Annotated in this window: 58 protein-coding genes and 1 riboswitch (1 of these 59 running past the window's edge); of the genes, 23 read left to right on the top strand and 35 right to left on the bottom strand. The window is 48.7% G+C overall.

Going from position 1 to position 57,671, the window contains the following annotated elements; all coding sequences use genetic code 11:
• Positions 1 to 323 precede the first annotated feature (323 nt).
• Complete coding sequence (locus D1831_RS05825) at positions 324 to 839, top strand: VanZ family protein (protein ID WP_125071990.1); 516 nt, start codon at positions 324 to 326, stop codon at positions 837 to 839.
• A 162-nt stretch (positions 840 to 1,001) separates the two neighbouring features.
• On the opposite strand, the gene D1831_RS05830 is transcribed toward D1831_RS05825, so the two are convergent.
• Positions 1,002 to 1,985, bottom strand: coding sequence for a serine hydrolase domain-containing protein (locus D1831_RS05830; RefSeq protein WP_125071991.1), 984 nt, complete (start codon positions 1,983 to 1,985; stop codon positions 1,002 to 1,004).
• A 403-nt stretch (positions 1,986 to 2,388) separates the two neighbouring features.
• Here D1831_RS05830 and pflB point away from each other — a divergent pair, with 403 nt between their 5' ends.
• Both pflB and pflA read left to right on the top strand, forming a co-directional pair.
• Positions 2,389 to 4,647 (top strand): formate C-acetyltransferase, encoded by a 2,259-nt coding sequence (gene pflB, locus D1831_RS05835; protein WP_125071992.1) that lies wholly within the window; start codon positions 2,389 to 2,391, stop codon positions 4,645 to 4,647.
• Between the two features lie 28 nt (positions 4,648 to 4,675).
• On the top strand, positions 4,676 to 5,497 hold the full coding sequence (gene pflA / locus D1831_RS05840; RefSeq protein WP_125071993.1) for a pyruvate formate-lyase-activating protein: 822 nt from the start codon (positions 4,676 to 4,678) through the stop codon (positions 5,495 to 5,497).
• Positions 5,498 to 5,703: 206 nt separating this feature from the next.
• On the opposite strand, the gene D1831_RS05845 is transcribed toward pflA, so the two are convergent.
• Positions 5,704 to 6,015, bottom strand: a complete 312-nt coding sequence (locus tag D1831_RS05845; RefSeq protein WP_125071994.1) for a metal-sulfur cluster assembly factor — start codon at positions 6,013 to 6,015, stop codon at positions 5,704 to 5,706.
• An 853-nt stretch (positions 6,016 to 6,868) separates the two neighbouring features.
• Between D1831_RS05845 and D1831_RS05850 the strand changes: the two genes are divergently transcribed.
• Positions 6,869 to 7,789 (top strand): aldo/keto reductase, encoded by a 921-nt coding sequence (locus D1831_RS05850; RefSeq protein WP_125071995.1) that lies wholly within the window; start codon positions 6,869 to 6,871, stop codon positions 7,787 to 7,789.
• Between the two features lie 211 nt (positions 7,790 to 8,000).
• Here D1831_RS05850 and D1831_RS05855 read toward each other — a convergent pair whose 3' ends face one another.
• Positions 8,001 to 8,297 (bottom strand): hypothetical protein, encoded by a 297-nt coding sequence (locus D1831_RS05855; protein WP_125071996.1) that lies wholly within the window; start codon positions 8,295 to 8,297, stop codon positions 8,001 to 8,003.
• Positions 8,298 to 8,309: 12 nt separating this feature from the next.
• Positions 8,310 to 8,552: a YdeI/OmpD-associated family protein gene (locus D1831_RS05860; RefSeq protein ID WP_125071997.1), complete on the bottom strand. Its 243-nt coding sequence runs from the start codon at positions 8,550 to 8,552 to the stop codon at positions 8,310 to 8,312.
• Positions 8,553 to 8,741: 189 nt separating this feature from the next.
• Between D1831_RS05860 and D1831_RS05865 the strand changes: the two genes are divergently transcribed.
• Positions 8,742 to 9,197, top strand: a complete 456-nt coding sequence (locus D1831_RS05865) for a hypothetical protein (protein ID WP_125071998.1) — start codon at positions 8,742 to 8,744, stop codon at positions 9,195 to 9,197.
• A gap of 637 nt (positions 9,198 to 9,834) precedes the next feature.
• Here D1831_RS05865 and D1831_RS05870 read toward each other — a convergent pair.
• Both D1831_RS05870 and D1831_RS05875 read right to left on the bottom strand, forming a co-directional pair.
• On the bottom strand, positions 9,835 to 10,734 hold the full coding sequence (locus tag D1831_RS05870) for an LPXTG cell wall anchor domain-containing protein (protein ID WP_158610639.1): 900 nt from the start codon (positions 10,732 to 10,734) through the stop codon (positions 9,835 to 9,837).
• A 463-nt stretch (positions 10,735 to 11,197) separates the two neighbouring features.
• Positions 11,198 to 12,865 carry a BCCT family transporter gene (locus D1831_RS05875; RefSeq protein WP_125072050.1) on the bottom strand — a complete coding sequence of 556 codons (1,668 nt, stop codon included), beginning with the start codon at positions 12,863 to 12,865 and terminating at the stop codon, positions 11,198 to 11,200.
• An 815-nt stretch (positions 12,866 to 13,680) separates the two neighbouring features.
• Here D1831_RS05875 and D1831_RS05880 point away from each other — a divergent pair.
• Entirely contained in the window at positions 13,681 to 15,519 is a 1,839-nt protein-coding gene (locus tag D1831_RS05880; RefSeq protein WP_125072000.1) for a heavy metal translocating P-type ATPase, read from the top strand.
• 20 nt (positions 15,520 to 15,539) lie between these two features.
• A complete protein-coding gene (locus D1831_RS05885; protein ID WP_125072001.1) occupies positions 15,540 to 15,728 on the top strand; it encodes a hypothetical protein in 189 nt (62 codons plus the stop codon).
• Positions 15,729 to 15,774: 46 nt separating this feature from the next.
• On the opposite strand, the gene ade is transcribed toward D1831_RS05885, so the two are convergent.
• Positions 15,775 to 17,451 carry an adenine deaminase gene (gene ade, locus D1831_RS05890; RefSeq protein WP_125072002.1) on the bottom strand — a complete coding sequence of 559 codons (1,677 nt, stop codon included), beginning with the start codon at positions 17,449 to 17,451 and terminating at the stop codon, positions 15,775 to 15,777.
• 66 nt (positions 17,452 to 17,517) lie between these two features.
• A riboswitch (purine riboswitch) is annotated at positions 17,518 to 17,616 on the bottom strand.
• 153 nt (positions 17,617 to 17,769) lie between these two features.
• Between ade and D1831_RS05895 the strand changes: the two genes are divergently transcribed.
• Positions 17,770 to 18,864, top strand: coding sequence for an SIS domain-containing protein (locus D1831_RS05895; protein WP_225422797.1), 1,095 nt, complete (start codon positions 17,770 to 17,772; stop codon positions 18,862 to 18,864).
• Positions 18,865 to 19,017: 153 nt separating this feature from the next.
• On the opposite strand, the gene D1831_RS05900 is transcribed toward D1831_RS05895, so the two are convergent.
• Positions 19,018 to 19,443 (bottom strand): MarR family winged helix-turn-helix transcriptional regulator, encoded by a 426-nt coding sequence (locus D1831_RS05900; RefSeq protein ID WP_125072003.1) that lies wholly within the window; start codon positions 19,441 to 19,443, stop codon positions 19,018 to 19,020.
• Between the two features lie 226 nt (positions 19,444 to 19,669).
• On the opposite strand from D1831_RS05900, the gene D1831_RS05905 reads away from it, so the two are divergent.
• Entirely contained in the window at positions 19,670 to 21,121 is a 1,452-nt protein-coding gene (locus D1831_RS05905) for a DHA2 family efflux MFS transporter permease subunit (protein ID WP_125072004.1), read from the top strand.
• Positions 21,122 to 21,383: 262 nt separating this feature from the next.
• The gene (locus D1831_RS05910) at positions 21,384 to 21,956 is read left to right on the top strand and encodes an NADPH-dependent FMN reductase (RefSeq protein ID WP_125072005.1); all 573 of its coding nucleotides are present in this window, start codon (positions 21,384 to 21,386) and stop codon (positions 21,954 to 21,956) included.
• A gap of 127 nt (positions 21,957 to 22,083) precedes the next feature.
• Here D1831_RS05910 and nhaC read toward each other — a convergent pair whose 3' ends face one another.
• Both nhaC and D1831_RS05920 read right to left on the bottom strand, forming a co-directional pair.
• Positions 22,084 to 23,508, bottom strand: coding sequence for a Na+/H+ antiporter NhaC (nhaC, locus tag D1831_RS05915; protein WP_125072006.1), 1,425 nt, complete (start codon positions 23,506 to 23,508; stop codon positions 22,084 to 22,086).
• Between the two features lie 496 nt (positions 23,509 to 24,004).
• Positions 24,005 to 24,901, bottom strand: coding sequence for an alpha/beta hydrolase (locus D1831_RS05920; RefSeq protein ID WP_125072007.1), 897 nt, complete (start codon positions 24,899 to 24,901; stop codon positions 24,005 to 24,007).
• A 211-nt stretch (positions 24,902 to 25,112) separates the two neighbouring features.
• Between D1831_RS05920 and D1831_RS05925 the strand changes: the two genes are divergently transcribed.
• Entirely contained in the window at positions 25,113 to 25,613 is a 501-nt protein-coding gene (locus tag D1831_RS05925) for a phosphatidylglycerophosphatase A family protein (protein ID WP_125072008.1), read from the top strand.
• A gap of 124 nt (positions 25,614 to 25,737) precedes the next feature.
• Here the strand turns inward: D1831_RS05925 and D1831_RS05930 are convergent, their stop codons facing one another.
• The gene (locus D1831_RS05930) at positions 25,738 to 26,142 is read right to left on the bottom strand and encodes a Spx/MgsR family RNA polymerase-binding regulatory protein (protein WP_125072009.1); all 405 of its coding nucleotides are present in this window, start codon (positions 26,140 to 26,142) and stop codon (positions 25,738 to 25,740) included.
• Between the two features lie 210 nt (positions 26,143 to 26,352).
• Positions 26,353 to 26,727, bottom strand: a complete 375-nt coding sequence (locus tag D1831_RS05935) for a DUF488 domain-containing protein (RefSeq protein WP_125072010.1) — start codon at positions 26,725 to 26,727, stop codon at positions 26,353 to 26,355.
• A 39-nt stretch (positions 26,728 to 26,766) separates the two neighbouring features.
• Here D1831_RS05935 and D1831_RS05940 point away from each other — a divergent pair, with 39 nt between their 5' ends.
• A complete protein-coding gene (locus D1831_RS05940) occupies positions 26,767 to 27,405 on the top strand; it encodes a DNA-3-methyladenine glycosylase (RefSeq protein ID WP_125072011.1) in 639 nt (212 codons plus the stop codon).
• A gap of 71 nt (positions 27,406 to 27,476) precedes the next feature.
• On the opposite strand, the gene D1831_RS05945 is transcribed toward D1831_RS05940, so the two are convergent.
• The 7 genes from D1831_RS05945 to D1831_RS14535 form a co-directional block, all read right to left on the bottom strand.
• The gene (locus D1831_RS05945; RefSeq protein ID WP_125072012.1) at positions 27,477 to 27,800 is read right to left on the bottom strand and encodes a hypothetical protein; all 324 of its coding nucleotides are present in this window, start codon (positions 27,798 to 27,800) and stop codon (positions 27,477 to 27,479) included.
• A 66-nt stretch (positions 27,801 to 27,866) separates the two neighbouring features.
• A complete protein-coding gene (gene mutY, locus D1831_RS05950; RefSeq protein WP_125072013.1) occupies positions 27,867 to 28,976 on the bottom strand; it encodes an A/G-specific adenine glycosylase in 1,110 nt (369 codons plus the stop codon).
• A gap of 65 nt (positions 28,977 to 29,041) precedes the next feature.
• A complete protein-coding gene (locus D1831_RS05955) occupies positions 29,042 to 29,410 on the bottom strand; it encodes a hypothetical protein (RefSeq protein ID WP_125072014.1) in 369 nt (122 codons plus the stop codon).
• Between the two features lie 33 nt (positions 29,411 to 29,443).
• Positions 29,444 to 29,950, bottom strand: a complete 507-nt coding sequence (locus tag D1831_RS05960; protein WP_125072015.1) for a putative immunity protein — start codon at positions 29,948 to 29,950, stop codon at positions 29,444 to 29,446.
• Positions 29,951 to 30,186: 236 nt separating this feature from the next.
• Positions 30,187 to 30,630, bottom strand: a complete 444-nt coding sequence (locus D1831_RS05965) for an Hsp20/alpha crystallin family protein (protein WP_125072016.1) — start codon at positions 30,628 to 30,630, stop codon at positions 30,187 to 30,189.
• A 97-nt stretch (positions 30,631 to 30,727) separates the two neighbouring features.
• Positions 30,728 to 31,066, bottom strand: a complete 339-nt coding sequence (locus D1831_RS05970; RefSeq protein WP_125072017.1) for a hypothetical protein — start codon at positions 31,064 to 31,066, stop codon at positions 30,728 to 30,730.
• A 212-nt stretch (positions 31,067 to 31,278) separates the two neighbouring features.
• Positions 31,279 to 31,422: a hypothetical protein gene (locus tag D1831_RS14535; RefSeq protein ID WP_003642964.1), complete on the bottom strand. Its 144-nt coding sequence runs from the start codon at positions 31,420 to 31,422 to the stop codon at positions 31,279 to 31,281.
• Between the two features lie 165 nt (positions 31,423 to 31,587).
• Between D1831_RS14535 and D1831_RS05975 the strand changes: the two genes are divergently transcribed.
• Positions 31,588 to 32,226, top strand: a complete 639-nt coding sequence (locus tag D1831_RS05975; RefSeq protein ID WP_125072018.1) for an SDR family oxidoreductase — start codon at positions 31,588 to 31,590, stop codon at positions 32,224 to 32,226.
• Between the two features lie 208 nt (positions 32,227 to 32,434).
• Complete coding sequence (locus D1831_RS05980; protein ID WP_125072019.1) at positions 32,435 to 32,893, top strand: GNAT family N-acetyltransferase; 459 nt, start codon at positions 32,435 to 32,437, stop codon at positions 32,891 to 32,893.
• Positions 32,894 to 32,974: 81 nt separating this feature from the next.
• Here D1831_RS05980 and D1831_RS05985 read toward each other — a convergent pair whose 3' ends face one another.
• The 8 genes from D1831_RS05985 to D1831_RS06020 all read right to left on the bottom strand — a co-directional run bounded on the left by D1831_RS05985 (position 32,975) and on the right by D1831_RS06020 (position 40,837).
• Entirely contained in the window at positions 32,975 to 33,607 is a 633-nt protein-coding gene (locus D1831_RS05985; RefSeq protein WP_225422799.1) for a uracil-DNA glycosylase, read from the bottom strand.
• Positions 33,608 to 33,689: 82 nt separating this feature from the next.
• Positions 33,690 to 34,598 carry a DMT family transporter gene (locus tag D1831_RS05990; RefSeq protein ID WP_125072052.1) on the bottom strand — a complete coding sequence of 303 codons (909 nt, stop codon included), beginning with the start codon at positions 34,596 to 34,598 and terminating at the stop codon, positions 33,690 to 33,692.
• Positions 34,599 to 34,755: 157 nt separating this feature from the next.
• Positions 34,756 to 35,454, bottom strand: coding sequence for a VIT1/CCC1 transporter family protein (locus D1831_RS05995; protein WP_125072021.1), 699 nt, complete (start codon positions 35,452 to 35,454; stop codon positions 34,756 to 34,758).
• Positions 35,455 to 35,480: 26 nt separating this feature from the next.
• Positions 35,481 to 36,158: a VIT1/CCC1 transporter family protein gene (locus D1831_RS06000; RefSeq protein WP_125072022.1), complete on the bottom strand. Its 678-nt coding sequence runs from the start codon at positions 36,156 to 36,158 to the stop codon at positions 35,481 to 35,483.
• A gap of 309 nt (positions 36,159 to 36,467) precedes the next feature.
• Positions 36,468 to 37,454 carry a choloylglycine hydrolase family protein gene (locus tag D1831_RS06005; protein WP_125072023.1) on the bottom strand — a complete coding sequence of 329 codons (987 nt, stop codon included), beginning with the start codon at positions 37,452 to 37,454 and terminating at the stop codon, positions 36,468 to 36,470.
• 185 nt (positions 37,455 to 37,639) lie between these two features.
• A complete protein-coding gene (locus D1831_RS06010; RefSeq protein WP_179950296.1) occupies positions 37,640 to 39,694 on the bottom strand; it encodes a heavy metal translocating P-type ATPase in 2,055 nt (684 codons plus the stop codon).
• 234 nt (positions 39,695 to 39,928) lie between these two features.
• Positions 39,929 to 40,357, bottom strand: coding sequence for a CopY/TcrY family copper transport repressor (locus tag D1831_RS06015; protein WP_125072024.1), 429 nt, complete (start codon positions 40,355 to 40,357; stop codon positions 39,929 to 39,931).
• 204 nt (positions 40,358 to 40,561) lie between these two features.
• Positions 40,562 to 40,837, bottom strand: a complete 276-nt coding sequence (locus tag D1831_RS06020; protein ID WP_125072025.1) for a hypothetical protein — start codon at positions 40,835 to 40,837, stop codon at positions 40,562 to 40,564.
• Between the two features lie 142 nt (positions 40,838 to 40,979).
• Here D1831_RS06020 and D1831_RS06025 point away from each other — a divergent pair, with 142 nt between their 5' ends.
• From D1831_RS06025 to D1831_RS06040, 4 genes are all read left to right on the top strand, one after another.
• The gene (locus D1831_RS06025; protein WP_125072026.1) at positions 40,980 to 41,396 is read left to right on the top strand and encodes a zinc ribbon domain-containing protein; all 417 of its coding nucleotides are present in this window, start codon (positions 40,980 to 40,982) and stop codon (positions 41,394 to 41,396) included.
• 115 nt (positions 41,397 to 41,511) lie between these two features.
• Positions 41,512 to 42,954, top strand: a complete 1,443-nt coding sequence (locus D1831_RS06030) for a DHA2 family efflux MFS transporter permease subunit (RefSeq protein ID WP_125072027.1) — start codon at positions 41,512 to 41,514, stop codon at positions 42,952 to 42,954.
• 189 nt (positions 42,955 to 43,143) lie between these two features.
• Positions 43,144 to 43,335, top strand: a complete 192-nt coding sequence (locus tag D1831_RS06035) for a hypothetical protein (RefSeq protein WP_125072028.1) — start codon at positions 43,144 to 43,146, stop codon at positions 43,333 to 43,335.
• 11 nt (positions 43,336 to 43,346) lie between these two features.
• Complete coding sequence (locus D1831_RS06040; RefSeq protein WP_125072029.1) at positions 43,347 to 43,640, top strand: hypothetical protein; 294 nt, start codon at positions 43,347 to 43,349, stop codon at positions 43,638 to 43,640.
• Positions 43,641 to 43,757: 117 nt separating this feature from the next.
• Here the strand turns inward: D1831_RS06040 and D1831_RS06045 are convergent, their stop codons facing one another.
• Both D1831_RS06045 and D1831_RS06050 read right to left on the bottom strand, forming a co-directional pair.
• The gene (locus D1831_RS06045; protein ID WP_125072030.1) at positions 43,758 to 44,141 is read right to left on the bottom strand and encodes a DUF1398 family protein; all 384 of its coding nucleotides are present in this window, start codon (positions 44,139 to 44,141) and stop codon (positions 43,758 to 43,760) included.
• Positions 44,142 to 44,193: 52 nt separating this feature from the next.
• Positions 44,194 to 45,561, bottom strand: a complete 1,368-nt coding sequence (locus tag D1831_RS06050) for a cytosine permease (protein ID WP_125072031.1) — start codon at positions 45,559 to 45,561, stop codon at positions 44,194 to 44,196.
• 147 nt (positions 45,562 to 45,708) lie between these two features.
• Between D1831_RS06050 and D1831_RS06055 the strand changes: the two genes are divergently transcribed.
• Positions 45,709 to 46,926: an MFS transporter gene (locus D1831_RS06055; protein ID WP_125072032.1), complete on the top strand. Its 1,218-nt coding sequence runs from the start codon at positions 45,709 to 45,711 to the stop codon at positions 46,924 to 46,926.
• Positions 46,927 to 47,222: 296 nt separating this feature from the next.
• On the opposite strand, the gene D1831_RS06060 is transcribed toward D1831_RS06055, so the two are convergent.
• Positions 47,223 to 48,161 (bottom strand): alpha/beta hydrolase, encoded by a 939-nt coding sequence (locus D1831_RS06060; RefSeq protein WP_125072033.1) that lies wholly within the window; start codon positions 48,159 to 48,161, stop codon positions 47,223 to 47,225.
• Between the two features lie 26 nt (positions 48,162 to 48,187).
• Positions 48,188 to 48,640 carry a DUF1836 domain-containing protein gene (locus tag D1831_RS06065; RefSeq protein ID WP_125072034.1) on the bottom strand — a complete coding sequence of 151 codons (453 nt, stop codon included), beginning with the start codon at positions 48,638 to 48,640 and terminating at the stop codon, positions 48,188 to 48,190.
• Between the two features lie 201 nt (positions 48,641 to 48,841).
• Between D1831_RS06065 and D1831_RS06070 the strand changes: the two genes are divergently transcribed.
• A complete protein-coding gene (locus D1831_RS06070; RefSeq protein WP_125072035.1) occupies positions 48,842 to 49,315 on the top strand; it encodes a nucleoside 2-deoxyribosyltransferase in 474 nt (157 codons plus the stop codon).
• A 127-nt stretch (positions 49,316 to 49,442) separates the two neighbouring features.
• Here the strand turns inward: D1831_RS06070 and D1831_RS06075 are convergent, their stop codons facing one another.
• Entirely contained in the window at positions 49,443 to 52,049 is a 2,607-nt protein-coding gene (locus D1831_RS06075; RefSeq protein WP_125072036.1) for a cation-translocating P-type ATPase, read from the bottom strand.
• Positions 52,050 to 52,292: 243 nt separating this feature from the next.
• On the opposite strand from D1831_RS06075, the gene D1831_RS06080 reads away from it, so the two are divergent.
• A complete protein-coding gene (locus D1831_RS06080; protein ID WP_125072037.1) occupies positions 52,293 to 53,843 on the top strand; it encodes a bifunctional metallophosphatase/5'-nucleotidase in 1,551 nt (516 codons plus the stop codon).
• Between the two features lie 105 nt (positions 53,844 to 53,948).
• On the opposite strand, the gene D1831_RS06085 is transcribed toward D1831_RS06080, so the two are convergent.
• On the bottom strand, positions 53,949 to 54,809 hold the full coding sequence (locus D1831_RS06085; RefSeq protein WP_125072038.1) for an aldo/keto reductase: 861 nt from the start codon (positions 54,807 to 54,809) through the stop codon (positions 53,949 to 53,951).
• A gap of 169 nt (positions 54,810 to 54,978) precedes the next feature.
• Here D1831_RS06085 and D1831_RS06090 point away from each other — a divergent pair, with 169 nt between their 5' ends.
• Both D1831_RS06090 and D1831_RS06095 read left to right on the top strand, forming a co-directional pair.
• Positions 54,979 to 55,731: a threonine/serine exporter family protein gene (locus D1831_RS06090; RefSeq protein WP_125072039.1), complete on the top strand. Its 753-nt coding sequence runs from the start codon at positions 54,979 to 54,981 to the stop codon at positions 55,729 to 55,731.
• Between the two features lie 14 nt (positions 55,732 to 55,745).
• Positions 55,746 to 56,210, top strand: a complete 465-nt coding sequence (locus tag D1831_RS06095) for a threonine/serine exporter family protein (protein ID WP_125072040.1) — start codon at positions 55,746 to 55,748, stop codon at positions 56,208 to 56,210.
• Positions 56,211 to 56,364: 154 nt separating this feature from the next.
• Here D1831_RS06095 and D1831_RS06100 read toward each other — a convergent pair whose 3' ends face one another.
• Complete coding sequence (locus tag D1831_RS06100) at positions 56,365 to 57,192, bottom strand: undecaprenyl-diphosphate phosphatase (protein WP_125072041.1); 828 nt, start codon at positions 57,190 to 57,192, stop codon at positions 56,365 to 56,367.
• Positions 57,193 to 57,342: 150 nt separating this feature from the next.
• On the bottom strand, positions 57,343 to 57,671 hold the 3' portion of the coding sequence (locus tag D1831_RS06105) for an O-acetyl-ADP-ribose deacetylase (RefSeq protein WP_125072042.1). It continues 190 nt past the right edge of the window; 329 of the gene's 519 nt are visible here — the last part of the coding sequence; the start codon falls outside the window, past its right edge; it ends in the stop codon at positions 57,343 to 57,345.

Genomic DNA, 57,671 nt, shown 5'->3' on the forward strand with positions numbered 1-57,671 from the left:
CGTTAATTCGTTACGTTAATTCCTTAACGCAACTTAATTATCATAACAGTTTTAATCATTTGTGTCAACTTCTTTTTTAAAGAAGTAACTAATTAAGCTGATGATTGTTGCCGTTGCGGCAACAAAAACTATCATATCAATTTCTAAGGCTATTTGCAACAGCTTTTTGAAATTAATTAATTGAGTTTCCGTACCGCCGTAGCAGCAACGTTTACTAATATACCAATTCAAAATGAAAGTGTCAACGACTTTTTCATTCTTTTTTCAAAAGTAGCACGTTACCCCCCCTTTTATCTATAATATAGTCGAAAGGAGGGTCCCCAATGCTTGCTTGGGTACCATTTATGTTAAGCACCCTACTCTGCAGTTACTTTGGTTTTCAACAGTGGCGGCAACCAACCAATATCTGGCGACGTCTTAAACGATCCGGATTGCTGCTCTTCATTTGGATACTAACGGCATTTTGTTATACTCCCACCGCCTATAACTTTAGCGGTGATTTAATTTTGCACTACGTACAGTGGGGGCCAGTCAAATTAAACCTAGTTCCGTTTCAACAACTGGACATCGAGTTTTGGCTCAACGTTTTGCTTACGATGCCACTCGGGGCACTGCTTGGGTGGAACTTTCCCCACTGGTCCTGGCGTCAGATTATTTTAGCCGGCCTAGTCACGGGACTTTGTTTAGAAAGTGGTCAATTCATTCTCGACTGGTTAGTTCACATCAGTCGCTGGGTCGAAACAGACGACGTCATCACCAACTGGGCGGGGGTCATCCTCGGATACACTTGTTTCCGAATTTTTCGGCAAGTCCCCGGCTTTAAATGGCTCCGAAATTAGTTGTGCTTCTTATATAGTAAACAACAACTTGTTAGTTTACGAAAAACCAAAGCAAACCGTTAATCGGCGCTAAGACAGCCACTATCACTAAAAAAGCAAGCCATGATTCCAAAACTCGGATAACGGCTTGCTTTTTCGTTAATTTCTACTAAATTAAAGGCACTATTTTTCAAAGAACAGGTCTAAGACGTGACTACGGTCCTGGTTCCAGATCTGGTTATCGCTGGTCGGGTATACCCGGTTGGTTAAAACGACCATCCCAATCTGGCGATCCAGATCAAAGGCAATCGCCGGTCCGGTGTAACCCGTATGAAAATACTGGTGCTGGCCATTACGCCGTTCCCAGCCTAACGTCCGACCGTGCTCATCAAACTGGCCTAACCAGTCAAAGACGTTTTCATCCAAGACCCGCTTTCCCTGGTACTCGCCAAAGTTGAGCATCATTTCAATAAAGACGGATAAATCGGTCAAAGTTGAGAACAGCCCCGCATGCCCACTTTCACCGTTGAGTAAAAACGCCTTATAGTCGTGGACCTGGCCTTGAATCTGGCCCCGACGCGGGTCAAATTCCGTTGGTACAAACCGTACTTTAGGCCGATTCAAGTTGTAACCCGTATTGGTCATCGCCAACGGGTAGCAAACGTGGTCCTGAATGCTCCGTGCCAGTGAGCCGTCGACCGTCCGAATGATCCACCCTAATAACATGTAGCCTAGATCAGAGTATAGGTACCGCTCGCCAGGTTTGCTGAGCAGTTTGCTCTCATACACTGCCCGAATCAAATCTTCGCGGTTCATCTCAGACAAATGGTCAATATCTGCCGGCAAACCACTATTGTGTAACAACAAATTTTGGATGGTGATTTCAGGGTGTGCAAAGCCTGGTAAAAACCTTGCAACCGAATCCTCTAAACGAACCGTGTGATCTGAAAGCATTTGAAAAATCCGGGTCGTCGTTGCAACCACCTTTGTCACCGAGGCTAAGTCGTAAATCATCGACGCATCCAGCCCGACTGCAAACTGGTCGTGTCCCTGGTGACCGTGATAGTACTGATCAATACCGCGTGGCGTGATCAAACTAAACGACGCACCGTAGACGTCTCCCGCTTCAATACAACTATCAATATACTGTTCAATCTTTTCGAGCATATCAGTGCCCCTACCTTTCGTCACTGAACATCCCCACCGGGACGCTTACAGACTTTAATACCCCTTAATAATAACGGACTTCCGTGTAAAATCAATGACAAACCATTAAAGAATTCGTGTTTCAATAATTGTCATTGTCAAATTAAATAGTGCACAATAAATTCAATATACGATTGGAATATGCCAATTATTTTGGACACCATTTTTATTTAAGATACTTTACGTTCATAATTTCCCATTGCTGTAAGGTTACAAATGCCGGAGTTCCGGTATTTTCAAATTACTACGCGTTTGTTAATCAAAAACTTATAATTAATTCTCGTGAAAACGTTTACATATTCCGCGAATATTGTTATTATTTTAGACATACAAGGAATGTATATAAATTATGGAGGCGACTCAAATGATTACAGTTGATAAAACCGAAACTCCTAAAGCTTGGAAAGGTTTTAAGGGTGGCCATTGGCAAGAAGAAATTAATATCCGTGATTTTATTCAGAACAACTTCACACAGTACAACGGGGACGAAAGTTTCTTAGTTGGACCGACCGCAGCAACCAAGACTTTAAACGATAAAGTTTTAGCCTTGAAGAAAGCCGAACGTGAAGCTGGCGGTGTCCTTGACGCCGACACGAGTGTTGTTTCAACGATCACTTCTCACGCTCCTGGTTACATTGATAAAGACTTAGAAAAGATTGTTGGTTTACAAACCGACAAACCATTAAAACGTGCATTCATGCCATTTGGTGGTATCCGGATGGCCGACGATGCTTTGAAATCATACGGTTACGAATTAGATCCTGAACAAGACAAGATCTTTACTGAATACCGTAAGACCCACAACCAAGGGGTCTTCGATGTTTACACTCCTGACATGCGTAAAGCTCGTCACGAAAAGATCATTACCGGTCTTCCCGATGCATACGCACGTGGCCGGATCATTCCTGACTTACCACGGGTTGCCGTTTACGGGATTGACCGCTTGATGGAAGACAAAGCCAACGACTTTGCTCACATTGGCGATGGTGAATTAACTGATGACGTTATTCGTCTCCGTGAAGAAGTTCAAGACCAATACAAGGCCTTGAAGGACATGAAAGAAATGGCCGCAACTTACGGCTACGACATCAGCCGTCCTGCTGAAACTGCTCAGGAAGCCGTACAATGGATGTACTTCGGCTACTTAGCAGCTATCAAGACTCAAAACGGTGCCGCAATGTCCGTTGGCCGGATCGATACGACGATGGATATTTACATCCAACGTGACTTGGACGCTGGTATCATTACCGAAGACCAAGCCCAAGAAATCATTGACCAATTCGTTATGAAGTTACGGATGGTTCGCTTCATCCGGACTGAAGAATATAACTCCCTCTTCTCTGGTGACCCAATCTGGGCAACCTTATCAATGTGTGGTTTAGGCGTTGATGGTCAACACCACGTTACTAAGACCGCTTTCCGGATCTTAAAGACCTTGGACAACATGGGAGCCGCTCCAGAACCAAACATCACCATTCTTTGGTCAGACCGCTTGCCAGAAGACTTCAAACGTTACGCAACTGAAGTTTCAATCGATAGTTCAACGATCCAATACGAAAACGACGATTTAATGCGGGTACAATGGGGTACCGACTACTACGGCATTGCTTGCTGTGTTTCCGCACAACCAGTTGCCGACGGGATCCAATACTTCGGTGCCCGGGCTAACTTAGCAAAGGCTATCCTTTACGCTATCAACGGTGGCCGTGATGAAATCACCGGCGACCAAGTTGGCCCAGCCTACGAACCAATTACTTCAGAATACATCGATTACGACGAATTCATGGAGAAATTCAGCAAACAAATGGACTGGTTAGCTGACACTTACGTTAACTCACTGAACGCTATCCACTACATGCACGACAAGTACTACTACGAAGCAGCTGAAATGGCATTGAAGGATACTAACCTTGACCGGACCTTCGCCACTGGGATCTCCGGCTTATCACACGCTGCCGACTCAGTTTCAGCTATCAAGTACGGTCACGTTAAGATCATCCGTGACGAACGTGGCATTGCCGTTAACTTTGAAGTGGACAACGACTTCCCACGCTACGGGAACAACGATGACCGCGTAGATAACATTGCTAAGGGCTTAGTCAAGGAACTCTACAGTAAGATGAACACGCATCACCTATACCGTGGGGCTAAACTTTCAACCTCTGTTTTGACCATTACTTCAAACGTTGTTTATGGTAAGAACACTGGGACTACCCCTAACGGCCGTCAAAAAGGTGAACCATTCTCACCAGGTGCTAACCCAGCATACGGCGCTGAAAAGAGCGGCGCGTTAGCTTCACTCCTTTCAACTGCTAAGCTGCCATACCGTTACGCAACTGATGGGATCTCCAATACCTTTGGTGTCACACCAAACACGTTGGGTCACGACATGGAATCACGTAAGAATACTTTGGTTAACATGTTAGATGGTTACTTCGAAAATGACGGGATGCACTTGAACATCAACGTATTCAACAAGGATACTTTGATTGATGCCCAAAAGCACCCAGAAGAATATCCTACTTTAACGGTTCGGGTTTCTGGCTACTGTGTCTACTTCGCAGACTTAACCAAGGAACAACAAGACGACGTTATTTCACGTACATTCTTCGATAAGATGTAACTAATAATAAGTTAAGAGGCGAAGGCTCATGGTAAGTAGCAAAACCGCAACAACTGAACAACCGAAAAAGGAGCCTTTGATTGGCTACGTCCATTCCATTGAAACGTTCGGGTCGGTCGATGGTCCCGGCATCCGCTACGTGGCATTTTTGCAAGGCTGCCACATGCGCTGTCAGTACTGCCACAACCCCGACACTTGGAAACTCAACGTCGGTGATCAAATGACGACCGATGAAATTTTGGAAGACGCACAAAAGTACCGGGCGTTCTGGGGTAAAACTGGTGGTATTACCGTTAGTGGTGGTGAATCACTGGTCCAGATCGACTTCATCCTTGAACTGTTTGAAAAGGCCAAGGCTTTAGATATCAGTACTTGCTTGGATACCTCGGGACAACCGTTCACGCGGGAACAACCGTTTTTCGACAAGTTTGAACGTTTAATGGCCGTTACCGATATCTCACTCGTAGATATCAAACACATCAACTCCGCAGAACACAAGAAGTTGACCCAGTACGGCAACGAAAACATTTTGGATATGATCCAGTACATGGCGGCACACCACGACGATATGTGGATTCGCCACGTGCTCGTACCCGAACGGACCGATGACGACAAATATTTAGCAGAACTTGGCGACTACATCGCTAAGATTCCGAACGATGTTGTTCAAAAGGTCGAAGTATTGCCGTACCACACTTTGGGCGTCAAGAAGTACCACGAAATGAAGATCAAGTACCGTCTGGAGGGAATCGAATCCCCGACTCCCGACCGGGTTGCTAACGCTGAAAAGCTGTTACGGACCGCCGACTATACTGGCTACAAGAAGTGGATGCCACTCCCAAAGCTTTAACTCAAGTCCTTTCATGATTAAGAAGTCGCTGATGCTGGTCAGCGACTTCTTTTTAATTTTTGATTGTGCCAAAAGTCGGTTAGCTGGTGATCGGAGCCCGCCGACTTTTGGCGCACGTTTCGACAATAATTGTGCGGAAATATAAAAGCCGTCGTCGACTAACTCCTCAAAGTTGGTCAACGGCGACTTTTCCTGCCATTATCGTTTTAGTGAATCCCTAGTTGCAGCTTAGCTTCCCGGCTCATCATGGTCTCGTTCCAAGCCGGATCAAACGTAATTTCAATTTCAATCGACTTAACGCCGGGAAGGCTGATCAACGCGTCGTGAATTGAATCCGCCAACCAGTCGGTCAACGGACACCCTACGATCGTGAGGGTCATCGTCACGTTTGCCACTCCCGTGGGACTCAACGTGGCATCGTAGATCAATCCTAAACTCACTAGATCAATCCCTAATTCTGGATCAATCACCGAACTCAGTGCGTGGTACGCTTGCTCTTTAAACGTGTCGTTACTCATCCTTACCGCCCCTTTTAAAAACGCTTTCATTAATTACTTCAATTATACTGGTTACCCGGTTAAATTCAATCCGTTTCCGGTAAAATCCCACTCCCTCCGCGCGCTAAAATAAATTATAAAAAAGCAGTCTTTTAGGTTGCAAGCGTTTACAAAAGCTGGTAGTATACTAAGTGAGGAAAGGAAGTAATCCTCATTAGCAAAGCTTCTCAATGAGATTGGGTTGCCGTTGTAATGTTAGGCAACTAGTTCCACCGTTCGGGTCGTTATCGAAACCGTTTTGAGCGTTGAAGAACGTTATCGGTCCAATGAATGTCGCGAGACAGCGCACTGGATGACTGAACGTTAACCCTTGAATAAACGATGACCGCAACAGAATTAATTGGCATTAGCACGACGATCAGGTTTTAACTTTTTAGTTGGAAACAGGTGTCACCAATGACCAGTTGAAAGTTCCACTAGTACCAGTTCCATTGTAGACTCAGGTTTTAAAAGTTTAAACGGAGGTGCGTGTCTGTTACGAAGACATTACCAAGTTTTAACCGCGAGCTCGACTTTCGTTAAAACCCGTCTAACGAGTCGCAATCAAGTATAGACTACTTTTGATCGACTAAAGCAGATAGATACAACAAATACGGGTTAGTCCGCTAGAAGTTGGACACGCGTAAAATTGAATAGCATGAAGGTGTAACGTATTAAGAACACTGAACATTTATTTCTTGCTAATCAGGATTATTCCTCATAAGTAGGACTCGAGTTGAGAAGCCTTGGGTCCTATTTTTTTGCGCTCATGATGCAATCGTTTACACTGACGCTTTGAAACCGTATACTTAAGTCACTACGAGGGGGTTATAAATTGAAAACCATTAATTTAGGAGACAGTGGGTTACGGGCTTCCGCCGTTGCCCTAGGTATCATGCGCATGGACGCCCTAAACGTCGCGCAAGCAAGTAAAGTTATTGAAACCGCCGTTGACTTGGGCATTAACTACGTTGATTCCGCCGATATTTACGGTGCTGGTAAATCGTCAGAAATTTTCGGTGCGGCACTCAAACAATCTTCAGTACGTCGGGATCAACTCTACATCCAGTCTAAGGGGGGCATCGTCCCCGGTAAGCGGTACGACTTTTCCAAGCAGCACATCCTTGACGCCGTTAACGGCGAATTACAACGGTTAGGCGTGGATTACCTGGATAGCTTCCTACTTCACCGCCCCGACGCTTTAATGGAGCCAGAGGAGGTTGCAGCGGCCTTTGACGAGCTCCAAGCCAGCGGTAAGGTACGCCACTTTGGCGTTTCCAACTTTAATCCCGGTCAAGTTGACCTGTTACAAGCCGCCCTTAACCAGCGACTAATGATCAACCAACTTCAATTTGGTATTATGCACACCAACGCCATTGATTTCGGTCTGCACACTAACATGCAGGATGAACGTAGTATCGACCACGACGGCGGCATTATCGAATACGCCCGCCTCCACCACATGACTATTCAAGCCTGGTCGCCTTACCAGTACGGAAACTTCGCCGGCATCTTCTTGGATAACCCGAAGTTTCCAAAACTAAACGCGGCCATGCAAACCTTAGCGGATGAAAAGCACACCAGTAAGAGCGCTATCGCTACCGCCTGGATTCTTCGACACCCCGCTAAGTTCCAGGTTATCCTGGGTACGATGAATCCTACCCATTTAGCCGAAAACGCGGCCGGAGCGGCGATCGATCTAACCCGCCAGGAGTGGTATGACATTTATTTTGCCGCCGGTAACGATTTACCGTGACCAATAATTTAATGACATCGTAAAAAAAGAGTGGACCAAAAGTCGCTTAGTTTGTGAGCATTAACGTGAAACCGGTGATTATTCCTAGGTTTGGAATGGTCACCGGTTTTGGGTTAAGCGGAACAAACTGACTTTTAGTGCACGTTTCGACACCATTGTCACGGAAACGTCAGTCGCGTAAAGTTTGGTTCCAATCTCTTTAATGCTGTTTTTAACTCAAGTTCCACGCGAAAGTCGTCATGATCAAGCTGCCTACTAGCCCCAGTAGGTAAAAGGCCAACAGCCCCCACTGGTAACCAGCAAGGTGGTGCGGCGTGGGTTGAAAATACAACCAGCCGTAAAAAATAGTGCATCCTAAACTAATTGGGATCATAAAAGCCGTGCCGAGCACCATTTCAATCCAGCCCCCGGTCCCCAATAAGCCTAAGCCAATTAGGATTACGGGACCAATTACCAGTAGTAAATTAATGAGCCATTCAAATAGGTGGTACCGTTTTGAGAAACGCATCCCGTTCATCCCCTACTTAGCGCGACTATCGTATGCACGTTTAGACTTATAGCCGGCTTTAAACACGGTCTTCATGACCGTTACGTGCCGTTGTTGCGTCGCTTCGGCCTTCGCGCCAAAAATGAAGCGGGCCCATTCCCGTTGATAACCGGGGGTCAACTGTGCAAAAAAATCTGCTAATTGGGGCTCTGCCGCCAATAATTCACCGACCCGGGGAATGTCTTTTTCGTAAAAGCTCAGTGGTTGTGTTGCCATTGTTACGCCTCCCATTCGTTTGTTTAATTTTACCGTAAGAAAGCAAAAATCCCCACCAATTTAAGTTTTTATATTTCGAATTTTAGTAAAACTGCGCTATCATTAATGATGTGAGCGTTTAATAAACGTTCAACATCATTAATAACTAAAAACCAATTCCACACTGCTATCATCAAGGGGAGCCCTGCTATGTCAAAATTCGATATTTCCCTCATCACTGCCGACCGTGCTAAAGGTATGTTGACTGAGTACAAAGAACAACGTAAAAATTCCATCCCGCGGTTGGCACACCCCGGACGCTACATTTTACCGGACTATAAATTAACCCGGCGACGGGCCGCGTTTAAAATTGTTAAGCATACTTTTTTAACGCCCCACTATAAATCCTACGTTGCGATGGACTCCGATAACGGCCACACATTGTGGTTCCACAACTTTGGGTCGTTGACCGAAGCGTTGTTTTGGTTAGAAACCGGCTTAAAAATTAGTGATACCGATTCCCATTCTAACTATAAGGAATGGGTGGCTAAACACACGGCCGAAATTGACGCGTTCAAGGACCTCCTACGCGAACGGAAAAAAGCGCAACCTAAAAAGGCGCGCCCTAGCAAAAAAGCTTCCGCAACTAAAAAGAAAATTAAATAATGACCAAGCAAAAGGATCGACCAATTTGGTCGATCCTTTTTAAGACTAAGCCGTCCCTTAATCAGAGTGTGCCAAAAGTCGGTTAGCCTTTAAGCGGAGCCCGCTGACTTTTGAAACCCGTTTCGACAATAATTATTCGGAGATGAAAAAGAGGCTGTGACTTTTGTCATAGCCTCATCCCCCATAGTTCGTAACTCATTTGACCTTCTAGCTAATCAAAACGGAACAACCTAACGAGGGGCGACCGCGTGCCACTTAACTAACGTTCCCCACCGGTTAATAATCAAGCCTAGGCCTAATAGCGTGACTCCCGTACCCATCATTTTTAGCATGTTCACCCGTCCTGACTGCGCTAAATTTTTATTACAAATTCCAGTGTAAAATCTGAATGTAAAGGAAGACCCCCTCTTACTGTAAATTTTTGCCTTTAATTTAGTAAAGCGTGGCCTCACCATCGCTTAGTTCGTGAGCAGTACCGTGAGCCAGCCAACTTCTGGCCCACGTTGCCGCACCATTACCATTAAAGACCAAGCCCCTAAACTACTCGGTTGATTTTGAGTAATTTGGGGGCTTTAAAGTCTTGTTTCACTTTCGTTATTATTTAGGGGAGCGGCATTCAATGAAGCTAAGCAATCAGTTATCGTGATTTACGTTTAAGGCCAACGAGCTGTGAGGCGGCGGCTAGGACCAATAACACCAGCCCCAGGGCACCAAGCTTCGCCGGGTTCGTTTCGTCGGTTTGTGGCAGCGCCTTGGCTTGAACTGACGTACGGGGTGCCGGCGCTGTGGGCGTTGACGTCGCAGTCGGCGTTTCAACGGGAACGACGGTCGCCACGTCGGGATCCCCCGCTACAGCGTATTCCGGCATTGCGGGCCGAACGTAATCACTAAAGTTATCTTGGGTTGGGTGCGTTACGGTTGACGTTGTCCCGGTAGTTGGCAGTTTGGATTGCGCTTTTGCTAAGTCGTTCTCCCGGGCACTAATCCGCTGGTTAGCTAGCGCGGTGGCGGATACGGTTGAACTTGGAGCAGATGCACTCGGCGCCGGGGCCGTACTGGTTGTTTTGGATTGAGCATTATTCTGGGAATTCTCTTGGACACTACCATGCTGGTTAGCCAACACCGACTTAGCTGTGGTGGCGGTGGTTAACTGTTGATTATTACCAGCTTTAGTAGCGGTTGGCGCTACACCCGACTGACTCGCTGTGGTCGGAGCCGGTTTGACTGCGGGGTGGCTTGCACCCGGATTAATTGATGGACTAGGACTAGCCGGCGCTACGCGGGGCGCTGGTTGAGTCGGCGCAGACGCGGTCGGAGCCGCCGCATGTTGAACAGTCGTTGGTTTAGTAGCAGTCACATTCTGGTGGTCAGTGGTAGTGCCTGATTGCCCCGTGCTGGTCGTAGTAACACTGGTAACCTGAGCAGCGGTAGTTTTAGGGGTGTTCACCCCCCCATCCGCGTTCGCAATGGTACCTGAAAATGAAATAAGTCCCGCTGCCGCCACGACGCCGGTAGCAATTTTGGTCAATTTTTGCATAATGTCCATGCTCCTTTATCAATTCGATTTGGACTAACAATTTCAGCTAAGTCGGCGTAATCGGCACTACGGCCTAGCTGATTAGTGCCCCATTTAAACAAACTCTCAACCACGTTCCTGTTTTTTCTCAGACCACCTGCCTAGCCATCAAAATACACCCTTAGTATATGGTTAGCTTGTAAAGGTAATGTGTTTTAACGTAAATTATCGTTAACGATTATGTAAAATAAACGGTTAAGCTGAATAAGCCGTAAATAACCGCAAAAAAGAAGCTGTGACAAAAGTCACAGCTTCTTTTTTATCTCCGAACAATCATTGTCGAAACGTGCGTCAAAAGTCAGCTAGCTCCGCTTAACCACGTATGTCAAACAATCCAATCCCAGGATTATTCGCCATACGCCGTTAATGCTCACCCGCTAACCGGCTTTTGGCACACTCTGTCATTTTTAAAAATTTTAATTGCTTAATCCGTTTCCTGTGCCGATTTACGGGCCGCACGCCGTTCACGTGCGTAATCGGTATGGGTCGTGATCTCCACGTCCCGTGCCAACCGTTTCCGACGAGCCAATTCAGCAGCCTTGGCATTCGCCTTAGCAGCTTCCTTGACCGGATCAGTCGTTAAGTCGTGGTGAATTGAATACAGCAAGACTAACGCAACGATCGTCAACGGAAAACCAGACATCGCACAAATGGACTGAATTGACTCAAAACCACCGACCGTTACTAACCCCAGTGAAAAGACGAGGAAAATAACGACCCAGCTCATCCGGTTAAAACGACTTGGCTGTTGACCAGGTGCTAATTGCTTACTCGTAAACGATGACGTGATGAAGGCGAACGACGAAACCGTCGTAGCCAAGAACACGAAACACGATAAGCAGTACAGGGCTAGCATGATCATCTTCAACGGCAACGTTGATAAGACCGCCGCAATTACGGCCGCTTGTCCCTGCGTATTTAAGATGTGAACTAAGTTAACAACTCCCGTCCGTTGTAAGTAAAGGGCGTAACCACCCAGAACGGCGTAGAAGCTGACACAACCTAATGAACCCCATAACAACATGCCGCCTAGGACCTGCCGAATCGTCCGGCCCCGTGAAATGCGGGCAATGAATAATCCCATGACGGGCATGAATGATAACCACCAGCCCCAGTAAAAGATCGTTTGCCGTTGCATGGCCGTTGCATGACCGTTGGGCGCAGTGTTCGTACTTAAACTAACGAACTTGTTAATGAACAATCCAATACTGTTCGTTTCGGAGTTTAAAATGTACAGGGTCGGACCGACAACCAAGACTAATACTAAGAAACCAATGGCAAGCCAAATATGCGCGGAGCTCAGCCGACCGATTCCCTTTTTTAGTCCGTTGAAAACGGCCACGGCAAAAATCACGAATAGTAACGCAAATAAGGCCAACTTAAGTCCCATGCTATCCGCAATCCCGGTAGCAGCACTTAACACTTTAGAAATAACCGGAATTTCCATACCGACGGAAGTCCCGACGCCCCCCATGATCCCAATGATCACGAGGAGGTCGATGGTGTTACGGGCAACCCGCTTAGCGGTACCCGGTCCCTGTAAAACGGTGATAGCGGCACTTAACCGCTGAACTTTGACGTGCTTAACGTACATGGCGTAAGCGATGGCAATCGTCGCCGGCGCAAACATCATCCACGCCATCGGGCCCCAATTGAACTGACCGAGCATGTGCGCGTAATTGTAGGCCGACGTTGAAAACGGCTTAACGCCGAATGAGGGGCTTTGCAGGTAACGTAACGGGTCAACGATACTTAGCATTAAGATACTGGCATCGATCCCCGTGGCGTAGACCATGCTGCCCCAGTGAAACGTTGAAAATTCGGGTTTGTCCTTAGGATCACCCAACTTGGTCTTACCAAGTTTGCTAAATCCTAAGTAAATGAAGAAAACAAAAGTAATCACGTATACTGACATGTACAACCAACTCATGTTGTTCGTTAACCAGTTTAAAATGCCACTTAAACTAGTTTCCAACGAATGACCACCCCTTAATAAAATAATGGATGCCACCGCAAAGAGCCCAATCGTTGGTAAGTAAACCCACCAATCAATATTCTTACTTTTTAAAATAATAAACCTGCTACTGAGTATATACTCTCTATATATCAATAAAATTCGTGGTTCTCCCTACCAAACTCGTTGGTAGTCCCCACGCGTAAATTTCCGACTAGCAATCGGTACATTCCCCCGGGTCGCTCCCGGAGCACTCAGTACCCTGACTAAATCAGGTTTAATCGGCTTTGTTGTCCGAACTCTGTTTGTGCTAACTCAAAATCAGTAGCAGAATTTCCTTCTTTCCGTTGGTTGAGTTCCGACAACGCCATACTGAAAATTGTATGATTAATTGCATAATCGCGTTGGTGTTGATCTTTATTTTAGCGCTGATTAGTGTTTCAAATTGTGCTCGTCCCCATACTGAGTCGATCACGCCTACACACCACGTAACGATTAATGGTTACATTATCTTGCTAATGGATAACCCCCTTGATGCATCAGATAAGTAAGTCCAGTTTTGCCGGCACGCCCAGCAAGTTTAAAATGGCGTTCCGTGGTACAAAAAAACACGCGACAAGGGTAACGGGTTACCACCTGTACAGCGCGTCTGGTCTTATACAAATGCTGATTTCAGTATTTTTCTGATATCTGATGTTCATGTATAAGTATACTAGTATTAGATTAGAAGTAAAATGACCGGTTTAACGGGGGCTTAGCCTTAACATGATAGGGCTGAGCCCCCTTTTTTATGGCTCAAATCAGTCAATTTTTCAGAAAATAGTCAAAGTTTTTCGAAACTATTAGATTTTTATTTAGAATCATTCTTATCTGTTTAATTTAATTGAACTTCATGTTATGATTATAACAATCATAACGGAATCGGTTTCAATAAACAAGGGGAGGGGTTTTCGATGCGCCATTACTATAAACTAACGTTAACGGTCAGTGTCGGAATCATCGCGTTAATTTTACAATTTGGGTTTCACCAGCAGCTGGCCGCCCAACTGATCATCACTCTGTGGGGGTCGCTCATGGCACTATCCATGCTGGTTGAAATGATCAAGACGTTACGTTCGGGGAAATACGGCGTCGATTTATTAGCCATTACCGCCATCGTGGCCACCCTGGCCGTGAGTGAATACTGGGCTGGCTTAGTCGTGCTGATCATGCTGACCGGGGGCGATTCCTTGGAAGACTACGCGGCTAAGCGGGCCAACACGGAATTAAAGGCTTTGCTCGATAATTCACCACGTAACGCCCACCGGCTCGTTGGTGAAAAGCTCACCGACATTGCCGTGGAAGACGCCAGCGTCGGTGACCAATTAGTCGTTAAGCCGGGGGAACTAGTTCCAGTTGACGGCCACCTAATCCAGGGAACCGCCCTCTTTGACGAATCTTCCCTCACCGGTGAATCCAAACCAGTCGAAAAAAATGTGGGCGACGACGTCATGTCCGGGGCTGTCAATGGTGACAGTGCCGTCACAATGGTCGTAGATAAGTTGGCCGCCGACAGTCAGTATCAACAACTCGTTAAGTTAGTAAAGGAATCCGAGTCCCGGCCCGCTAAGTTTGTTCGCTTGGCTGACCGCTACGCCGTTCCCTTTACCTTAGTCGCGTACGTTATTGCTGGGATTGCTTGGGCCGTTAGCGGCGACCCGCACCGTTTTGCCGAAGTACTCGTCGTGGCTTCTCCCTGCCCACTGATCCTAGCCGCCCCAGTCGCCCTCGTTTCTGGTATGAGTCGGACGAGTCGTAACGGGATCGTGGTAAAAACCGGGGACATGCTTGAAAAAATGTCGACGGCTAAGTCGGCTGCGTTTGATAAGACCGGGACGATTACTAGCGGTCAGTTGACCGTTAACCAGATCGTTCCCCAAGCCGCTTTTACCGCGGAACAAATTATTCACTTAGCCGCCAGTGCCGAGCAAAACTCCAGTCATATTTTGGCCCGGTCACTCGTTAAATACGCAAGCGACACGGCGCTGAGTCCGGCCACTGACCTCGAAGAAGTTACTGGTAACGGGGTAACCGCGACGATTGACGATGACGTGGTCAAGGTTGGGAAGTTGAAGTTCGTGGCCCCCGATACGACCCATCAGCCACTGGCCCAAACCGCCATTTACGTCGCCATCAACGACCAGTACGCCGGTTACGTTACCTTTATCGATAACGTGCGTCCCGAAGCCGCGGACACCTTAAAAGCGTTACACGCGGAGGGCGTTAAAAACGTCATGATGCTGACGGGGGATCAAAAAGCAATCGCCGATAGCATCGCCGATAAAGTGGGAATCGATACGGTCGCCGCCGACCTCTTACCCGCCGACAAAATCAAGCACCTCAAGTCCGTTCCTAAGGACGAACGACCGGTGATCATGGTCGGTGACGGGGTCAACGACGCACCGTCCCTGGCCGTTGCCGACGTGGGCATCGCCATGGGGGCCCACGGATCAACGGCGGCCAGCGAATCCGCCGACGTTGTCATTTTAAAAGACGACCTCAGCCGGGTCGTGACCGCCATTCAAATCGCTAAGGATACCATGCAGGTCGCTAAACAGGCCGTTTGGATCGGGATTGCGATTTGTACGGTGCTGATGTTGATTGCCAGTACCGGGATCATCCCGGCGTTGTTCGGGGCGATGCTCCAAGAAGTGGTTGATACGGTTTCGATTCTCTGGGCACTGCGGGCATTACGTGACCGTCCAGCCGCCAGCACTCAACCGGTCAAATCAACGTCTGCACGTGAAAGTTAGTTAGTCAAGGATGTGAGTTTATGCCAGAATTACCCGAATGGGTGCTCCGCTGGTCACAGGGCGCGTTGACCTTTATCGTTGTCCTCACGCTAGTTGCCGTTTTTCTTCTACAAATTCCGCTAAAGGAAGTCATTCTCGTTGACCTCGCCTACACGGTGATTACGTTACCGTTTGCGTGGTACCGGGAACACCACAACGTTCACCAATAACTAAAATCAGGTTGACCTCAATCAATGAAGTCAACCTGATTTTTAGTTAATCCTGAATTTCAACCGGCATGAAGTCAAAGGAATCGTAGTCAAATAATCCCCGGGCCGTCAACTTTAGCGTTGGAATGACCGGCAACGTTAAGAACGACAACGTAATGAACGGATCAAACTTAATCGGTGGCTCACAAATTTGATTATAGGCCGCCTTGATCGTTGCGAGCTGTTCAGCCGCCCGCGTGTAAGTTTCCGCCGATAAAAGCCCGCCGACCGCTAACGGCATGTTGGCGATGATTTGTTGATCATCACTGACCGCGATACCGCCGTTAGTCCGGGTGATTTGTTCAACGGCCCGTAAAATTGCCAAATCCGACGTGCCAACCGCCACGATGTTGTGAGCGTCGTGGGCAATCGTACCGGCCACCGCACCGTGCTTTAATTGAAAGCCGTGAACCAGGCCGACCCCCACCTTACCCGTATTTTTATGGCGTTCGATCACGACCATCTTGAGAACGTCCTGGTCAACGTCGGCTTCAAAGTTCACTCCCGGCGTCACTGTTTTAACGAGGTGGTCGGTTTCAATGTGGTTGGGCTGGACCCCAATCACGTTCACCTTGCCATTAGTTAGCGGTAATTTTAAATCATCTAGGGTGGCGTGTTGCCGTACCCGGGTCGCCGTAAACGCTAGCGGCTTCGTAGGTTGATCCGCCGGTACCCACCGGCCGTTTTTCATCGTTTTAGCTACCGTTACTTGCCGGGGGTCGTCCAAAACGACCAGGTCGGCTAATTTGCCCGCCGTTAAACTACCACGGTCCGTCAAGCGGTGCGCATGGGCCGCGTTCAGGCTCGCCAGCGTGTACGCCAGGGCCGGTCGCATTCCGTTTTGAATGGCTAACCGTACGTTGTAGTCGATCGAGCCCTCGGTCATAAGATCACTGATCGTTTTATCGTCGGTACAAAACGCAAAGCGACTAGCATTGGCTTCGGTGACCGCCCCCATTGTCGCCAGAACGTCCCGTTCAACCGTGCCTTCCCGCAAGAAAACGGTCATGCCCGCCTTCACCCGGTCCAGGGCCTCCGTCACGGTCGTACACTCGTGGTCGGTATCCAACCCGGCGTTGACCATCACGTTTAGTTGGTGCGAATTCAGCCCGGCCGCGTGACCATCCGCGTGGTACCCGTGGGCGTAGGCGTCCCGAATTTTTGCCGTAATGTCCTCGTCACCGCGTTCCACCGCACCGTAATCCATGACCTCCGCTAAACCGTGAACTTCCGGTTGCGCATACAGGGGCCGTAAATCGGCCGCGTGGAGGGTCGCCCCGTTATCGTCAAACGGCACGCACGGTACCGAGGACGGTAGCATGAAAAAAACGTCTAGCGGGGTCTGGCGGGCATCGTCAATCAGATATTGAATTCCCGCTACCCCAGCCACGTTCGCCAGTTCGTGCGGGTCAGTCGCAATGGCCGTAACCCCGTGCTTTAATAGTACTTTGCCGAGTTCACTCGGCGCCACCATCGAACTCTCCATGTGCACGTGCGCGTCGATCATGCCGGGGACGATCCACTGATCACTTGCGTCCACCGTTTCCCGTGCTTGGTAGGGCTCATCCTTTAAATTACTAACAATGTGCCCGTCTTTGATCCACAAACTAGTTGCGTCAAATTCACGGGTAAAAACGTTTAAGACCTGAGCGCCGGTAATCACCATATCAACTGTTTTTAACACAATTTTTCTCCTTCTGCCTATCGGAGAAAGCAAACGGGCCCGTACGGCAAAAAGAGCTGTACGGACCCGTCGACTCAATTCGCTTATAGTCCAACATTTACGGTGTTGGGTAGAAACTCGCCATCCTTATCATGGCATTATATAGGCAATTTGTTTTGGTTTTAAGTTGTCGCTTACCTTAACAGAATTTTTTTAGAAAAGCAAGAACCGGCCAGATAATATTTCCGTCAATTTGGTTCTCAGCGCCCCTAGTTTGGGCTAAAATTGAACTATGGTATTAACGATAAATTTATTAATTAAACTTAGGAGTTGAGTCCAATGATGATGATGAATAATCCCACCATGTTGTCCTACATCCGACGGGAACAATCCGTTCTCGGTAACATCGTAGCCGCTTACTCGGACCAGTTTGCCAAAGCCTTAGCGGGCGCTCCCGAACGGCCGCAGCGGTGGTTAATTTTAGCCATGGCTTCCAGTCAAAACGCCGCCACCACGGCCCGCTTATACATGCAAAAAATTGCGGGGATCCAGGTGACCGTCCTCGCAACCGATCAATACCTAACGTATGAAACCGCGGATTCCGACGTTGACGTGATCATCCCCATTTCTTTAGACGGCGATGACCCAACGACCCTGGCCGCCTTAAAGAAAGCCCACGCAGCTAGCCAAGCTTATACCATTGCCATGACGGCTAAGAGTGACTCCGAACTGGCCGGTGAGTGCGACGCCACTTGTGACTTACTAACCGGCAAAGAAACGATCCCTTACATCACGTTAAGCTTTCAAGCTATCGTGCTTTCATTAATGTTACTAGCCCTCCGGAGTGCCGCCGACCGGAACCTGCTGACCGATTTAGAAGCTAACCAGGAACTGGATGATTTTAGTCTCCTAATTGAAAATATGAACTACACTGTTCAGCAGGCCAACGATTTTTACCGTAAGTTTACGATTGACTTCACCAACACGCCGGAATTTACCGCAATTGGTGCGAGTGTTTTGACCGGAACCCTCGCCGAAATGCAGACTAAGTTTACGGAGATCATGCGGGTCCCGTCGCGGGGTTACACGCTAGCCGAGTTCACCCACGGTGGTTACCTGGGTGCGCACGAACAGCACTGTCAATTCTACATTGAGTTAACGACCGACCCGGGCGTCATGGCCCAGTTACAGGCCGTTAAGGACTACGAGTCCCGCTTAACGCCCCACATCTACACCATTAGTTTAACCGGTGAAGAACCGGCCGTTAAGGACGCTCAGACGTTACAGTTAACGGCCGTAGAGGACCAGTACAAGGCACCGCTGCTCGCCATCATCCCGTTCCAAGTCTTAGCTTGGTACGTGGCTAAATCCAAGGGGATCAATTTAAATCACCCGATTTTTACGGACTTCCAAGAACAAGTTGCACCCAAATAATGATTATTTTAAAAACTGAACGTTAAGTAGAACAAACAAATCTTTAGCACCATTGCTAAAGTAAATCAAGGGCACCAATTACTCAAAATAAACTGAGTAATTGGTGCCCTTTAAAGTTTGGTTCCGCGTTCGCAACTTCAAAACAGGCTCGATTTAGTCCGCTAATCCACGATCAACCTTAGTCAGTAACTGAATAAGCGTCGCCGTTTCTTGGGTGGTTAAACTTGCCACGAGCCGCTCCTCAACGCTGGTAAACGCCGCTTTAAGTCCAACGACTAGTTCCAATCCCGCTGCCGTTAAAAATAATTTATTCGAACGATCCTGGGAACCCCGACTCGGTTTTTTTTCAAGATAGCCTGCGTCCGCTAATTTTTTGATCAGCGTAGAAGTGCTGGCTCCCCGTAAACCAAAATAATCAGCCACCGCTTTTTGGTTGGTCCCCGGGTGGGACTCGATGTAGATCAAGGCCCGGGCTTGTGAAGGACTCAAATCGTAATTGCTGGTTTTTTCATTGTACAAGCGTTGTTCCTTTACTTGGAGACTTCTTAATAAGTAATTTAACTCACTCGATTTGCTCATAATGGGCGCCCCCTTAACTTAGTCGCTATTATTAATATCTAACCATTTATGAAAAAAATATACAAATTAGATAACTAACTTGTTGACAGTTCGCTTTTTTTGCGTAGAATAGAATCCATGCAAAATAGACGTCTAACTTGCACAATCCCGCTCACCTCGTAAAAACGTCCTCACGACGTTTTAACTGCGAAGCAGCATCATAGTGTACTGGAGGAAATCCCATTTCATGAAAAAATTAACTTATCACCGCGGCTTGCTGGTAACGGTAGTTCTGATCAGCGCGTTTGTCTCCATGCTTAACCAAACCGTGCTCTCAGTTGCACAACCAGCAATTATGCAGGCCTTTAACGTAACCGTCTCAACCGCAACTTGGTTATCAACGGGGTATTCGCTGATTGGCGGAATTTTAATCCCAATTACGGCTTGGTTAGCCGACCGGTTTAATACTAAACGGCTAGTCGTCGTCTCACTGGGAATCTTTTTAGCAGGAACGATCGTTTCATTCTTATCAGGTGATTTTGCAACGTTATTAACGGGGCGACTCGTTCAAGCCGTTGGGGCCGGAGTTCTTTCTGGGCTTTCAATGACCATCCTATTTTCAGTTTACGACCGGTCCGAAGCCGGTAAGCCAACCATGTTGTTGGGAATTATCTTCGGGCTGGCACCAGCCATTGGCCCAACGCTGGCTGGCTACATTGTTGATACAATTGGTTGGCACTGGATCTTTGGTCTAACACTTCCAATCATCGCGCTCGCCCTGCTACTGGCCGTATTTTTCATGGCAGACGTCGTTCCGCACATTGGCACTAAACTGGACGCATTATCGGTACTATTATCCACGGTTGGATTTGGCTGCCTGCTTTACGGCGTCTCAGAAACGTCGGATTATGGTTGGATCAACGTTCATTCTTCACTACCGGCCCTCTTCGGTGGACTCGTTGTCGCTGCTTGGGTATGGCGCCAACTGGTGATTGATAACCCAATGCTCGAATTACGAATTTTTAAGGTCCAAAATTTCAGTGTCGCGTCGGTTATCAGCGCCATTGCACAAATTTCAATGGTGGCTGTTGAATTTATTTTACCGCTATATATGCAAAATGCTCGTGATATGACGGCCCTCCAATCCGGGTTGACTTTACTTCCGGGTGCCCTGGTGATGTTCTTACTAGCGCCCTTATCCGGTTCACTAGTTGAAAAAAACAAGGGCCGGCAAACCATCATTTTCGGGGTAATGGTCATGACGATCTCAACGTTGGCCCTGTCTTTCATGACGTTAACAACGCCAATCTGGAGTGTAATGGCCCTATACGCGTTACGAAACGTGGGATTGACTTTTGCCATGATGCCATCGGGAACCATGGCGATGAACGCGTTACCGAAAAAGTTCGTTTCCCACGGGTCCGCGGGAAACAACGTCACCCGTCAAGTCGGGGCCGCTTTTGGGACCGCCGCATTAATTTCAGTCATGCAAAGCGTTGCCACTAGTTATTCTCCAGCAACAAGTGCGTTAAAGCTCAACGCCGCTAAGTACGCCCGTGACATGCACCTTGCCCTGATCCACGGCGCCCAAGCCGCCCTTTGGCTAGCGACCCTCGTTGGGGTGCTTGGCATCGGGGCCGCGCTGCTGTTAAATAATTCTGACACCCCGACGGAAAAAGCCACCGACAACTTAGCGTAACGGAAACTTTAAACGTCTAAGCAACTCCCCCAAACGAAATTTGAGCGTGCCACGCGGCCCGTTCAAATTTCGTTTTTGCAGGTTGACCATTCAACTTATTTCCACGATTAAAACGGAGATACTTTTCCCAATAAAAAAGGATATTTTATCGGCTAATCTTCACCTACTTTGCCCGCTATAATTAAGACTATCAGTAACCAGGACGGTTCGTTTAACAGTCACCACGTAACCCGTCCGGTAAACCTTTTTAGGAGGAATTGACATGTTAAACTTAGTTGGTCTAGTCGGCAATAACGCTCCTCAGTCTTACAACCGGCAGTTATTATTGGATATGCAGCAACGGTTCCAAAATCAGGCACACATCGACTTGGCCGAAATCGACCAGTTACCGTTATTTAACGAAGCAGGTCTTAAAAACACCCCCGGGTGCGTCTACGCCCTCGCCGAACAGTTAGCCGCGGCGGACGGCATCATCATTGCAACCCCGGAATATGATCACGCGGTTCCTGCAGCCCTTAAAAGTGCCTTTGAATGGCTTTCAACGGCTGCCCACCCTTTCACAACCAAACCAATCATGATCGTTGGGGCTTCGTTAGGTGTTCAGGGTACTGCCCGGGCGCAAGACAACTTGCGGCAAATTTTAAACTCACCGGGCGTTAACGGCTTTGTCATGCCCGGCTACGAATTTCTATTAAATAACGCCCCGTCCCAGTTTGACGATCAGGGGCGCCTGACCAACGATAAAACCGTGGCCTTCTTAACTGAATGTTTTGACCACTACGTTAAGTTCGTTCAGGATAACGTCGCCGACTTAAAACTTGTCCGCGAAGGCTAACGGCCAAACCGTAAAAGCCACGCATCCACTTTCAATTTAAAATAAAACAGTTCCGTACGGATAACCGGTGACTTTCTTCACGGTTGGCGTACGGAACTATTTTGATTACTGAGATTTTTTTAAGGCATTAAGCCGTTTGGACACCCTTTTTAGCCTTAGCAGTTTGTTTTTGACCCAGGTGGGCGATGCCGATACCGGTGAAGCCGCTAATCACGGAGATCACGGGGCAAAGTAGGCTGAAGAAAACGAATGGTAAGTAGTCCACGGTTGGTACGCCTAAAGTAGTGGCTAAGAAAACGCCGCCGACCCCCCACGGAACTAAGTAGTTGATGACGGTACCGCCGTCTTCAAGAACCCGACCTAGGGCTTGGCCCGCTAAGCCCCCGTCGTTAAACGCTTGGCGAAAGGCCCGACCAGGTAGAATAATTGATAGGAACTGTTCACCAACGAAGACGTTGACCCCGATGCAAGTGAGGATACCGGCTAAGATCAACTTGCCATCACTGTTTAAATGCTTGGCAATCGGTGTCATGACTTGGTTGATCAGGCCAAACTTAACCAGCAGGCCCCCCAACGATAACGTGACAATAATAAGGGCAACCATGCTCATCATGCTGACAATTCCACCCCGGGAAAGCAGGGTGTCAACACTGGTATTTCCCGTTTTCGAAACGAAGCCGGTGTTAATAATTGCGGTTAACTTAGTCATCGTAATGCCGGGTTGTTCAAACAAAATCAGGCCGGCAGAAACAAAAATGTTGAGTAGCATGGTCGGGATGGCGGGCATTTTAAAACCGGCACAAACGAACACGAGGATAATGGGGAGCAGCGATAGGGCGGATACGTTAAAATGCCCGTTTAAGACGGCCACCGTTTGATTAATTTTCGCTAAACTGGTGCTGGCATTGTTATGGCCCAAAATGGCAAATAAAACAAGGGTGATCACACCGGCTGGCACGGTGCTCCACATAATGTGCTTAATGTGGGCAAATAGGTCGGTGTCAACCACGGCGGATGCTAGGTTGTTCGTTTCGGACAGTGGTGACAACTTATCCCCAAAGATGCCGCCGCTGATAATGGCCCCGGCGACTAGCGCCGGATTCAAATTCATCGTCACGCCCATACCGAAAAAGGCGATCCCAACGGTCGACGTTACCGTAAAGGCACTCCCCACCGCGGTTCCCACCAAGGTGCAAACGATAAAGACGGACGGTAAGAACCACTGAATGTTGATCAATTTAAAGCCAATCACCATCAACGTTGGAATGGTTCCGGCTGCGATCCACGTTGAAATCATCGCGCCGATTAAAATAAAAATGAAGATGGGCACGATGCCCTTATCAATACCTTCCTTAATGCCGGCGTTAACGGCTGGCCAGGGAAAGCCCCGGAACATGGCCCAGGCGGTAACGACGCCCATGGCTAATAAAACGGGAACTTGGGGGGATAGGTGGAACCCAATCACACCTAAACTCATAATGCCTAAAACCACTAATAAAACGATTGCCGCTTCTAACGTACTAACTTTGGGGGTATCCTGTGTTTTTTTCATGTTAAAACTCCTCTTTCAACTGCATCAGTGACAAGCAACTAATCACAGTTTGAATATCGAGCTAAGCCACCACACCGCTTCATTTCCATCCTAATCATCCTCTTTTCCTGTTCAGTCATATGTAAACAAAAAATCGTCCCCGTTGTTCATAATGAACAACAGGGACGATTAGACTAGTCGCGGTACCACCCAGGTTGGGGATTAAAGTTACGGTACTAATCCCCCACTCACTAGAAGATAACGGTTCTAGTTATTACCCGTCCAACTGAAACTCGGTTACCGTATTTCAACTACAGCTCCTGATCGGTTCGCAGCAACCACCGACTTCCTGACACCCAGAACTGCACCTACTTGATGTAACGTTTAACGTTCGTTTATTAACTTGTGACTAACAATACCATCATTGTTTTTAATCGTCAAGTCATTATTTTAATCTTTTTTTCATAAAGCAAAGCATACTAACAAAAAACGCCGGCATAACGGGCCAGCGTTGTGACTACCACAGGAAACTGATCATCGCCTGAGCAACCTTGGGATTCTTATTTAACGAACAGTGCGCCGCGTTCGCACCACTGTAAAATTCTTCGCGGTACTTCGCCAGCTTGTTACGCAGTAAATAACGCACCGACCGGGCGGACGCTACCCCCACGTAACCATCGTTATTATAGCCATCGTTGGTATCCCCAACGACGTTTAACAGTTGCACGTTTTGGGGGAAGTTTTTACGGTACTTTAACATTTCCGAAAAATGACGGGTAAAGCGGACCGGCTTAGCGGCCAATTGTTTGACCTGCGACTCGGTCTCAGCGTTTAAATAACCCGTCAGTCCGTCAAACGGACCGGCAATTGTAACGATTTTGTTGAGTGTCGGTAACTTTCGGTCCTTTCCGTACTTCAAAGCCTGATTAACAATGTCGTTCGACCCTAACGAGTGGCCGACCGCGTTATACTTTTGAACGCCGTACTTAGCCTTTAGCTGCACCAGGGCCTGATGTAACCAGTAGATCTGGGTCTTTTGCGTTGCGTGACTGTCCTGAAAAACAATCTGGACCATTGGGTTTTGGATTGACTTTTGCCAGTATCCCTTAAACGCCATTACACCGTTTTTATAGACGTGGACCACCAGAGCTTTTTGTGCCGCTCCGGCCTTTTCCGCCTGATTAATTAAATAGTTCGTTGAATACGCCCCACCGTTATAACCGTGCAAAAAAACGGTTGCGGTATTGGATTTTTGATACTGATTACTCAGCGTCTTGGCACTTCGCGGTGCCAGTTGACTCGTCACCTTCGTAATTTTGGTACTGCCACCACCGGCACCGATTAATACTACGGTGGCTCCAATTACGAACGCTAGGAGTAGGAATTGAATAACCATTCGAACGCGTTTTGCCAAAATTTATCGTACCCTTCATCAAGTTTAACAGTATTCATTTTACCCGTTTGCATGAAAATAACAATCAATCGCCTTAGCTTTTATCATTAATGGCGCCCCAAAACGCGCACAACCGACATCATTTTCATTTTGAAATCGAATTAATATTCTTTTCACAGAAAGCCAACTATAATTAAAATGATTGACAAAATAAAATCAACGGAGGGACACCATGGACGATCAAACGTTTAAATACCCGGATAAAGCGGCGTACGAATTTGTGAGCCACGCATTGGCTAACAAGGGCATTACTTATAAGGAAATTGCGGAAATTACGTATAATTTGCAAATCAAATACATTCCCCAGTTAACGGTAGCGGAGTGTGAAACTGAAACTAAGGAAGTCCTACACAAACGGGAACTGTTAAATAACGCCATGGTGGCCCTCGAACTAGACCGCCTGGCAACCGAAAAGCAGTTAAGGGAACCCCTGCAGTCCATCGTCGCTAACGACGCCGGCGTCTTTGGGGTGGACGAAGGACTCGCCCTCAACATGGCCAACATTTACGGTACCATTGGCGTAACTAATTACGGGTACGTTGATAAGGTCAAGGAAGGTATCATTAAAAAGCTTGACGAAGATAAGTCCGGCGTGGTAAACACCTTTATCGACGACCTAGTCGGCGCGATTGCAGCGGCGGTCGCTGCCAAGATTGCGCATAAATACGCATAGATTGACATTAAATTTCAAAAGGCGACTACCTGCGTGCATCAGTTTTTGATGACAGGTAGTCGCCTTGTTTTTAAATTTTTTGGTTCACCCCAAAACTACGGCAGCAACTCTAAAGCCAGAAGTTTTAAGCCATTTGATGTTTAGCCATCGCTTGCATCTTCAAAACACGTTGTTCGCGCGGGATAAACATCCGGATCTCGTCTTGATTAAACCCACATAATAACCGGTGGTCATCAAAGATGATGGGACGCCGCAAGAGCTGTGGCGTCTGGCTCAACACCTTGACCGCTTCGCTTAACGGCATGTCTTCAATCGGTGTCGTTTTACTAAGCTGGTGGTAAGCATTGGACTTGGTACTAATTAAATCGTCAATGCCATCGTACGTGTACTGTAGCAGATGCTTGATTTCGGCTTCCGTCAATGGTTGCGCGTTCATATTCCGTTCATGGAACGGGATTCGATGCTCTAACAACCACCGGTGGGCTTTGCGACAACTTGCGGTACTTGGTAACACACATAAGTTAATCATAATATTATCCCCAATCTTGCTTGCCTAACAATGCAACCCCCATTATTGTGCACTGTAATAGTTGACGTCATTAATTAACAACATAATCATAGCAAAATTCAAGATAAAATGCTACCGTTTTCAAGAAAATAAATAAATTAATTTGATGACCGCAGTTTATTGATAATGATATTCAATTTTTATCTATACCAATATAATATTTTTTATGTTTTATTTGGTAGGTAACTGGCCACTTGCTAATAAATAATCGCGTAAAACAACGGCTTGATTGTGCTGTTCATCCTTAGCGCCGTATAATAAGATTACGTTAGACCGTTTAAGTTGGTCAGCAACTTGCTTAATAAATCCCGGTGTAATCGGGTTTCCGTCCAATTCAGCCCGATACTTTTGAACAAATGCTGGGTACTTATCGACATCGTGATTAAACCATTTACGCAGTTCTGTCGATGGTCCAATCTCTTTGACCCATTCATCAAGGTGCGCGTTGACCTTAGAAATACCACGCGGCCATAGCCGGTCAACTAACAAACGGTAACCTTCCAAATCAGCCGGTTTAGTATAAATTCGTTCAAGTTTTAATAACATTTTGCCATCTTCAATCTTTTAGAATTCGAGGAATCTATTTTGACAACCACATCATTTGCGACCGCTAGTTTTTTTGACGGCCGCCCAACAACTGAAATTGCCCAAGCCCTCTTGGGTACGACCCTATTATATCGCAGTAACCACGGTTTGATTGGTGGTTTGATCGTAGAAACCGAAGCCTACCTCGGAACCCACGATACCGCCGCCCACGCTTACAAGGGTCGCCGGAGTAAATTTACTGAACCACTTTACCGCGCAGCCGGGACGTTATACATATACCAATTGCGAGCCAACCTCCTATTTGATATTGTCACGCAACCACTAAACGTTCCCGAAGGGGTGCTGATTCGCGCCATTGAACCCACCTACGCTTTAGATCAGATGCTCACTAACCGGGGAAAAAGCGGGGTTCAGGTCACTAACGGCCCCGGTAAACTTGCCCAAGCCCTCGGTATCCACGACCAAACTTACAACTTGGTTTCCATCGATGACAGTCCGTTTGAAATCAGCTTAAAGGACGTTCGCCACCCCCGTCAAATTAAGGCTGTTCCCCGCGTTGGCGTTAACCCGGACGCCGCTAGTGGCCAACTCCCACTGCGTTTCATTGTTGCGGGGAACCCTTACATTAGTGACAGTCGTAAGCGGGACTGGCAATCAGACCATGGTTGGCAAGCTTAACACGTGCCATCAAAAAAAGTTTCCGGCGCGATTTCCCATTGAACCTGGGAACCGCGCCGGAAACTTTTTGATTAACCTTCACCAACCACCACTTCAACCTGACCACGCTTCGGCACAAAATTGATGTTGTAAATCGGCTCACGCAAAACCTTTTCATATTCCTCTAAAACGTCTTCGGGTAACGGCGTATGTTCGCCCAGTTCCCGCATCAGATCATCAACGGAGTACACTTCATTCATATCGATGAAGATGCGCATGTTACCCACGACGTCGTTGAGTAGTTCCGTTAAAATCGCGTTGGGCTTACCATTTCCGTCCGTTACGACGATCTGATTGCTGTCAACTTCCTTATGATCAATTTTTGTTAACTTAACAATGTCAAATACGTTTAACATACATACGTCCTCCGTTAATTTCTTGAGTTTGCTATATTTTACCACAACCCCCAGTTAGGAGTGGGACTAGTCTTTCAGGGAAACACCCGCCCGGGCAAAAATTTTCTCCTGAACCTTGGGAATTGGTAACCGGGTCAGCTCCGACTCGGAAATCCGGCGGCCCGCAAAGTAGGCCAAATCACTAGTGACAAGCTGTCCCGTTAACAGTTGGATCGTCCACTTCTGGTGGGTAAACGTGTGCGTTACCGGCCGAACATCGAGTGGTTGAACCGTCAGCTTTAGGCGGTATTCTCGCTTAAAATAAGCCGTAACGGCCGCCAACTGATCCGCAGCCGTTGCATCGTCAGCCAGTTCCAAGTCGGCCACGGGAATCAGCGGCACCGTCCACAAATTAGCTAACATTCCGTTACTGGGCCGCTGAGTCATTAGCCAGTCCGTCCCCATCCGCGCTAACACCGCAACGTAAGCGACCGGTTTAGGCCGGGGCTTTTTGGTCTTGACCGGATACGCCAATTCGTCCCCGTCTAAGTACGCCTGATTAAAACGTTTGACTGGTGAATGGGCCGTATCCGGTTGGCGCGCCGTCATGTAGCTCGACCCGAGGTCCATAATGGCCTGGTTAAAATCACCGGGACGGTCCGTTGGCATGATACGGGCAATCGCCCGCTCAAAAATTTTCCGGGTCTGCGGCTTCGCGACGTCGGCGTCAATTTTTAGCAACCGGCTAAACACCCGGTAGGCGTTACCGTCCACGGCCGGAACCGGTTGATTAAAGGCAATGCTGGCAATGGCTCCCGCGGTGTACGGGCCAATGCCGGTCAATTCAGCTAACCCCGCGGCGGTTTCGGGCCACTGACCGTCATAATCGGCCAATAACTGGCGGGCACAACGTTGCATATTGCGGACCCGAGAATAGTACCCGAGTCCCTCCCACGCCTTTAATAACCGTTCTTCCGGGGCCGCGGCGAGGTCGGCCACGGTTGGAAACCAGTCCATAAAGCGCTCGTAATACGGAATCACCGTTTGAACCTGGGTCTGCTGTAACATAATTTCCGAGACCCAAACGTGGTACGGGTCGTGATCACGACGCCACGGTAAATCCCGGCCCTCTTGGTCGTACCAATTAAGCAGCGTCGTTTGAAAGTCCTTAATGGTCGCGGCGTTCCATTCAATCATTGCTTTCCTCCTAAAAACGCCACGCAACTCCAGTTGGAGTCCGTGGCGTCAATTATTTCAGCAACTTAATCTAAAGTCCCAGCAAGGTCAACCAACGTTTTTTCGTAGTGGTCGGTGACACTTTCATCTTGAAAATCGGCGTTAAAAACCGCCAACGTCAAATATTCCGGGTACTTTAGAATAACGGTTGCTAAACGGTCATTCGTTTCAGGGTACTTTTGATCTTCATTATTTAAAATATCTAAACTTGCTTGGTAACAAACGTTCGCTAAGAATAAATAGTCAACAAAGTAGTTAAAACCGGGTTCGTTTTTTAATTTAAAATGCGCCCCAACATCAACCGTTTCCGTAATATTATTTAAATACTTTGAAACAATTTCTTGGTACTGACGAAGTAACTCCACTTTAGCTTTTGCATGTACTTCTGCTGCCATGTAAAATCCCCACCTAACTTATATCTGTGAGAATTATAACATATGCCGCAGTCCCTGCTGAATATTCTGGGCTAATCCGGCCAACTGGTCGTATTGCCACTGACGTTCCGCCGTTACGGCCGCCGCGTCGTTAGGCTTAGTTAAGTTGACCAATTTAACCGCTTGATCCGATGCCCGTAACGCGTTTTCATCGGCATCCGCGGACGCAACCGCCCACCGAATACAGTCAATGGCCGCCGCACCAATTGAACTCGTGCTATTGGAGCTCAACGCTGCGACCCGACCTAACGCCTGCCGTACCTGATATACGCTAACTAAATTAACTTGCCAAAGTTCGTTGGCATCCATGGCTAGCCGCAATTGCCGATCATATTTTTGTTGATCATCGACATATTGTAAGGCCTTTTTAGCGATAATTAACGCCCATTTAGCCAATTGCTGTTGTGAGAGTTCACCCGTCAAGGCTTCGATTTGACTCCGTATTCCAGGGTCATCGTCAATCGATATTTTAGGGTGACTCGGTCTAAAACCTTCCGTCATCACGCATTCCTACTTTCTTAATAAATCCTCCGACACTTCTAAGCTCGTTTGAGCACAACCGGTAATCCACTACCGGTAACTACAGATTGTACCAGAAATTTCCCCGCTGTGCGTTACTAAAACTTGAAGATTTTTGAAAAGTTTAGGTTAACATTCGCTTTTCACGAAACCCGGTTGAGGGTATAAAAGACCGGTAGCCAGGTGCCCCGCACCCAGTTGCCGGCCCTTCCTTACTACTATTGAATTTCAATGTGGTGGGTATCCGCCGCGGCCTTCTTTGGCAACGTCAATTCTAGTACCCCGTTTTCGTAGTGGGCTTCGATCTTATCAACGTCCACGTCTGGTAAGGCGTACTGCCGGCCAAAGCGTCCCGACTGGCGTTCACTCGCAATAATATTTCCATCGTGATCACTATCATCGCTAATGCTATCCCGCTTAACGGCAATTGATAACGTCCCATCGCGGTACTTGAGCGCGATGTCCTTTTTATCGATCCCGGGTACGTCCACCTTCATGACGTACTGTTCATCATTTTCCTTGATATCGGTCTTAAGCATTGAACCGTTGCCGGTCACGTTCGACAACGAACGCCCTAAGCCGTTAACCAAATCATCCATTTTTGTTAAGTCGTTAAAACGATCAAAAAAATCGTTACGCCAATTCATCATATCGTTAGCCATGTGCACTCACCCTTTCAACTTGTTTACACTTTCATGATAGTCGCTTAGTTAACAAATGCAACGATTTAGCACTCAAGAATCAAGAGTGCTAATTTTTTCATTCCACGTGATACCTTTGCATGTCGACCGGAATAATTCGCACAACTTTGTGTGGTGTGATCGTCAGGTTGCGGGTCGTCGTCTTGGTTGGCCAGTGCGAATGGGCCCGGTCCGCTAATTCCAAACCGACTAACATCCGCACCCGGTCCAATATATCCTGAACACCAAACGCGTTGTCCCCCTGATCAAACGAGGTTTGTAACGTATTGATCTCGACGTGTAGCCGTTGGTCGTGAAAACTAAAGGTTACCGGCACATAGACTAGCTCGTGCGTCGTCGCCGGTTCTGCCGCTAGCGTTTGGTCGAGTTGCGCGATAAAAGTTGTGAATCGATCCATCAACACCACCCCCATCGATTTATCATCATTATACTGCAAGCGCTGTCAAAAACAAACGCTGCCTAGATAGAAACAGAGTGTGCCAAAAGTCGGTTAGCCGGTAAGCGGCGCCCGCTGACTTTCAGCGCACGTTTCGACAATGATTATGCGGAGACAAAAAAGGCTAACCGTCGTCACCGACAGTTAGCCGCGCTTTAAAGCCGTACTAGAAATTAGTTATTAGATAATTTCTTAGCATCTTCGTCGATCGTTTCAAAACCGGAAACGCCGCTCTTCTTCTTGGGATGCTTTGCACGTTCTTCTTCAGCTTTTTGAATCATAGCCTTTTTTTGTTCCTTGCTAAGCTTTTGTGCCATGATTATCGCCTCTTTTATCTGGATGCAACAAAGACTTTCTTCGTTACAACCCCATTATAGGTCTAAATTCAAAAAGTGACACAAATTTGCATTATTTTTTTGAAACCCCTTGCTTGCATTCTGTAATTATTAGATTTACAGTTAGGGTGTTCAGGAGGGATAAATATGACAAAAGTATTGATTTTAGGGGCTGCGGGACAGATTGCCCGGCAAGCCGAAAAGCAGTTTTTAGCGGATGACGATTTTGAACTCACACTTTACTTACGTAACGCCCAACGGGTAAACGACTTGAAATCCGACCGGGTCAGCATCATTGACGGTGACGTCACCGACGAAGCGAAGTTAACCCAAGCAATGGCCGGACAAGACGTAGTTTACGCTAATTTAGCCGGTCAAAATATCAAGACTCAAGCCGAAACGGTCGTTAAAGCAATGCACACGGCCGGACTTAAGCGGATCATCTGGATCTCAACTTTAGGCATTTACAACGAAGTTCCCGGGAAGTTTGGCGAATGGAACAACGCAACCCTGGGGAGCTACCTGACCCGCTACTTTGACGCTGCCCAAGTCTTAGAAAAGTCCGATTTGGACTACACGATCATTCGTCCCGCCTGGTTAACTAACCACGACGAAATTGACTACGAAACAACGCAAAAGGGTGAAGCCTTTAAGGGGACCGAAGTTTCCCGTAAAAGTATTGCCGCTTTAGTTGTTAAGTTAGCCAAGCACCCAGCGGAAAGTGTGCGGACCTCACTTGGTGTTAACAAACCTAATACGGACGGCGACAAACCAGCTTGGTATTAATCATCTAGTCAAATAAAGTATTTTTATCCCGTGATGGCCACTAATCCACACGGGATTTTTAATGCTTTTTTCATTTTTCAGCCCGCCAATTTAGGCTTTCAAATTCATAGAACTTTCCGGTTGACGTGCAAAAAACACGGTGTTAAATTGTAGACTCATTTGAAAATAACCGGGAAGCTAAGTCCCCGTTTTCAAGGAGGGCATAATTTTGAACTTGAAATGGTACGTAAAGAAATTTAACGGTTTAACAACCACCCAGTTACACGACATTTACCAGCTACGCGCTAAAACCTTCGTTAAGGAACAGGCCCGTTCCTATCAAGATCCCGATGATACCGACCTCGATGCTCGGCACGTTTTTGCCTACGATCAGGGGCATTTAGTGGCCTACGCCCGAATTTACGAACACGCCGGCGTCGTTTCCTTTGGCCGGATTACCACTGACAGTAGTTACCGGGGCACCGGGCTCGGCAAAAAGTTAATGAACCACGTCATGGCAATTCTTAAAGTTCACTACGGTGACGCGACCATTGAAATTGACGCACAGACGCACGTTCAGAAATTTTACGAAAAATTCGGTTTAACAACCACGGGGACACCCTACACGGACTTAGGCGCCGAAGTCATCAAAATGCACGCCCCGGCACGGGAATTAGTCCTAGTTTGAGGAAAGACCCGGACACTGATGATATTAAATCAAAGGACTATCGCAACTGATCACGGATCAGCAACGTTAGTCCTTTTTAGTCTAGTTTAAACGGGATTCCTGCAAATAGTCAGCTAAAACTTCGAGATCCCGGTTCACCACCGGTAAAAACTTTTTAAAACGTTTTGAGTACGACGGGTGGTACAGCGGAAAAATGGGGTAAGTCGTGGCCGTTGTTTCAAAACGCCCCTGGCCCGCATTCCAGCATCGCACCGGCAATTTCAATAATTGCCCATGCACGGCACTGATTTTAAACTTACTTCCCAGCAACCGTTGCAACCCAGTATTGCCCAACGGTACCAACAACCGACCCTTTAGTTCGGCCAATTCCGCATCCAGTAACGGAGCACTGGCTTCAACTTCCACCCGGCTTGGCCGGCGATCCCGCTTTTGCCCACTCTTACCCACGCGGTAAGGCCGGGAACGCACGGCACCGGTCAAATAAACTTGCGCACGGGTGAGGTCAAGTTGCGTTAACCAGCGGTCTAACTCGATTCCAGCCGGTCCCTGAAAGGGGTGCCCAACCCGGGCCTCCGTACGACCGGGCGCTTCTGAGACCATAACTAGGACCGGGTTACGGCTACCCTCACCGGGAACGAAACCCTCCAACTGATCAAACTTTGTTAACAGTGACCGTCCATACGCCTGCTGTTCGGCCGTTAATAACGTTGCCACGCAAACCACCTCCGTTTTAATTATCCACTTCATTCTACCAAAAAAGGCCACCAACTTCCGTTGAGCAGCCGTTAAACATTATTTAAGCACTCTCCGGATCACTCCGAAAACGTTGCAAAATGTAAATTGCAATAATCACCAGTACTGAGCCCAAGATTTCAACCCAACTAACCTTTAAGCCTAAGAAAATAATACTTAGGATAAACGTCACGACCGGTTGAACGGCGTCTACGATGCTCACCACCGCGGACGGCGCGTACTGCAAGCTGTGCAACAGGGACCCAAACGCGAAGATGGTCCCAATCAATACGATTGCCCCGATGGAAATCACTAAGGTTGGCGTAATCTTAGGGGCACCTACCCAGATTGGGTGGTATAAATTGAATAACACTCCCGCAATTAGGGTCCCCCATCCCAGGATGACGACCGGCGAGTTTTGCGCCACAATGTTACGCGGCAGAACCACGTACAACGCGGCGGTCACCCCGGCAAGGATCCCCCACACGAGGGCGTCCATGGGAATGGCCAATTCGTGAATATTTCCCTTAGTTATGGCGAGAAAAACCCCTAGTAGTGAGATACTAAACGCAATCAAGTCGGTTCGTAACGGCAATTCTCGCTTAAACACTAGGGTTCCCAGAACGATAAATAACGGACTCAAATATTGTAAAATAGTGGCCGCCGCCGCGGTCCCCTTCTCAATACTCACGTAAAAGGTGTACATATTCGCCATTAATCCGAGGGTCGCGTAAGCTACTAACTGGCCCACCGCCGCCCACGATTTAAAAACGTTAAAGATCTTAGTTCCCTGCTGAATAAACCCAATGGTTAACAAGATAATCCCGGCAGATAACGTCCGCACGGATAAAAACCAGTCGGCCGGAATCGCTTGGTTCTGTGACACAAACTGCATCACCGTACCTGAAATTCCCCATAACGTCGAGGCCAGCATGGCCCACATGATGCCCTTCATGTAACGGCTAGTTGTAATATTTTTCAAATCTTCATTACCCCAATTTAATTGATGGCAATATTATACCGGGGCACAATTAAAACTCAGTGATAATTTCATGCTAATTTTACATATAATAAAAATGACAGCGGCAACTACCGTTTGTCATTTTTATTGATTCGTTAATATTCATCTATTAGAATAATTTCCCGACGTAGAAGTGAATAAACATCGTAATGATTCCGACAATCACGTTCCGAATCACGGCGGTCTTAACGTTACCCTTGCCGAGGACGGCTGATAAGTAACCGGTCAAAGCCACCGCAACCGAGACCGCAATGATGGTTGCCGGCCACTGCAACCCCTTGGGCGCAAAGGTCATCGCAACTAGTGGGAAGACCCCGCCGGCCGACGCTGAAAACAATGATGCGAAAGCGGCGTCCCACGGATTCATGTAATGTCCCAATTCCATATCATACTTCACGCTAACGACCGTCTCCAACGGCTTCTTAGACAGCAGGTCCTTCGCAATTTCCAGTGACGTGGCTTCGGTGACCCCCAAAGTCATGTAATGCCGCTGGACCGCTGCTAGCTCCCCGGCAAAATCAGTTTTTAATAGTTGCCGTTCCTTTTCAACGACCGCTTTTTCAGTATCCTTCTGCGTACTGACCGACGCGTACTCCCCCGACGCCATCGAAAAAGCGCACGCTAATAAGTCGGATAGACCGGCAATAAAAATGGTGAACTGGTTAGTCGTGGCGGCCGCAACACTAAACAGCACCCCAACAACGGTTAAAATGCCGTCATTGGAACCGAGTACCCCGGCCCGCAGTGAGTTTAATTTTTCGTCCATCGTTTGTTTGGACTTTTTTGGCTTTGCCTTTAAAATTTGCATAATTTCGCTCCCCTTGACCTAATTAATCAGGCGAATAGGTGCCCAATAAAGTACGTGACCACCATCGTTAGTAACCCGGAGACCACGTTACGGAAGACTCCGTGAACCCGGTTAGCGTTCCCCAGAATTGCGGCCACGTACCCCGTAATGGCCAGCGCAACGGCCACCGCGATCACCGTCGCCACCACTTTAACTTGCGGTGGGAAGAACGTAATGGAAACCAACGGTAAAATTGACCCGGTCGGAAACGAGATCATCGACGCAATGCCGGCAGCGTACGGACTAATGAACTGACTCGGATTAAACCCATAGCGTTCACGGACCGTGGTGACCAACGCGTCCTCGTTCATCATTTCCCGCGTCGCTTTTCGCGCCAACGGTTCACTGATGCCCCGTTGCACATACTTTTGGGCAACCCAGTCGGCTTCACCGCCATAGTTATCTTTTAACGCCTGTTTTTGATGGGTAATCGCCATTTTTTGTGAATCTTTTTGCGTGTTGACGGAAACGTACTCCCCCATAGCCATTGAAATCGTGCCGGCCAGCATGCCCGCTAACCCGGAAATCAAAATTGAGAAACTATCGGTAGTCGCACCGGCAACCCCCACAACAATTCCGGCAACCGATAAGATCCCGTCGTTGGCTCCCATGACACTCGCACGTAAAATGTTGACCCGTTGCGCCAAAGTCATTTTCTTTTTCATTTAGTGCCGCCTCCGTAACTACTTTATAATCATTCTCACCTAGTAGATATTATATCTTTTTGAATTTAATTGCAAGCGTCATTTTAAATTAGCATGCAATTAAAGTTATGTTTCCCTAAACTCCAAACTAGTGTAACATCAAATCCGGTTTAATGTTAGTCCAACTAAATTGAATCATCAGTGAATTTATCAACCGTCACGCGTTGGTGGGCGGTCCGCTACCACCGCAAAAAAAGAACTGACATCTCAACATAAATTGAGTCATCAGTTCTTTCCAAAGCCAAATTTCGGCACGTTAGTTATTTTGATTTAATTAACGGCGTTAAACCGTTGGGTCGCGTTTAGCGCAAATTCCGTTGGTTGCGCCGCGTTCATCAGATCAGCCGTTAACGCTACCCGCGTAATGGTCTGATCTTCGTAGGGTTGCATGTAAAACGCGGGTTCGTGCATACTCATGTACGACCGGTACTGGGTATAATCCGCAGCACCATCCGCCTTAATTTTAACCCCCTTAGGGATCTCAACCGAGTTTAACATGTGTGACAACGCGTTGACCGCTTCGGCGTCAGTGGCCACCGCATCGGTATGTTGACGCATAAAGACGGTCCGCACAAACCGCGAGACCGACGTATAGTCACCCGGCATCCCTAGCGCACCGGAACCAGGACCAATGGCACTAACCTTTAAATCACCGTACTGCCGGTCTGGGTGGGGCGTCGGTTGTAGGGCCACGTAATTACTGAGATTTTTTAAATGCCAGTTAAAGTCGGGCGTATTCGTCATAACCCCCACCGGGTTCTTCATATAATGCATCCCGTCCGCTTCCCGTTCCAGAACGTAGGTGGCACCGCTTTGGTCGCTAACGATCCAGTGTAGCGGGACCACAATGTTTAATAGTGGTGCGGCGGCTTCCATAATGTTTAGGTCCGTCAACCGCTCACCCAGTTCTTGGGTACTAGAAACGTTGCCTAAGATCCACATCAAAACTTCGTGGGGAGCTAAATTAACTTTCCCGGCAGCGGCTTGATCAGCGTAGTGTGCCTGTCCCGCAAAGTACAGGGCGGCCGCACTGACCCCGTGTTCGTTGACCCCGTCGATCAAAGTGTAGCCGTTTAGATCCCGGCCAGCACCAACGAAGCTGTAGGGCGCGTCAAATCCCGCCTCATCCACCACGCTGGTAAAGTGGTGGTGCCGCGGAATCACAACGGGCCGGCCGCCAAGTTCAAAGCCAAAGTCCATAGTCCGGGCTAAAAATTGATCACCCGTCGTTGTTGCATAAGTTAAACTAGTACACATCGCTCTCACATCCTCAGATAAATTACTCCTATTTTAGCACCTAAAGTTGGTAAAAAACCGCTTTCGTTGAAATAATTTACTTGCATCAGTTTATTCTTAGAATCACAGTTTACTTGGAAACCAACTAAAAAACCGCCGTTAGCCTTCCAGCACGCGGCCGTTCACTAACGACGGTTCGGTTTTAATTAATTTTTGAGGCGTAACGTCATGGCGTTAATCGCTACGATGACGGTACTTAGTGACATAACGACCGCCCCGACCATCGGATTCAATAGAAACCCGATTGGTGCGAGTACGCCCGCGGCCAGCGGAATGGTGATGACGTTGTAACCAGCACCCCACCAGAGATTCTGAGTCATTTTACGGGTCGTTTGCCGGGCCAGAGCTAAAAAGTCCACAACGTCGTCAGGATTACTCTTAACCAGTACCACGTCGGCCGAATCAATGGCGACGTCGGTCCCGGAACCAATCGCCACACCGATATCAGCCTGTGCTAAACTCGGTGCGTCGTTGACCCCGTCACCGATCATCATCACGTGACCGCCATCGTCTTGGTACCGTTTAACTAGCTTGGCCTTATCCTCTGGCAACAAACTAGCGTGCACCGCAGTAATTCCGAGCTGGTCAGCAACGACTTGGGCACTCTGTGGGTTATCCCCAGTCAGCATTACCGGCGTAATGTTTTGGGCCTTGAGTTGCGCAATCAGGTGCTTAGATTCTGGCTTAATTTGGTCACCCTGGGCAACGTACCCCAGCACTTGGCCATCCGCCACTAAGTAACTGACTGAGTTGCCAGCCCCCGCTAACCGCTCAAAAACGGCCCGGTCGTAGGTCAATTTTTCACGGTCCAGGTAAGCGGCCGAAACAATTTGGTAAGTCGTCCCGTCAATTTGTCCACTCAGGCCAACCCCGGTAATTTGATGACTATCCGTGACGGGAATTAATGTCAGCCGGTGCGCCTTAGCCGCGGTCAAAATTCCCACGGCTAACGGGTGACTCGACCCCGTTTCCAAACTAGCCATTAAGCGTAAAATGTCGTTAGCTTGAAATTGGTCACGGCTGCTCTGATAATCAGCGACCTTAAAGTTACCGGCCGTTAACGTCCCGGTTTTATCCATTAGAGCGTAATTTAATTGATTGACCCGTTCCATCGCGTCCCGGTTGCGAATGAGTAAGCCGTGACCGGCCGCGATCGCCGTACTCCGCGCAACCACCAGCGGAATGGCCAGTCCTAAGGCGTGGGGACAAGCGATGACTAGCACCGTGACCGCAATTGATAAGGCTAACGCAAGGTTACCAACTAATAACCAGGTGACAAACGCCACGATAGCAACGGTCAACGCCGCGTAAAACAGGTAACCGGCAACCCGGTCAGCCATGTTTTCCTGCGATGATTTGGCCGCCTGGGCGTCACTGACCAACTGCATCACTTGGGCTAGATAGCCGTTTTCCCCCGTTCCGGTAACGGTCATTTCAAAAGTCCCCTCACCGTTGACGGAACCACCGACAACTTGGTCCTTCACCTGTTTTTCAACTAAGCGGGCTTCACCGGTGACCATTGCTTCATTAACGCTGGTTGCCCCGCTAACGATTTGGCCGTCCGCCGGAATCTTTTCGCCGGCCCGAACCTGGACGTGATCCCCGTTAATGAGTTGGGCAATCGCAACGTCTTGAACGTCGCCATTGATGAGTTTGTGTGCGGTACTTGGCAATAGTTTAGCCAAATTATCGACCGCGGAACCCGCACTCATGACGGTGTTCATTTCGATCCAGTGCCCTAGCAACATAATGTCGATCAAGGTAGCGAGTTCCCAGAAAAAGTCGGTCACCATTGGGGTAACGTGCAGGACGTCGTTTGCAATCACCGCGTAAATGCTATAAACGTACGCAACGCTGATCCCCATCGCAATCAAAGTCATCATCGCCGGTTTGCGGTTGGCCAGTTCACCCTTAGCACCACTGAAGAATGGCTGCCCACCATAAATGAAGAGCACCGTCCCTAAAATCGCAACTAGGTAATCGGACCACGGCTGAAACGTGATTTGAAAAGGTAACCGCATCCCCATCATGGGACTCATGATAATAATTGGCAGGGTCAAAACCAACGAGACCCAAAACTTCAGCTTCAAGTTCCCCATGTGCATCATCTGACCGTTACCCATGTCCATATCGTTCATATCCATCTTATGATTTGCTACCATGCCATCCATCGACATGTGATCCATCTTATCCATTTTCATCAGGATGACCTCCTTTGCCGTTTTGTTTACATTTGTAATTTATGGTTATAGTTTACAATCGTAAACGTTAGAAGTCAAGCGTTTAAATTGTTTTTTACCGGGATCCCGTAAAAATAGGCATCAAAAAAGCCGGTGCCCCGCGGAGGTTTCACGCTCCGTGGGCATCAGCTGACGTTAGTGGCCACTCAATTATCAAATTAATGGTTATTTTTTAACTGACCGAACGGGCTGTTTTTAACAATTTTCACCGGGCACACAGTCACAGTCGACCATGGCCGGTGCCGTCTTAGCCTTTTCGGTCAGAACTCGTTGCATCTCAGCAATGTCTTGCTGGCTGAGCGTTAAGTTCTTAACCACGTCCGTCAACGTTTGACCAACCCGCATTTGGCACAGGTGACTGAACAACGTGTTCACCGCTTCGTCCATTGATGGTTGTTCCTGCACCGTTGGGTAGTAGGTAAAGGCCCGGCCGTTTTTTTCTGCTCGCAAGGCGCCCTTCTTAATCAAGCGTCCCAGCAAAGTCTTAACGGTGGCCGTCTTCCAACCCATCTTTTCAGCCATAATTGATGACATTTGACTACTCGTAACGTTTCCTAAGGTCCAAGCGACCCGCATGACTTCCCATTCCGCATCGCTAATGTCAATTTTGGTTTGAGTTTCCATTGGTTGCGCCACCCTTCTTAAATTATTTTAAATATAGTTTACAATCGTAAACATAAAAAAGCAACTAATTTCTTTGTACCGCATTGAAGTATTAAAAAAATAATATAAACAGCTATAAAGTCGTTAACTTATTAGGATAATTATCAAACCAAGTTATTCAACTGATTACATTGTTTCGCGTAATCAGCAATTAAGTGATGAAAATTAAGCGACCGAGTGTACGAACTGGCTCAGTAACGTCGTTAGCTTGCTAACCGTTGCCGGGTAAGTAGCGGGGTGTTGTAAAACGTAACTCGCAACTTTGCTTTGATAAAGGACGGTCGTAGCGGACTGACCATTAGTTTGCAGCAGGGTTCGGCGAAATTCATTAAGAAGTTGTTGAAGGCCCGCTTGGACGGGGTCGGCTTGATCAAGTGTTAAGGCCGCCCGACTAATGGCGTCTAAAACTTGGGTTTGTGTGATTTTTGATTGTGCTGACATCTTGGTTCCCCCACTTGTTAGAATAGTTATTAGTATACACCGTTATCGGTCCTGCACCGTGCTTTTTTCCCCGGAAATTGTTCCGTTGGTCAAAGTATGTTAGGATAGTTCATTACATTAACAAGGAAGCGGTGAGTCAACGATGAAACCTAATTCTAAAATGGTACGCCGGTTACAAACCTTTATGCGTGGCCGTTACGGGCAAAACGACACCCTCAACCGGTTTTTAACCAACCTAGCCCTACTACTCGTGATTATTAGTTTCTTTATTCGTTCCGGTTGGTTAGTCTTAATCGCCGTGTTGCTCATTGTACTGAGCTACTGGCGGCTGTTTTCCAAGAAAATCTACCAACAAGTCGCGATCAACCGGAGCTTTCAACGGTTATGGCGGCCCCTTACCCGCCCGTTTTCCCGGTTAAAGTACCAGCTAACACAACACTGGCACTACCGCTTTTTTTCCTGTGAACAGTGCCAGCAACGCATCCGGATCCCGAAACATCACGGCCGCGTTCGCATCACCTGTCCAAAGTGTGGGCACCAGTTCGAAGCCCGGACTTAGTCTCAAATTTCAGAAACCCCTAAAAGTTTTTTCAGAAATCACTTACGAAGCGCGCTTTTTTCTGTTACAGTGACCTATTGTGCTGACTGTACAAACAAAGGAGCGTTTTTTTATTATGGATTCAAAGCAACCACGTAACCCCAATCTTATTATGATTGGGTTACTATTAGGGGGCTTCGTAGGAATGTTTAGCGAAACCGCTTTAAACATTGCCCTCCCCCAATTGGAACAACAATTACACGTTAATACTGGAACCATCCAGTGGCTCGTGACCGGTTACCTCCTAATGGTCGGAATCGTCCTCCCACTTTCCAGTATGCTAACGAAACACTTTACGACCCGGCAACTGATTATCTTTGCCTTAGCTGACTTTATGGTTGGGGCCGTAATCTCCGCGTTAGCTAGCAGTTTTGGCCAACTCTTAGTCGGACGAATGATCCAAGGAATTGCGACCGGCTTACTGTTACCTTTAATTTTCATCGTTTTACTCGCGGTATACCCGCCCGAAAAACGGGGTTCCGCAATGGGTCTCGTTGGTTTAGTAATTATGTTTGCACCGGCCGTGGGACCGACCATCGCCGGCATCATCCTCGGTGCCCTTTCGTGGCAATGGATCTTCTGGTTATTCGTCCCGTTATTGGCAATTGCCCTAATTATTACCATTTTCTTTATGCAAAACGTCTCGAAACTAACCAAACCAAAAGTTGACATCCTGTCGATCATCCTTTCGTCCCTCGGTTTTGGCGGGCTAGTCGTGGGTGCCAGCTTAGCTGGGGACCGCGGTTGGACCAACCCATTAGTAGTAGTCGCCCTCGTTGTTGGGATCGTATGCCTCTTCTTCTACGGTCACCGGCAACTTCACTTGGACACCCCGATTTTAAACTTACGGGCGTTCAGTTTTAAGAAGTTTAGTGTGGGGACCGCCCTGGTCATGATCGACTTCGGAATCATTATGTCCTCCATGTACCTCTTACCGATGTACTGGCAAAAAGGGTTGGCCGTTCCGGTCGCGTTGACCGGCGTGTTAATGTTACCCGGTGGTGTCATTAACGCGGTGGTTTCCGCCACGTCTGGTCGCCTATTTGATAACTACGGGGCCAAGTACCTGACCCGGGCTGGTTTTGGACTGACCTTTATCGGCGCGTTGATGTTGATCCTAACGTCTACGCACACTGCCTACTGGTACGTCGTTTTGGCCCACATCATTTTAATGGTCGGCGCCCCACTCGCCATGTCACCAGCCCAAACGTACGGTTTAAACGCCTTACGGGGACCAGTGGCTGCCGATGGGAGTACCATCTTAAACACGTTGCAACAAATTCTCGGGGCACTGGCCACCGCAATTGCAACGAGTTTACTCGGTATTGGCCAAAGCGCCAGTCACGTCGGTGGGTCGACCGCCTTCGTCCACGGCGTTCATTACGGGTTCTGGTTCACCTTAGCACTTTCCGTGGTCGGCTTCTGCTTATCCTTATTAGTAACCAACCAGAAAGAACCCGCCGAAGATCCGCTGGCTGAAGAAAAACATCCCGGGACCCAACCCGTTGAAAACAACTAACGTTTAAACTTCGAAGTCACAGCGCTAAAAGTAGTTTATTTCGGTCAAGTAAAAACGCGTAGATTACTCCAAAAATAATTGGGTAATTTGCGCGTTTTTACTTGACCCGTTCACGGGATTTTAGTTGCTTTTTGACCATTTTTCCGCCACACTCAGTAGTGAGAACCTACGGAGGACGATAACTATTTCATGGAACTTACAATTGATTTTATCATCGTTACTAGCCTTATCCTAATGCTTTTATGTTGGGTACTGGCCGGATATTACTATCACCAAGTCAAGAAGCTCGCCGGCAGCGGCTGGCTAATCGGCGGACTCTTAATGGCCGCCCTAGCCGGATTTTTCATTTGGGCCGCCATTCCACTCTGGACGAGTTTATAGGAGGAAGCACCATGAATCCCGAAGACCTGTTTCAACGTTACTTAGATAAGTACCACGTCACTTTACAGCACCCCGAGCACGGCATGGTCCTGCTAACGTCCCCGGTCTGGCCACAACATCCCGACTTACAACGGGCCGTTCAAACGACCGTTCAGGGTTTAACGGGAGTGACCTGCGTCACTGCCAGCAGTCCGGAACAGTTGATCATGCGCTACGATTCCGAGCAATTGCGGAAGCTCAACCCCCTCACCCTCTTTGGTATCGAACGCCGCTTAAGTAAACAGTACCACCAAGCGGGGTATTAAGTTCCGGAATTGCCAAATAAGACCCAAAAAGCATCAATTACTCAAAAAACAAACTGAGTAATTGATGCTTTTTTACATCCATAGCAATGATGCAACGTCCGCTAAAAGTCAGTACCGTTAGTATTTAACGGCCGCCATGATTTTACCTTCGTCACCACTAAAGTCGATGATTTGACGTTTTAAGTTAGCGGTCCAAGCTTGGCACCCCGCCGCGGCGAGCTGCTTAACGGCGTCCGCTAAACTTAGTTTACCGGCAACGTAACTGGTTGCCACCTTTTCCACCGTCGCCGCGTCTTCTTCCCGCGCGACCCGGGTAGCTAAGCCGTTCGTCCGCCGTTCGACGATGTAACCATTCTCACCAAAGTAAGTGGTGGAACCGGTTGGTACGTCGTATTGAAAGTGTTGAACACCGAGGTCGCTTTCTTTTTTGGCAATCGTAGCAAAGTCCGCGTGGTCGCCTAAGTTGCCGAGAACTTCGTCAATTTCAGTTAATTTAAACATCGTGACACCCCTTCAAATTTTGTTTACAAGTCCATTGTAATCCAAAAGCGGGTCATTGGGCTGAAAGTGGGTAGAAAATCCGCATTAAGCCCGCGTAGATCAACCCAATGAGCGCCATATCAATAAAGGTCGCACCCGTTACGTTCGCGACAAACGCAATTCGCTTGATTCCGATAAAAATAACGACGCCCACAACCCAACAAAGTAACGCAATCCAGTTAACCCCGTGAACGTACCAATACTGGCCCTTCGAGCTCGCCAATTCGTTAACGTCGTAGCGTTGATGATGCCGCCAGTAGTAGTCGACGAGCATGATACTGATCATCGGCCCTAAGACCATGCCAATATAGTCTAAAAACGCGGTAAAGGCCGCTAAAAAGCTGCCCATCACTAACGGGACTAGGGTGACCAAAGTTGCAATAATGGTTACCGCCCAAAGTGCCGGGCGTAACCGAATCTTAGGAAAAATATTGGATAACGCCGACCCCGCCGCCAATAGATTGACCGCGTTGGCCGTCATACTCGTTAACACGATGACTAGTAGTGCCAAGACTCCCAATCCTAACCGACTGGCAATCGTACTTGGATCGGAGTTATTTGGATCGTACGTGCCCGCCGTAATGGCAATACTAATGGTAGCCGCCAAACCAATGAAGGCAAACCAGAATACTCCGGTAAACGCGCCTAAAAACGGCATCCGGGTCGCCCCCGACCGTTTACGCGTGAAGCGGGTAAAGTCGGCGCCAGCAGTCACCCAGGCTAGATTAAAGGCGGCCAGCGTGTCCATCCCAGCTCCCGCCGTCATGTGAAAGCGCGCCGGCACGTGCCAGGTCAACATTTCGTGAATCGAAACGGTTTTAAAAACGACCACCGTTTCCCACAACACAAACAGGATCACCAGGATGATTCCAATTCGTTCAATCATTTGTACGGAGCGTTGCCCGACCGAAACACTCAGTAGGTGCAACACACTCATAACAATGATGCCTAAGATCAAGCCCTTGGCGCCACCGGGTTTGCCATAAATTGGCCACCCAACCAGATCGTGCAGTAAATAGCTGACCGACGTGGCCGCAATGAACGTATTGACCGCCGTCCAACCGATATACTGGGTCAGGTTAACGAAGGACGGGACGTAACTCCCCCGTACCCCGAACGAGCCCCGAATCAGACTCATCGTCGCTGCCCCGGTTTTATAACCCATAAAGCCAACTAGTGATAAGCATAAGTAGGATAACGTAGATGAAACCACGATGACCTTCAACGCGGTCAGTAGACCACAAGCCGCTAAGACCCCGCCAACGTACCACGTTCCGTTATTCGCGTTGGCACCGATCCACGTTGCAAACATGTCCCAATTCGACATGTGGCGGTGCTTTGACGCGACCACCTCAATTTGATACTTTGATTCCTGCTGCACACCAGTCACCCTTTCTACACAATGTTTACCATTGTATTTTCATTCGGGAAAATGGTCAAGCGACTTTTTGACAAGTTTGTTCATTGCGTAAACTTTCGCTTCGCCGTAAGATAACCTTATACTAAACTGATAAAGGAAGTGGCAAATTTGAAAGGGGCACTAGAAGGTTGGCGGCGGAACCTCGCCGTCCTCTGGTTAGGAACGTTTATTGCGGGGATGGGTTTTTCCGAAGTCATGCCGTTTTTATCACTGTACGTTGGGCAAATGGGCAACTTTACGAAGGGCCAGCTGACCATGTACAGCGGGTTAACGTACGCGGTCACCTTCTTCGTGATCGCCATCGTTTCACCACTCTGGGGGAAATTAGCCGACCGGCGGGGCCGCAAGCTGATGCTGCTGCGATCTTCACTCGGCATGGCGATCGTTATCGGCCTGATGGGCTTTGTCCATAACGTCTGGATCTTGATCCTGTTGCGCTTTTTACAGGGTTTGTGTGCCGGCTACATTCCTAACGCCAGCGCCCTAATTGCCACCGAAACGCCCAAGGAAAATAGCGGGACCGCCATTGGAATTTTAACGACCGGTTACGTGTCCGGGAACCTAATTGGTCCCATTCTGGGCGGGGTTCTCGCCCAGGTCTTTTCCATTCGGTTAACGTTTATCATCACTGGGATCTTACTTTTGATCGTGTTCGTGCTGAGCCTGACCCTCGTTCACGAAAACTACCATCCCAGCGCTGCGCCGGTTGATCAGCAGTCTGGGAACCTCTTAAGTCAATTTAAAAACCCCACGCTGATCATTACCCTGCTGGTCTCCACGATGATCATCCAAATGGGTAACAACTCCATCACCCCGATCATCAGCCTCTACGTTAAGGAACTGATGCACAACGTCGGCCCCATTACGGTGGTCGCCGGCATCATCGCCGCGCTGCCCGGTATTTCCACCCTACTGTCCGCGCCGCGGTTAGGCCAGTTGGGCGACACCCGCGGTACCGACCGAATTCTGGTCTTTGGCTTCGTCTTCGCCATCCTGATGTATTTTCCCCAGGGGTTCGTTTCCAGCATCTGGACGCTGGGGCTCCTGCGGTTCATGATTGGGATCTCCGACGGGGCCCTCTTCCCGACGGTCCAGACCCTGTTATCAAAAAATACGCCCCAGCACCTGACCGGGACCATCTTCAGCTGGAACCAATCGTTTCAAGCGCTGGGCAGCATGTTAGGGTCGCTCCTTGGTGGCGTGGTTTCCAACTGGTTTGACTACAACGGGGTCTTCATTTTTACCGCGCTGTCGTTACTGCTTAACTTTATCGTGGTCCTGATCTTCATTCCAAGTATGCGCCACCCGTTTGCTAAGAAAGCTTAATTAGACCTAAACAGAGTGTGCCAAAAGTCGGTTAGCTGGTGAGCATACGGGGCTAAGCGGAGCCCGCTGACTTTTGAAACCCGTTTCGACAATAATTGTGCGGAGATATAACAGGAGTTTGAGACAAAACTGTTAAAGTTCAGCTTTATTTTTCTTGTCTGTAGTGCCGAAACGTGCGCCAAATGCCAGTTTGTTCCGCTTAACAAAAATTAACCGATTATTCCAAAACCAGGAATAATCGGTTAATTTACGTTATGCTCGCAAACTGAGCGGCTTTTGTCCCACTCTCCTTTAAGTCATTGTAAATATTGCGCCATGAACGCCGCCACTTTCTGCTCGTACAATTTAGGGTGCAAGGTAAACGACTCGGCGTGGGCCGCGCCCGGCACAACCCAGAGTTGTTTATCCTTAACGCTAGTTGCACGGTAGTTTTCGTAAACCATCTTAGTTGGGACAAAGGTGTCACTTCCACCGTGAATAAAGAAAATTGGTAATTTATTCTTCTTCAACTGCTCAACCGAACTGGCGTGTAGGAAATTAAAGTGGGCCTTAGCGTCCGCCACCCAGCTTGCCGTGTATAACAGCGGAAACTTCGGTAGGTGGTACAGTTGCTTTAACTCGTACCCTAACTCATCACTGACACTGGTGTAACCACAATCTTCCACGATGGCCTTGACCTGGGTGGGTAGACGCTCCCCACTCATCATCATCACGGTCGCGCCACCCATTGACACCCCAAACAACCCAATTTGGCTGCTGGTCCCGTTACGCCGAATGATTTGCTTAGTCCACTTAACGTAGTCCAAGCGGTCCGGCCAACCAAAACCGTAATAGTTCCCCTGGCTTTGACCATTACCACGATCGTCCGGTGCTAACACGTTGTAACCCTGGCGGTGCCACAAACGGATGTAACTTGCCATTTGTTCTTTATTTCCCATGTAACCGTGCGCTACCACGATCGTTTTAGTCGTTTTATGGGCGGCCGGCACGTAATCCGCCACCAGCTTTAAATTGTCGGTCGCGGAAGTTTCGTGCCACGTCTGCTTACTGACCCGTTTTAACCAAGCCTGGTTCGTCTTTAACGTACTGTGGTTCTTCTTGGAACTATGGTTCAATACTTTGGGCGTCGGCTCAAACGCAAAGTGGTATAAATAAAAACTGCCACCGGCGACACCAATAACGATGACCGTTAACAGCGTAATCAGCGCAATGCCCCATTTTTTGCGGGTCGTCATTTTTTCAATTCCTCTCTCTGCCTAACTTAACCTAACGTCTGAACTGTTAATAAATGGTACGCTACCGTGCAAGCGGCGTACTGAATCGCGCGCTCCATCGCGTCACTTGGCGCCGCTAGCGGCACCTCGCGCAACGTTCCCTCGAACGCTTGACTAAACTGTGCGTAGCGAACCGCCACCTGCCGGGAATCGCGAATGTTTAAAATCGCCCGGCTAATGACCGGTAACGCAAAGTCTGCTTTTAAAATTGAGACTACCAGCACCGCCACCACGTGATTACGCGTGTAGCGCCGCCCAGTCGGCCGACTAAAAAAGTGTTGTTTCACGTAACTATTAACCATCGTTTTAGTCACCGCTGGTAGCCCCAGCGGCGTTAGCATCTGGTTTACGAGTTGCAATAATTGCTCCATGTAGATCGGCATAGTGGGTAAGTCGTCCCACCGAACCAGTTCAAACGTCGTTAACGGCTTATCAATCATTTTAAATTCCTCCAAAGTCATGTTTTAATTTACCCTAGTCTCAAATTTAATTCAAGAAAAACTAGTGTAAAGATTATATTATATAGAATTATAATCTATTTAATTTCTAAGTAAAGCGTGAGAACACTTGAAAGCCCGCCCGCTTTTCGGCTAGAATATCCTTATCACATCAATTACTGCAGTCCAGAAAGGAAACTTTACATGAATAACGTCTATTTAGCTGCTCCTTTTTTTGACGACGCGCAAAAACAACGCATTGAACAAGTTAAGGCCGCACTGCAAGCAAACCCGACCATTAATTCCGACGGCATCTTCATTCCCGAAGAACACCAATTTGAAGAGGAACCGTTTGGGAGTCGGGCCTGGCAACAGTACGTCTACGCTTCCGACATGCGCCAAGTTCACCGGGCCGACGTATTAGTCGCCATTCTCGACTACGACATGACTAGCGCGACCAACGAACCGGACTCCGGAACGATGTTTGAAGTCGGCGCGGCGGTTGCCGAAAAGACCCCCGTATTAATCGTTCAGTTCGATGCCGATAAGGACCTCAACCTGATGATCTCACAAGGGTTAACGGCCTACTTCGACGCTAGTAAGGACGGCTTAGCGGAACTCGCCACGTATAACTGCGACGACCTCCGCTCCAAACCCGCTAACCGTCCCGTTTTTTAACCACAACACCAAAATTGGCCCGAGACTAGGCCAAAACTTTAAAGATCGTAAACTACTCAAAACCAAACTGAGTAATTTACGATCTTTATTTTCCGTATAAGGGTGCCGAAACGTGGCCCATTTTTTACTAGTCCGCAATTTCCAGCTCGGTCACGGGTCGTTGCCGGCGTTGCCAACGTTTATTAATTTCCAGCACAATTGTTGGGATGACCACCCCAACTAGCACCACGCCCCATCCAAGGGCCGGCAGCGCCGTTAAGCTGAAGAAGTTCCGTAATGGCGGCAACGTCGCAATTGCCAGAACGACCAAGATTCCCGCCACTAACCCGCGATTTAACAACGGGTTACGTTTAAAGGTGGCCCAACTCATTGACCGGCGATCCTTAATGGCGTAAATGTCGATCATCGAACCCAGTGCTAACACTAAGAAGACCATCGTCATACCAACCGGTGCCTGGTTATTTGTTAACCCGAAGCGTCCGAATGCGTAGATTCCCAACGTCAACACGGTAAACGTGGCCGCCCGGACCAACAAGCGCTGACCCAAGCCCCGGGCTAAAATACTTTCGTCGTTTGCGACCGGCGACTGTTGCATGGCCGCGGGCTCCCCCGGTTCCTGGCTAATGAAGAAGCCCGGAATCCCATCAGCCAAGACGTTAATAATCAAAAGTTGTTCCGCTAGTAACGGTGCGCCCCAACTAAACAAGACGGCCCCCACCATCAAGAAGATCTGCGCAAAGTTGACCCCTACTAAAAACTCGACGGCTTTAATGATATTTTGATACACCGTCCGGCCCTCCTTGACCGCCGCAATGATCGTTGCGAAGTTGTCGTCGGTCAACACCATGTCGGCCGCGCCCTTCGAAACTTCCGTTCCCGTAATCCCCATGGCAATACCAACGTCGGCCGCCTTGAGTGCCGGCGCGTCGTTCACACCGTCCCCCGTCATGGCCACGGTTTTACCGCGACCCTGCCACGCTTGGACGATTCGAATCTTATCACTCGGTGAGACCCGGGCGTACACCGCAATTTGCTCGATTTGAGCCGCCAGTTCCGTGTCGGAAAGGGCCCGTAACTGTTCACCGCTAACGGCGCGATAATCCCCGGTCAAAATTCCGATTTCACGCGCAATTGCGCTGGCCGTAACTAAGTGGTCCCCCGTAATCATGACCGGCATGATGCCGGCCCGTTTGGCGTCCTTAATAGCGGTAAAGACTTCCGGGCGGGGCGGATCGATCAGCCCCACCAAGCCGGCTAAGTTCAAGTCCGCGTTGAGCGTTGCCCAATCACTGCTATCGGCGTCTTGCGGCACAATTTTATAACCAACGGCGAGCACCCGTAACGCGGCTTCACCGAACGCGTCGTGCGCCGCTTGGCCTGCCACTAAACTGTCCTCATCAGTTTTAAACGGCAACCGGTCCCACGCGCCCTTCACCACGACGAGTTGACGTCCGTCTGGCAACCGGTGCACCGTGGTCATCATTTTTTTCGTAGAATCAAACGGGTCTTCACTAATTCGGGGTGCGTCCACTTCCAGGGCCGCCCGCGTCAGTTGGTGGGCTGCTAGCCACCGCACGGCCGCTAATTCCGTTGCGTCACCAATTGACTGTTCTTCACCATTAACGTGGTTAATTTCAGCGTTAGTCGCTAACCCCAAGTAACGCATCAGTTGTTTCCCCCCGAACGACAAGGGCGCATCCGCCTTTTCCGCACCGTTTTCAGGTGTCCAATACTTAGTAATGGTCATCCGGTTTTGGGTCAGGGTCCCAGTCTTATCGGAAGCAATCACGTCAACGCTCCCGATGGTCTCCACGGCACTGACCCGCCGCATGATCGCGTTGCGGTCAGCCATCCGTCGAACTCCGTGCGATAGGCTAATGGTGACAATGATTGGTAAAGTTTCCGGCACGGCGGCGACCGCCAGTGAGACCCCAATCATCAAACTATCCCCGATTCCCTGGTTTTGAGCCCAGACACTGAGGGCAAAAATAGTGATCCCACCCAACACGGCAAAACTAGTTAACCAACTAGATAGCCGGTTTAACCGGCCCTGTAACGGCGTCGCCCGTTGCTTGGTCTTATTCAATAACCCGGCAATTTGGCCGAGCTCCGTGGCCATCCCCGTCGTTAAGACTTGAATCAGCCCGGTTCCTGCCGTTACGGCCGTGCCCGCGTACACTAACTCGCTTTCCGGAGTGGTGTTCTGAGTATACGCCGTCTTTTCAACCGGTTCGCTTTCACCCGTCAAAACGGCTTCATCAATCGCCAAGTTACTGCCTTCTAACACGACCGCGTCGGCAGGGACTTGGTCGCCGGCTTTGAGTAATACTAAGTCGCCGGGAACGATTGCCGTTGCCGCAATGGTCTGAGCGTCCCCGTTACGTCGCACGTTTGCGGTGGGTAGGCTCATCGATTTGAGCGCGGCCAGCGCTTTTTCTGCCGAAGCTTCTTGGTACAACCCAATGACGACGTTAATAATTAGGATCGTCCCAATCACGATGGTTTTGGTCCAGCCCCCGTTTTGAGCAAGTGCTAAGTAGGTCGCTAAACCAACTGCAAAGAGTAACACTAGTGACGACACGTCACTCATATGTTGCCAAATTTTACGCCATAGGGGAACCGGGCGTGCGGCGACCAATTCGTTAGTGCCAAATTGGGTCGTCCGTGCCGCGATTTCCGGGGTCGTTAAACCGGACTCGGGGGTTCGTTTAAACGTTGCTTTGTCAAATTTCATGGCATGCTCCTCCGTAATTCGATTATCGTTACAATTGCCTTTATCTAATGATACCGAATACATTTACCCGTTTTAAGACTAAACTTTGAAAAATGTTTGAAGACCGTTTATCCCGTTAACTATCTTGACCACCGATTGACAGCGCATTCATAAAAAACTTCTGGGGTTTACGCGTAGAAATAAGTTAAACGTAATGAATATTGTTATAATAGAACACAAACACTACTTGGAGGCCTAGGTGCAATGCAAATTAAACTAATTTCAACGAGTGACGTGCACGGTTACTTAGCGCCAACGGATTATAGTCGCCGTGACCACGTCGCGCCCTTTAGCCTTAGTCGCGCCGCCACCGTCATTCAACAACTCACTAAGCAGGATGACGCGGACGTGTGGCCAATCGTCATTGATAATGGCGACTACGTTCAGGGCTCACCGTTAACCTACTTCATCGCTAAACGGCACCGGACCGCGGCCCCCCTGTATTCCCGCCTGGCCCGCTGTAACCACGTCGTTGCGGGCGTTTTTGGTAACCACGAATTTAATTACGGGCTCGACTACCTCGACCTGTGTGAATCCGCGCGGGACTACCCCATGCTAGCGGCCAACATCCATGATGACCAGCACCGGACCCTCTTTTCGAAACCATACTTACTACTAGAACGGGCCGGCGTGAAGGTCGCCATCCTCGGGTTAACGACCCAGTTCGTTAGCCACTGGGAACAGCCTAAAAACATTGCGGGGCTGCACTTTGAGGACGTGGTGGCCTGTGCAAAGCGCTGGGTTCCGCAACTTCACAAACTGGCAGATGTGGTGGTCGTGGCTTACCACGGCGGCTTAGAACGGGACCCCCAAACCGACGCGCCCACCGAACGTCTAAACGGGGAAAACCGCGGTTCGGCCTTACTAGCGGAAGTACCCGGCATCGACGCCATGATCACCGGGCATCAGCACCGTAAACTAGCCGTTAAAATTCACGGGGTCCCGGTGACCCAACCCGGAATGAAAGGCGCAAACGTTGGCGTGATCACCTTAGAAGTGAACCCCCAGCGGCAAATTACCCACCGGGAACCGGCTGTTATTAGTGTAAAGTATGCTCAGCCAAACGCACAGCTAATGGCCCTCGTTTCACCGATCAACGAACAAATGGAAGATTGGCTGGACACCCCGTTAGGTCAAATCAACGGGGACATGTTAGTGCATAACCACCTTGAAGCCCGGTTACACAACCACCCGTACATCGACTTTATTAATCAAGTTGAAATGGCCGCTACCGGGACCGATATTGCAGCTACGGCGCTCTTCAACGACGACGTTCCGGGACTTAAGCAACACGTCACCATGCGCGAAGTCATGAACTCCTACGTTTATCCGAACAAACTTGCGGTGGAAACAATCACCGGCGCGGACTTAAAACGGGCGTTAGAACGGTGTGCAAGTTACTTCTTGCTTAAAAACGGCCGGGTCATCGTTAATCCCGAGTTCTTAAGACCCAAATTACGGCACTACGTCTATGACGTTTACAGTGGTATCGACTACACGTTTGATCTGACCCGCCCAATCGGCCAGCGCCTCGTACAACTCGATTACCACGGACAACCGGTCCAGGACGACCAGTCACTGACCGTTACCCTCAACCATTACCGGGCCGGTGGCGGCGGCAATTACCCGATGTACCAAACGGCCAAGATCGACCGGCAATTACCGACCGACATGACGGTCTTAATTGCCGACTACTTTGCGGATCACCCGGTCGTCACCGCGGTTCAACCCACTAATTTTAAAGTTAATTACTAAATCAAAAAATGGACTAACTTCTGGTCTGACACGCTGTCAGACTCAAAGTTAATCCATTTTTGCTTTAAAGCACTATTTTAATCAGTCTGCGATTGAGCTTAAAATTTAGAAGTTAACCGTATCCGGATCGTTGGCTAGGCCGGCCACTCCGTGCATCCCGTCGATGGTTTGCATGTCGGCAGCCGTCAGTTCAAAGTCAAACAGTTCGGTATTTTGCTTAATCCGGTCAGCGTGCACCGACTTAGGCAGTGGTAAGAACCCGTGTTGTAGGGACCACCGCAAGACAACTTGGGCCACACTCTTGTGGTACTTATCCGCAATCGTCTTTAATTCCGGGATACCAAAGATTTTCCCGGTACCCAGGGGACTATAAGCTTCGGATAGAATGCCGTGGGCCTGGTTGTAGGCCACCACTTCGTCTTCAGTATCGCTCGGGTTTAAGAAGATTTGGTTAACGGCCGGCACCACCTTAGCCGTCTTCAAGAGGGCGTCAAGGTGTTTGGGCCGGAAGTTGGAGACCCCGATGGCCCGGGCCTTACGACTAGCGTAGGCTTCTTCCATTGCCCGCCAAGTATCCGCGTTGAGCTGTTCCCAGTTATCACGCATCGCGGCTGGGTTCGGCCAGTGAATCAAGTACAGGTCCACGTAATCCAATCCCAACTTCTGCAGCGAAGTTGCCAACGCCGCCTTAGCCGCTTCGTAACCGTGATCGGCGTTCCATAATTTCGTCGTGACAAATAGATCTTCTCGGGCAACACCACTGTCCGCAATCGCCTTACCAACACTTTCTTCGTTACCGTAAGCCGCCGCCGTGTCAATGTGGCGATACCCCGCCTTTAACGCGGCTAAAACGGAATCATACGCCACCTGACCATCGGGGGTTTGCCACGTCCCAAAGCCAACGATGGGGATCTTGGTCCCGTTATTTAAACTATACGTATCGGTGAGTTTCGTTAGAGCAGTCATTAAAATGCCTCCTAAGCATGGCACACCAAACGGTTAGCCGTCCATGTACCTGAATACGTTAATTTTACCCATAGGGTGGGGGCCACCGTCAAACATTCTGTTCTAATATTAGTGACGCTCACCAGTTTTCGTGAGAAAATAAACGTATTCTAATTGGGAGGTCTTCCGGGTGTCAAAAACTACCGTTATGTTGCAAACAACACTATTAGCCGGGGCGATTTTATTAGAAAACGGCGCCGAAATCGAACGGGTAGAAGACACGATGCACCGGATCGCAAGTAACGCCGGCTACCCGGACGCCCAAATTTTTGTGCTCTTGACCGGGATCACGGTTTCTTTACCCGAAACTGCCACCAGCCAGGTGCGGGCAATTCACCGCCGGGGGATGGACCTTGAAAAGGTGGACCAGGTCAACACCCTTTCTAGGCGCTTTGCACATCACGAAATCAGCTTGGACCAGTTCGCCGACCACCTCGCACAAGTTAACCGGGCCGTCCCGACCTTTCCGTTTAGCTGGTTAGCCATCGCCGCGGCGGTCGTCAGCGTCACCCTCATGATTGCCTTTACCGGCCACGCGACGATGGCCGACTTACTAACTTGTACGTTGGCCGGCACCCTCGGCTTTGCCACCTACTACTGGATCAGCAAACTAGGTTCAATCCGCTTTCTAAGTGAGTTTGGTGGGGCGCTGGTCATCGGCCTGATCACCCTGATCAGTTACGAGCTCACCCGGGGAAACTGCCACCCCGACGCCATTATTATCGGTGCCGTGATGCCCTTAGTTCCCGGCGTAGCCATTACCAACGCCGTGCGCGACACCATGACGGGCAACCTACTCAGTGGGCCCGCCCGCGCCGTGGAAGCCGTCCTCTCCGCGTGCGCCATCGGGGTCGGCATCGCCTTGACGTCATTTTTCTACTAGGAGGGTTCCCTGTCATGCTGCATTGGTTACTAACAAACGGCCTTTTACAATTGGCGCTAGCCTACCTAGCCACCGCCGGCTTCGGGGTCTTACTAAACATCCCCCGCCGCGCCCTTAATCTGAGCGGCTGGGTCGGGGCTGCCGGATGGTTCACCTACGAATTGCTCTACTACCTACTCCCCGCCAGTATTGACGTTAAACTGGCCGTCGGTAACCTAATTGCCGCGGTCGTGATCGGCGTTGCGAGTGGCATGGCCGCCCACTATAAACAGATGCCAATGATCATTTTTAACATTCCCAGCCTGGTTCCGTTAGTCCCCGGTGGCCAGTCCTACCGGGTCGTTCGTAACCTGGTCACCGGTCATCCCAACGTGGCTTACCAATACTTAGGGCAAGTCGTGATCATCGCCGGCGTCATTGCCATCGGGTTTTTAATTGCTGAATTTTTCAACCGGTTGGCCTGGCAACTTATTCGTTAAGTGAATGGCCCCAAGCCGCTTAATTCATGGTAAGCGGAACAAACCAATTTTCAACGCCCTGACTACTAAAAATAAGGCTCCTAAATTACTCAACAGAAACTGAGTAATTTAGGAGCCTTAAAATTTTAGCACGTTCGTTTTTAATTATTAATGACTAGTGAATCAACGCGAAATAGGCAATCACGATGGCCCCAAGTACGATTCGGTACCAACCGAAGGCCTTGAAGTCGTTTTTCTTAATGTAATCCAGTAAGAACCGAATGGACAGGTACGCGACCACGAAGGAAACGATGACCCCAACGGCTAACACTGCACCCTGCAGTCCGCCTAAGGAACCGCCGTGCGCGAAGTACTTAACCAACTTTAGGAGTGACGCCCCGAACATGGTCGGAATCGCCATGAAGAAAGAAAATTCAGTTGCGACGTAGCGGGAAGTCCCAATCAGAATCGCCCCTAAGATGGTCGCCCCAGAACGGGAAGTCCCGGGAACCAGTGATAGGAGTTGGAAACACCCGATAAAGAGCGCCGTCGTGTACGGCAGCGTCTTTAAGTCCGCAAACTTAGGCGTTAACGCCTTGTTATGATTTTCAATGACGATGAAGAGGATCCCGTAAACGATCAACGCGGCGGAAACGACGCCCCAGTTCATCAAATGCGCGTCCATCCAGTCATTTAGGGGTAACCCCACGATGACCGACGGAATAACGGCCAGGATCACCTTACTCCATAACACCCACGTATCACGTTTCTCAGTCGTGTTCTTACGGGGTGACAACGGGTTTAATTTGTGGAAGTACAGTACCACCACCGCCATGATGGCCCCCAACTGAATCACAACGTTGAACATATCCGTGAACTGCGTGGACTGTTGCATCTTAATAAATTCGTCGACCAACACCAAATGACCAGTCGAACTAATTGGTAAGAATTCAGTAATCCCTTCAACGATCCCCAAGATTACCGCTTTAAAAATATCTAACACAAGCGAATTCCTTTCTTTTTTAAAAGCCCGGTTAACTAAACAACCGGCGCAGATTAAGTTACCGACCTTCCCTAACGACCGACAACTAAGTCATATTATAGCAAGCGATTATGCCAGATAGTAGCGTTCAAACGTATTTTTTGGTAAAGATTAGGCCGTTAGCGCTGCCAACGCTTTGTTAAAGGCACTTAAAGTTTCGGCATCAAAACAAACAATCTGAATCACCGTCACCCTGCTCGCGGTGGTGGCGGCCGTTTGTTGTAACGTCTTCAAGGCTAACGGAGCCGCAATCGCCAACGGAAAATGGTAAATTCCGGTACTGATCGACGGAAACGCGACCGTTTGGCACCCGTGGGCCGCAGCGACGTTTAAACTGTTACGATAACTGTTCGCCAGTAGTTCCACCTCGTGGTGCTGACCACCCCGCCAAATCGGTCCGGGGGTGTGTACGACGTACTTGGCTGGCAACCGGTAACCCT

Origin of the sequence: Lactiplantibacillus garii (assembly GCF_003885105.1) — a bacterium.
GTDB classification, from domain to species: Bacteria; Bacillota; Bacilli; order Lactobacillales; family Lactobacillaceae; genus Lactiplantibacillus; species Lactiplantibacillus garii.

What these genes read in the sequence shown, in the direction of transcription:
- D1831_RS05825 (WP_125071990.1), top strand. Translation starts at nt 324, where the DNA reads ATGCTTGCTTGGGTACCATTTATGTTAAGCACCCTACTCTGCAGTTAC.
- D1831_RS05830 (WP_125071991.1), bottom strand. Translation starts at nt 1,985, where the DNA reads ATGCTCGAAAAGATTGAACAGTATATTGATAGTTGTATTGAAGCGGGA.
- pflB (WP_125071992.1), top strand. Translation starts at nt 2,389, where the DNA reads ATGATTACAGTTGATAAAACCGAAACTCCTAAAGCTTGGAAAGGTTTT.
- pflA (WP_125071993.1), top strand. Translation starts at nt 4,676, where the DNA reads ATGGTAAGTAGCAAAACCGCAACAACTGAACAACCGAAAAAGGAGCCT.
- D1831_RS05845 (WP_125071994.1), bottom strand. Translation starts at nt 6,015, where the DNA reads ATGAGTAACGACACGTTTAAAGAGCAAGCGTACCACGCACTGAGTTCG.
- D1831_RS05855 (WP_125071996.1), bottom strand. Translation starts at nt 8,297, where the DNA reads ATGCGTTTCTCAAAACGGTACCACCTATTTGAATGGCTCATTAATTTA.
- D1831_RS05860 (WP_125071997.1), bottom strand. Translation starts at nt 8,552, where the DNA reads ATGGCAACACAACCACTGAGCTTTTACGAAAAAGACATTCCCCGGGTC.
- D1831_RS05865 (WP_125071998.1), top strand. Translation starts at nt 8,742, where the DNA reads ATGTCAAAATTCGATATTTCCCTCATCACTGCCGACCGTGCTAAAGGT.
- D1831_RS05870 (WP_158610639.1), bottom strand. Translation starts at nt 10,734, where the DNA reads ATGCAAAAATTGACCAAAATTGCTACCGGCGTCGTGGCGGCAGCGGGA.
- D1831_RS05880 (WP_125072000.1), top strand. Translation starts at nt 13,681, where the DNA reads ATGCGCCATTACTATAAACTAACGTTAACGGTCAGTGTCGGAATCATC.
- D1831_RS05885 (WP_125072001.1), top strand. Translation starts at nt 15,540, where the DNA reads ATGCCAGAATTACCCGAATGGGTGCTCCGCTGGTCACAGGGCGCGTTG.
- D1831_RS05895 (WP_225422797.1), top strand. Translation starts at nt 17,770, where the DNA reads ATGATGATGATGAATAATCCCACCATGTTGTCCTACATCCGACGGGAA.
- D1831_RS05900 (WP_125072003.1), bottom strand. Translation starts at nt 19,443, where the DNA reads ATGAGCAAATCGAGTGAGTTAAATTACTTATTAAGAAGTCTCCAAGTA.
- D1831_RS05905 (WP_125072004.1), top strand. Translation starts at nt 19,670, where the DNA reads ATGAAAAAATTAACTTATCACCGCGGCTTGCTGGTAACGGTAGTTCTG.
- D1831_RS05910 (WP_125072005.1), top strand. Translation starts at nt 21,384, where the DNA reads ATGTTAAACTTAGTTGGTCTAGTCGGCAATAACGCTCCTCAGTCTTAC.
- nhaC (WP_125072006.1), bottom strand. Translation starts at nt 23,508, where the DNA reads ATGAAAAAAACACAGGATACCCCCAAAGTTAGTACGTTAGAAGCGGCA.
- D1831_RS05925 (WP_125072008.1), top strand. Translation starts at nt 25,113, where the DNA reads ATGGACGATCAAACGTTTAAATACCCGGATAAAGCGGCGTACGAATTT.
- D1831_RS05930 (WP_125072009.1), bottom strand. Translation starts at nt 26,142, where the DNA reads ATGATTAACTTATGTGTGTTACCAAGTACCGCAAGTTGTCGCAAAGCC.
- D1831_RS05935 (WP_125072010.1), bottom strand. Translation starts at nt 26,727, where the DNA reads ATGTTATTAAAACTTGAACGAATTTATACTAAACCGGCTGATTTGGAA.
- D1831_RS05945 (WP_125072012.1), bottom strand. Translation starts at nt 27,800, where the DNA reads ATGTTAAACGTATTTGACATTGTTAAGTTAACAAAAATTGATCATAAG.
- mutY (WP_125072013.1), bottom strand. Translation starts at nt 28,976, where the DNA reads ATGATTGAATGGAACGCCGCGACCATTAAGGACTTTCAAACGACGCTG.
- D1831_RS05955 (WP_125072014.1), bottom strand. Translation starts at nt 29,410, where the DNA reads ATGGCAGCAGAAGTACATGCAAAAGCTAAAGTGGAGTTACTTCGTCAG.
- D1831_RS05960 (WP_125072015.1), bottom strand. Translation starts at nt 29,950, where the DNA reads ATGACGGAAGGTTTTAGACCGAGTCACCCTAAAATATCGATTGACGAT.
- D1831_RS05965 (WP_125072016.1), bottom strand. Translation starts at nt 30,630, where the DNA reads ATGGCTAACGATATGATGAATTGGCGTAACGATTTTTTTGATCGTTTT.
- D1831_RS05970 (WP_125072017.1), bottom strand. Translation starts at nt 31,066, where the DNA reads ATGGATCGATTCACAACTTTTATCGCGCAACTCGACCAAACGCTAGCG.
- D1831_RS14535 (WP_003642964.1), bottom strand. Translation starts at nt 31,422, where the DNA reads ATGGCACAAAAGCTTAGCAAGGAACAAAAAAAGGCTATGATTCAAAAA.
- D1831_RS05975 (WP_125072018.1), top strand. Translation starts at nt 31,588, where the DNA reads ATGACAAAAGTATTGATTTTAGGGGCTGCGGGACAGATTGCCCGGCAA.
- D1831_RS05995 (WP_125072021.1), bottom strand. Translation starts at nt 35,454, where the DNA reads ATGCAAATTTTAAAGGCAAAGCCAAAAAAGTCCAAACAAACGATGGAC.
- D1831_RS06000 (WP_125072022.1), bottom strand. Translation starts at nt 36,158, where the DNA reads ATGAAAAAGAAAATGACTTTGGCGCAACGGGTCAACATTTTACGTGCG.
- D1831_RS06005 (WP_125072023.1), bottom strand. Translation starts at nt 37,454, where the DNA reads ATGTGTACTAGTTTAACTTATGCAACAACGACGGGTGATCAATTTTTA.
- D1831_RS06010 (WP_179950296.1), bottom strand. Translation starts at nt 39,694, where the DNA reads ATGAAAATGGATAAGATGGATCACATGTCGATGGATGGCATGGTAGCA.
- D1831_RS06015 (WP_125072024.1), bottom strand. Translation starts at nt 40,357, where the DNA reads ATGGAAACTCAAACCAAAATTGACATTAGCGATGCGGAATGGGAAGTC.
- D1831_RS06020 (WP_125072025.1), bottom strand. Translation starts at nt 40,837, where the DNA reads ATGTCAGCACAATCAAAAATCACACAAACCCAAGTTTTAGACGCCATT.
- D1831_RS06025 (WP_125072026.1), top strand. Translation starts at nt 40,980, where the DNA reads ATGAAACCTAATTCTAAAATGGTACGCCGGTTACAAACCTTTATGCGT.
- D1831_RS06030 (WP_125072027.1), top strand. Translation starts at nt 41,512, where the DNA reads ATGGATTCAAAGCAACCACGTAACCCCAATCTTATTATGATTGGGTTA.
- D1831_RS06035 (WP_125072028.1), top strand. Translation starts at nt 43,144, where the DNA reads ATGGAACTTACAATTGATTTTATCATCGTTACTAGCCTTATCCTAATG.
- D1831_RS06040 (WP_125072029.1), top strand. Translation starts at nt 43,347, where the DNA reads ATGAATCCCGAAGACCTGTTTCAACGTTACTTAGATAAGTACCACGTC.
- D1831_RS06045 (WP_125072030.1), bottom strand. Translation starts at nt 44,141, where the DNA reads ATGTTTAAATTAACTGAAATTGACGAAGTTCTCGGCAACTTAGGCGAC.
- D1831_RS06060 (WP_125072033.1), bottom strand. Translation starts at nt 48,161, where the DNA reads ATGACGACCCGCAAAAAATGGGGCATTGCGCTGATTACGCTGTTAACG.
- D1831_RS06065 (WP_125072034.1), bottom strand. Translation starts at nt 48,640, where the DNA reads ATGATTGATAAGCCGTTAACGACGTTTGAACTGGTTCGGTGGGACGAC.
- D1831_RS06070 (WP_125072035.1), top strand. Translation starts at nt 48,842, where the DNA reads ATGAATAACGTCTATTTAGCTGCTCCTTTTTTTGACGACGCGCAAAAA.
- D1831_RS06075 (WP_125072036.1), bottom strand. Translation starts at nt 52,049, where the DNA reads ATGAAATTTGACAAAGCAACGTTTAAACGAACCCCCGAGTCCGGTTTA.
- D1831_RS06080 (WP_125072037.1), top strand. Translation starts at nt 52,293, where the DNA reads ATGCAAATTAAACTAATTTCAACGAGTGACGTGCACGGTTACTTAGCG.
- D1831_RS06085 (WP_125072038.1), bottom strand. Translation starts at nt 54,809, where the DNA reads ATGACTGCTCTAACGAAACTCACCGATACGTATAGTTTAAATAACGGG.
- D1831_RS06095 (WP_125072040.1), top strand. Translation starts at nt 55,746, where the DNA reads ATGCTGCATTGGTTACTAACAAACGGCCTTTTACAATTGGCGCTAGCC.